At 72.3% G+C, this 57404-nt stretch carries 52 protein-coding genes (1 of these 52 running past the window's edge); 19 read left to right on the top strand and 33 right to left on the bottom strand.

What is annotated here, in order from left to right:
• Positions 1–155: 155 nt before the first annotated feature.
• Positions 156–995: an enoyl-CoA hydratase/isomerase family protein gene (locus tag JL106_RS19315; RefSeq protein WP_205262409.1), complete on the bottom strand. Its 840-nt coding sequence runs from the start codon at positions 993–995 to the stop codon at positions 156–158.
• Between the two features lie 53 nt (positions 996–1048).
• Here JL106_RS19315 and JL106_RS19320 point away from each other — a divergent pair, with 53 nt between their 5' ends.
• Together JL106_RS19320 and JL106_RS19325 are read left to right on the top strand one after the other, a co-directional pair.
• On the top strand, positions 1049–1858 hold the full coding sequence (locus JL106_RS19320; RefSeq protein WP_205262410.1) for an Fpg/Nei family DNA glycosylase: 810 nt from the start codon (positions 1049–1051) through the stop codon (positions 1856–1858).
• A 79-nt stretch (positions 1859–1937) separates the two neighbouring features.
• Complete coding sequence (locus JL106_RS19325; RefSeq protein ID WP_205262411.1) at positions 1938–3017, top strand: alpha/beta hydrolase; 1080 nt, start codon at positions 1938–1940, stop codon at positions 3015–3017.
• Between the two features lie 22 nt (positions 3018–3039).
• On the opposite strand, the gene JL106_RS19330 is transcribed toward JL106_RS19325, so the two are convergent.
• Positions 3040–3933, bottom strand: a complete 894-nt coding sequence (locus JL106_RS19330; RefSeq protein ID WP_205262412.1) for a helix-turn-helix transcriptional regulator — start codon at positions 3931–3933, stop codon at positions 3040–3042.
• A gap of 165 nt (positions 3934–4098) precedes the next feature.
• On the opposite strand from JL106_RS19330, the gene JL106_RS19335 reads away from it, so the two are divergent.
• Positions 4099–4950: an SDR family NAD(P)-dependent oxidoreductase gene (locus tag JL106_RS19335; protein WP_205262413.1), complete on the top strand. Its 852-nt coding sequence runs from the start codon at positions 4099–4101 to the stop codon at positions 4948–4950.
• A gap of 4 nt (positions 4951–4954) precedes the next feature.
• Here JL106_RS19335 and JL106_RS19340 read toward each other — a convergent pair whose 3' ends face one another.
• The 4 genes from JL106_RS19340 to clpB all read right to left on the bottom strand — a co-directional run bounded on the left by JL106_RS19340 (position 4955) and on the right by clpB (position 12530).
• Positions 4955–5752 carry an SDR family NAD(P)-dependent oxidoreductase gene (locus tag JL106_RS19340; RefSeq protein ID WP_205262414.1) on the bottom strand — a complete coding sequence of 266 codons (798 nt, stop codon included), beginning with the start codon at positions 5750–5752 and terminating at the stop codon, positions 4955–4957.
• Between the two features lie 17 nt (positions 5753–5769).
• Positions 5770–6780, bottom strand: coding sequence for a 2-hydroxyacid dehydrogenase (locus JL106_RS19345; RefSeq protein ID WP_328842596.1), 1011 nt, complete (start codon positions 6778–6780; stop codon positions 5770–5772).
• On the bottom strand, positions 6777–9653 hold the full coding sequence (locus JL106_RS19350; protein ID WP_205262415.1) for an FAD-binding and (Fe-S)-binding domain-containing protein: 2877 nt from the start codon (positions 9651–9653) through the stop codon (positions 6777–6779). The genes JL106_RS19345 and JL106_RS19350 overlap by 4 nt, the downstream gene beginning before the upstream one ends.
• A 207-nt stretch (positions 9654–9860) precedes the next feature.
• On the bottom strand, positions 9861–12530 hold the full coding sequence (gene clpB, locus JL106_RS19355; protein ID WP_205262467.1) for an ATP-dependent chaperone ClpB: 2670 nt from the start codon (positions 12528–12530) through the stop codon (positions 9861–9863).
• Positions 12531–12887: 357 nt separating this feature from the next.
• Here clpB and JL106_RS19360 point away from each other — a divergent pair, with 357 nt between their 5' ends.
• Entirely contained in the window at positions 12888–14837 is a 1950-nt protein-coding gene (locus JL106_RS19360; protein WP_205262416.1) for a CYTH domain-containing protein, read from the top strand.
• A 223-nt stretch (positions 14838–15060) separates the two neighbouring features.
• Here the strand turns inward: JL106_RS19360 and JL106_RS19365 are convergent, their stop codons facing one another.
• The 18 genes from JL106_RS19365 to JL106_RS19450 form a co-directional block, all read right to left on the bottom strand.
• The gene (locus JL106_RS19365) at positions 15061–16479 is read right to left on the bottom strand and encodes an NAD-dependent epimerase/dehydratase family protein (protein WP_205262417.1); all 1419 of its coding nucleotides are present in this window, start codon (positions 16477–16479) and stop codon (positions 15061–15063) included.
• A 467-nt stretch (positions 16480–16946) separates the two neighbouring features.
• Positions 16947–17762: a GntR family transcriptional regulator gene (locus JL106_RS19370; RefSeq protein ID WP_205262418.1), complete on the bottom strand. Its 816-nt coding sequence runs from the start codon at positions 17760–17762 to the stop codon at positions 16947–16949.
• Between the two features lie 79 nt (positions 17763–17841).
• Positions 17842–19131, bottom strand: coding sequence for an NtaA/DmoA family FMN-dependent monooxygenase (locus JL106_RS19375; protein ID WP_205262419.1), 1290 nt, complete (start codon positions 19129–19131; stop codon positions 17842–17844).
• A gap of 35 nt (positions 19132–19166) precedes the next feature.
• Positions 19167–20468 (bottom strand): NtaA/DmoA family FMN-dependent monooxygenase, encoded by a 1302-nt coding sequence (locus JL106_RS19380; protein WP_205262420.1) that lies wholly within the window; start codon positions 20466–20468, stop codon positions 19167–19169.
• A gap of 69 nt (positions 20469–20537) precedes the next feature.
• Entirely contained in the window at positions 20538–21839 is a 1302-nt protein-coding gene (locus tag JL106_RS19385; protein ID WP_205262421.1) for an NtaA/DmoA family FMN-dependent monooxygenase, read from the bottom strand.
• Between the two features lie 63 nt (positions 21840–21902).
• On the bottom strand, positions 21903–23192 hold the full coding sequence (locus JL106_RS19390) for an NtaA/DmoA family FMN-dependent monooxygenase (RefSeq protein ID WP_205262422.1): 1290 nt from the start codon (positions 23190–23192) through the stop codon (positions 21903–21905).
• Positions 23193–23301: 109 nt separating this feature from the next.
• Positions 23302–24705 carry a multidrug effflux MFS transporter gene (locus tag JL106_RS19395; RefSeq protein WP_205262423.1) on the bottom strand — a complete coding sequence of 468 codons (1404 nt, stop codon included), beginning with the start codon at positions 24703–24705 and terminating at the stop codon, positions 23302–23304.
• Positions 24705–25346, bottom strand: a complete 642-nt coding sequence (locus JL106_RS19400; protein WP_205262424.1) for a UTRA domain-containing protein — start codon at positions 25344–25346, stop codon at positions 24705–24707. Before JL106_RS19400 ends, JL106_RS19395 begins: the two co-directional genes overlap by 1 nt.
• A 167-nt stretch (positions 25347–25513) precedes the next feature.
• On the bottom strand, positions 25514–27217 hold the full coding sequence (locus JL106_RS19405) for an ABC transporter substrate-binding protein (RefSeq protein ID WP_205262425.1): 1704 nt from the start codon (positions 27215–27217) through the stop codon (positions 25514–25516).
• Between the two features lie 79 nt (positions 27218–27296).
• The gene (locus JL106_RS19410) at positions 27297–28211 is read right to left on the bottom strand and encodes an ABC transporter permease (RefSeq protein ID WP_205262426.1); all 915 of its coding nucleotides are present in this window, start codon (positions 28209–28211) and stop codon (positions 27297–27299) included.
• Complete coding sequence (locus JL106_RS19415) at positions 28211–29248, bottom strand: ABC transporter permease (protein WP_205262427.1); 1038 nt, start codon at positions 29246–29248, stop codon at positions 28211–28213. Before JL106_RS19415 ends, JL106_RS19410 begins: the two co-directional genes overlap by 1 nt.
• Positions 29249–29322: 74 nt before the next feature.
• Positions 29323–30195 carry an ABC transporter ATP-binding protein gene (locus JL106_RS19420; RefSeq protein ID WP_205262428.1) on the bottom strand — a complete coding sequence of 291 codons (873 nt, stop codon included), beginning with the start codon at positions 30193–30195 and terminating at the stop codon, positions 29323–29325.
• Positions 30188–31102, bottom strand: coding sequence for an ABC transporter ATP-binding protein (locus tag JL106_RS19425; RefSeq protein WP_205262429.1), 915 nt, complete (start codon positions 31100–31102; stop codon positions 30188–30190). The genes JL106_RS19420 and JL106_RS19425 overlap by 8 nt, the downstream gene beginning before the upstream one ends.
• A 273-nt stretch (positions 31103–31375) precedes the next feature.
• On the bottom strand, positions 31376–31954 hold the full coding sequence (locus JL106_RS19430) for a heat shock protein transcriptional repressor HspR (RefSeq protein WP_205262430.1): 579 nt from the start codon (positions 31952–31954) through the stop codon (positions 31376–31378).
• A complete protein-coding gene (gene dnaJ, locus JL106_RS19435) occupies positions 31954–33195 on the bottom strand; it encodes a molecular chaperone DnaJ (RefSeq protein ID WP_205262431.1) in 1242 nt (413 codons plus the stop codon). Before dnaJ ends, JL106_RS19430 begins: the two co-directional genes overlap by 1 nt.
• A 183-nt stretch (positions 33196–33378) precedes the next feature.
• Positions 33379–34047, bottom strand: a complete 669-nt coding sequence (gene grpE / locus JL106_RS19440; RefSeq protein ID WP_328842597.1) for a nucleotide exchange factor GrpE — start codon at positions 34045–34047, stop codon at positions 33379–33381.
• A 44-nt stretch (positions 34048–34091) separates the two neighbouring features.
• Positions 34092–35978: a molecular chaperone DnaK gene (gene dnaK, locus JL106_RS19445; protein ID WP_205262433.1), complete on the bottom strand. Its 1887-nt coding sequence runs from the start codon at positions 35976–35978 to the stop codon at positions 34092–34094.
• 323 nt (positions 35979–36301) lie between these two features.
• Positions 36302–36595 (bottom strand): phosphatase PAP2 family protein, encoded by a 294-nt coding sequence (locus JL106_RS19450; RefSeq protein WP_205262434.1) that lies wholly within the window; start codon positions 36593–36595, stop codon positions 36302–36304.
• A gap of 14 nt (positions 36596–36609) precedes the next feature.
• Here JL106_RS19450 and JL106_RS19455 point away from each other — a divergent pair, with 14 nt between their 5' ends.
• The 4 genes from JL106_RS19455 to JL106_RS19470 all read left to right on the top strand — a co-directional run bounded on the left by JL106_RS19455 (position 36610) and on the right by JL106_RS19470 (position 39724).
• A complete protein-coding gene (locus JL106_RS19455; protein ID WP_205262435.1) occupies positions 36610–36783 on the top strand; it encodes a VOC family protein in 174 nt (57 codons plus the stop codon).
• 430 nt (positions 36784–37213) lie between these two features.
• On the top strand, positions 37214–37786 hold the full coding sequence (locus JL106_RS19460) for an adenylate kinase (protein ID WP_205262436.1): 573 nt from the start codon (positions 37214–37216) through the stop codon (positions 37784–37786).
• A 62-nt stretch (positions 37787–37848) separates the two neighbouring features.
• The gene (locus JL106_RS19465) at positions 37849–38340 is read left to right on the top strand and encodes a helix-turn-helix transcriptional regulator (RefSeq protein WP_407940213.1); all 492 of its coding nucleotides are present in this window, start codon (positions 37849–37851) and stop codon (positions 38338–38340) included.
• 4 nt (positions 38341–38344) lie between these two features.
• The gene (locus JL106_RS19470; protein ID WP_205262438.1) at positions 38345–39724 is read left to right on the top strand and encodes an FAD-binding oxidoreductase; all 1380 of its coding nucleotides are present in this window, start codon (positions 38345–38347) and stop codon (positions 39722–39724) included.
• Between the two features lie 7 nt (positions 39725–39731).
• On the opposite strand, the gene JL106_RS19475 is transcribed toward JL106_RS19470, so the two are convergent.
• Complete coding sequence (locus JL106_RS19475; RefSeq protein ID WP_205262439.1) at positions 39732–40313, bottom strand: TetR/AcrR family transcriptional regulator; 582 nt, start codon at positions 40311–40313, stop codon at positions 39732–39734.
• Between the two features lie 224 nt (positions 40314–40537).
• On the opposite strand from JL106_RS19475, the gene JL106_RS19480 reads away from it, so the two are divergent.
• From JL106_RS19480 to JL106_RS19500, 5 genes are all read left to right on the top strand, one after another.
• Positions 40538–41431 (top strand): ABC transporter ATP-binding protein, encoded by an 894-nt coding sequence (locus JL106_RS19480; protein WP_205262440.1) that lies wholly within the window; start codon positions 40538–40540, stop codon positions 41429–41431.
• 49 nt (positions 41432–41480) lie between these two features.
• Positions 41481–42200 carry an ABC transporter permease gene (locus JL106_RS19485; RefSeq protein WP_205262441.1) on the top strand — a complete coding sequence of 240 codons (720 nt, stop codon included), beginning with the start codon at positions 41481–41483 and terminating at the stop codon, positions 42198–42200.
• Between the two features lie 108 nt (positions 42201–42308).
• On the top strand, positions 42309–42743 hold the full coding sequence (locus JL106_RS19490; protein WP_205262442.1) for a VOC family protein: 435 nt from the start codon (positions 42309–42311) through the stop codon (positions 42741–42743).
• Positions 42744–42929: 186 nt separating this feature from the next.
• Positions 42930–43070 carry a hypothetical protein gene (locus tag JL106_RS19495; RefSeq protein ID WP_205262443.1) on the top strand — a complete coding sequence of 47 codons (141 nt, stop codon included), beginning with the start codon at positions 42930–42932 and terminating at the stop codon, positions 43068–43070.
• 81 nt (positions 43071–43151) lie between these two features.
• Positions 43152–44684 carry an MFS transporter gene (locus JL106_RS19500; RefSeq protein ID WP_205262444.1) on the top strand — a complete coding sequence of 511 codons (1533 nt, stop codon included), beginning with the start codon at positions 43152–43154 and terminating at the stop codon, positions 44682–44684.
• Between the two features lie 17 nt (positions 44685–44701).
• On the opposite strand, the gene JL106_RS21790 is transcribed toward JL106_RS19500, so the two are convergent.
• Together JL106_RS21790 and JL106_RS19510 are read right to left on the bottom strand one after the other, a co-directional pair.
• On the bottom strand, positions 44702–45064 hold the full coding sequence (locus tag JL106_RS21790) for a DUF427 domain-containing protein (protein WP_328842598.1): 363 nt from the start codon (positions 45062–45064) through the stop codon (positions 44702–44704).
• A 31-nt stretch (positions 45065–45095) separates the two neighbouring features.
• A complete protein-coding gene (locus JL106_RS19510) occupies positions 45096–46295 on the bottom strand; it encodes a winged helix DNA-binding domain-containing protein (protein ID WP_205262446.1) in 1200 nt (399 codons plus the stop codon).
• Between the two features lie 57 nt (positions 46296–46352).
• Between JL106_RS19510 and JL106_RS19515 the strand changes: the two genes are divergently transcribed.
• The 3 genes from JL106_RS19515 to JL106_RS19525 are packed head-to-tail and all read left to right on the top strand — an operon-like array spanning position 46353 to position 47721.
• Complete coding sequence (locus JL106_RS19515; RefSeq protein ID WP_205262447.1) at positions 46353–47066, top strand: TIGR00266 family protein; 714 nt, start codon at positions 46353–46355, stop codon at positions 47064–47066.
• A 50-nt stretch (positions 47067–47116) separates the two neighbouring features.
• Positions 47117–47416, top strand: a complete 300-nt coding sequence (locus JL106_RS19520) for a hypothetical protein (protein ID WP_205262448.1) — start codon at positions 47117–47119, stop codon at positions 47414–47416.
• Positions 47353–47721, top strand: a complete 369-nt coding sequence (locus JL106_RS19525; protein WP_205262449.1) for a hypothetical protein — start codon at positions 47353–47355, stop codon at positions 47719–47721. Before JL106_RS19520 ends, JL106_RS19525 begins: the two co-directional genes overlap by 64 nt.
• Here JL106_RS19525 and JL106_RS19530 read toward each other — a convergent pair.
• Positions 47718–48719 carry a 2-hydroxyacid dehydrogenase gene (locus JL106_RS19530; protein WP_205262450.1) on the bottom strand — a complete coding sequence of 334 codons (1002 nt, stop codon included), beginning with the start codon at positions 48717–48719 and terminating at the stop codon, positions 47718–47720. The genes JL106_RS19525 and JL106_RS19530 overlap by 4 nt on opposite strands.
• 114 nt (positions 48720–48833) lie before the next feature.
• On the opposite strand from JL106_RS19530, the gene JL106_RS19535 reads away from it, so the two are divergent.
• Positions 48834–49760, top strand: coding sequence for a universal stress protein (locus tag JL106_RS19535; RefSeq protein ID WP_205262451.1), 927 nt, complete (start codon positions 48834–48836; stop codon positions 49758–49760).
• A 10-nt stretch (positions 49761–49770) separates the two neighbouring features.
• On the opposite strand, the gene JL106_RS19540 is transcribed toward JL106_RS19535, so the two are convergent.
• The 3 genes from JL106_RS19540 to JL106_RS21325 all read right to left on the bottom strand — a co-directional run bounded on the left by JL106_RS19540 (position 49771) and on the right by JL106_RS21325 (position 52793).
• Complete coding sequence (locus JL106_RS19540; RefSeq protein WP_205262452.1) at positions 49771–52095, bottom strand: heavy metal translocating P-type ATPase; 2325 nt, start codon at positions 52093–52095, stop codon at positions 49771–49773.
• A gap of 66 nt (positions 52096–52161) precedes the next feature.
• The gene (locus tag JL106_RS19545; RefSeq protein ID WP_205262453.1) at positions 52162–52368 is read right to left on the bottom strand and encodes a heavy-metal-associated domain-containing protein; all 207 of its coding nucleotides are present in this window, start codon (positions 52366–52368) and stop codon (positions 52162–52164) included.
• A 68-nt stretch (positions 52369–52436) separates the two neighbouring features.
• On the bottom strand, positions 52437–52793 hold the full coding sequence (locus JL106_RS21325; protein ID WP_205262454.1) for a metal-sensitive transcriptional regulator: 357 nt from the start codon (positions 52791–52793) through the stop codon (positions 52437–52439).
• Between the two features lie 86 nt (positions 52794–52879).
• Here JL106_RS21325 and JL106_RS19555 point away from each other — a divergent pair, with 86 nt between their 5' ends.
• Positions 52880–53305: a pyridoxamine 5'-phosphate oxidase family protein gene (locus JL106_RS19555; protein ID WP_205262455.1), complete on the top strand. Its 426-nt coding sequence runs from the start codon at positions 52880–52882 to the stop codon at positions 53303–53305.
• Here JL106_RS19555 and JL106_RS19560 read toward each other — a convergent pair.
• Positions 53268–53489 carry a hypothetical protein gene (locus JL106_RS19560; RefSeq protein ID WP_205262456.1) on the bottom strand — a complete coding sequence of 74 codons (222 nt, stop codon included), beginning with the start codon at positions 53487–53489 and terminating at the stop codon, positions 53268–53270. The two genes, JL106_RS19555 and JL106_RS19560, sit on opposite strands and share 38 nt — an antisense overlap.
• 105 nt (positions 53490–53594) lie before the next feature.
• The gene (locus tag JL106_RS19565; protein ID WP_205262457.1) at positions 53595–55310 is read right to left on the bottom strand and encodes an amidohydrolase; all 1716 of its coding nucleotides are present in this window, start codon (positions 55308–55310) and stop codon (positions 53595–53597) included.
• 238 nt (positions 55311–55548) lie between these two features.
• Between JL106_RS19565 and JL106_RS19570 the strand changes: the two genes are divergently transcribed.
• A protein-coding gene (locus JL106_RS19570) for a glycoside hydrolase family 15 protein (RefSeq protein ID WP_205262468.1) crosses the window boundary here: on the top strand, positions 55549–57404 show its 5' portion. It continues 238 nt past the right edge of the window; the window shows 1856 of its 2094 coding nt (coding positions 1–1856); its start codon is at positions 55549–55551; its stop codon lies beyond the right edge, outside the window.

Genomic DNA, 57404 nt, shown 5'->3' on the forward strand with positions numbered 1-57404 from the left:
GAACGGGCCCAGGACCCCGTCCAACACCAAACCTGATCAACGAGGCAGGCACACGCCGCCCCGCCGACCCAACGAGGCAGGCACACGCCGCCCCGCCGACCCCCCATACCCATCACCCAGCCAACACAGCACTTGACCTCAACCTCATAGGTTGCTCAGCCGAGCTCGGCCGCCAGTTCGCCGAGCCGGCGCTCGCCCTCGGGCGTCTGCCCGCCGCGGGCCAGGAAGTTCGTCATGGCCGCCCGGGTCGACGGATCGGCCAGCGTCCCGGAGAAGGCATGGGACTCGGCCAGCAGGTCCTCGACGACGCCGACCTCGGCCCGCACCACGCTGGCCTTGGCTGCCGCCACGGCGTGCGGCGGGAAGGATGCGAGGCGCGCGGCGAGCCGGTCGACGAACGGACCCAGCTCGTCCGCCGGCAGCACCCGGTTGACCCACCCCCAGCGCTCGGCGGTGACGGCGTCGATGTCGTCGCAGCCGAGGATCGCCTCGAGCGCCCGGCTCCGACCGATCAACCGCGGCAGGCGCACCGTCCCGGTCCCGCCCGGGATGATCCCCAACGCGACCTCGGGCTGGTTGAACACCGCGTCCGGCCCGGCGAAGCGCATGTCGCAGCTGAGCGCCACCTCGCTGCCCCCGCCGCCGACCCGGCCCTCGATCACCGCGATGGTCGCCTTGGGCATCCGCCGCAGGCTCTCGCACATCAGGTGGTACGTGCTCAGCTCGGTCGGCGGCGCGGTCGGCTCGGAGGGGAACTCGAGGATCGCGGCCACGTCGAAATGGGCGATGAACCATTCCGGGTTGGCCGACCGGAACACCACGACCCGGACGTCGCCGTCGGCGGCCAGCCGGTCGATGACCGCAGCCAGCTCCAGGTAGACGGGGACCGTCATCAGGTTCACCGGCCCGGCGTCGACGACGACCGTTGCCACCCCGGCGCCCACGGACACGGTCAGCGCACTGGCAACCTCTTCGGCTGCGTCATCGGAGCCCACGTGATCACTGTGCCAGAGCGCTGGAAGATCCACCCGGCGGGAACAGTGCCGGTGTGCCCGAAGGCGACACCGTGTTCCAGCTCGCGCGCCGACTCCGGCCGGCGCTGGACGGGCACACCATCACCCGCGGCGAGCTGCGGGTCGCGGCGCTGGCCGACGTCCGGCTGGCCGGGCTGACCGTCCTCGGGCACGACACCCACGGCAAGCACCTGCTCACCCGGCTGTCGGGCGAGCTGACCCTGCACACCCACCTGAAGATGACCGGCTCCTGGACGATCACCCGCCCCGGCCGGCAGCTCCCCCGCCGGCTGCTGCCCGACGTCCGGGTGCTGCTCGCCCTGGCCAGCGGGACGACCGCGTACGGGATCCTGTTGCCGGTGGTCGAGCTGGTCCCCACCGCGCGGGAGGCGGACGTCATCGGCCACCTCGGGCCGGATCCGCTGCGGGCCGACTGGGATTCGCTCGAGGGGGTGGCCCGGCTCGCCGCGGACCCGGCCCGGCCGTTGGTCGCCGCGCTGCTCGATCAGCGCAACCTGGCCGGGCTGGGCAACCTGTGGGTCAACGAGCTCAGCTTCCTGCGTGGGCACAGCCCGTGGACCCCGGTCGGCGAGGTCGACCTGGCCGCGACGGTGAAGCTGGCCGCCCGGGCGCTGCGGTACTCGGCCACCACACCCGGGGCGATGCAGGTGACCACCGGGAACACCCGCCCCGGCGAACAGCACTGGGTCGCCGGCCGGGCCGGAGAACCGTGCCGACGCTGCGGCACGACGATCCAGGTGGTGGCCGAGGTGCCCGGCGACCCGGAGCGGCGGCGGACCTGGTGGTGCCCGCACTGCCAACCAGGTCCCAGGCCCGACCGCTGACAGTGCGCGTCATCACGTCCGCGCCCGCCCGGTAGCGTCGGGGTGCCCGTTGTGCGCCGATCCGGAGGACCCGACCGCCATGTCGCCCGACCTGCCGTCCGACCACCCGCACCACCTCGGCATCACCGTGAGCATGGTGCCGACCGAGCGCCTCACCGTCTGCGTCCGCGAGGTCGAGGGCCGGGAGGCGGGCTGGCCGGTGGTCTTCGTGCACGGCAACGTCTCGTCCTCGCCGTTCTTCTTCCGGGCCATGCAGGCCCTGCCCGACCAGTACCGCCCGATCGCCGTCGATCTGCGCGGCTTCGGCGGCACGGACACGGCGCCGGTCGACGCGACCCGCGGGCTGCGCGACTTCGCCGACGACGTCCGCGCCACCCTGGACGCGCTCTCGCTGGATCGGGCCCACCTGGTGGGCTGGTCGATGGGCGGCGGTGTGGTCATGCAGGTGATGCTGGACGCCCCGAGCCGGGTCCGGTCGGCCGTGCTGATCAACCCGGTGTCGCCGTACGGCTTCGGCGGCACCACCGGCACGGACGGCGCCCTGGTCGCGCCGGACGGCGCCGGGTCGGGCGGCGGCACGGTGAACGCCGATTTCGTGGCCGCGCTGTCCGGCGAGGCCGTGGCCGACGAGAACCCGAGCTCGGTGCGCAGCGTGCTGCGAGCGTTCTACGTGGCCCCCGGCTGGGACGGGGCGGACGAGGAGGCGTACGTCGCGTCGATGCTGTCCACCAGCGTCGGCCCGGACAACTACCCCGGCGACTCGGCGCCGTCGGACCACTGGCCGGGCGTGGCGCCGGGCCGCCTCGGCGTGCTGAACACCATGGCGCCGACCCACCTGGACCTGTCGGGCATCGCGGACATCGACCCGAAGCCGCCGCTGCTGTGGATCCGTGGCGAGCTGGACCAGATCGTCTCGGACACCTCGATGTTCGATCTGGCCCAGCTGGGCGCCCTGGGCGCGGTGCCGGGCTACCCGGGCGCGACCGTGCTGCCGCCGCAGCCGATGATCGCGCAGACCCGGTCGGTGCTGCAGGCGTACGTGGCCGGTGGCGGCCACGCCCGCGAGGCCGTCATCGCCGGCGTCGGGCACTCCCCGCACATCGAGCGCACCGACGAGTTCGTCGCGCTGGTCGCCGAGCACCTGGACGGCGTGAGCTGACCCTGGGGCGGCAGCTGTCGGCTCAGCGGGACTCCCGTGCCGGTCGAGCGGTCGGTCCTGGCTCCCCGGCGTGTGCGGTCAACGACCAGCTGGCCAGCAGATCGAGCGACTCGCGGTCCACGGTGCCCGCTCGCGCGGTGTAGAGGAACAGCGTCTGGTCGTCGTCCCCGGGCAGGGTCAACGACTCGTACTGCAGGGTGAGGTCACCGACGATCGGGTGGTGGAACCGCTTGTCGCCCCACGTCCGCTGGAACACCCGGTGTTCCTGCCACCACGCGGCGAACTCGGGGCTGGCGATGGTGAGCTCGCCGACCAACGTCTGCGTGGCGGCGTCCAGCGGATCGCGGCCGGCTTCGAGCCGGAGGTTCTCCACCACCACCCGAGCCTGGTCCGCCCAGTCGGTCAGCAGCTCACGGGTGTCCGGGGCCAGGAACATCCACCGGGCGTAGTTCCGGTCCCTGGCCGGCATGGTCGCGAAATCGGTCAGCAGGGCGCGGGCCATGCGATTGGCGGCCAGCACGTCGGTCCGCCGGCCCAGCAGCAGCGCCGGGACACCGTCGAGGGTGTCCATCAGCTGCAGCAGCCCGGGCCGGGGCCGCTGTGCCGGCGCGCGACGCGGTTGCCGGTCCCGTCCGGTCCGGCCGATCAGGTGCCGCAGGTGCTCGTGACCGGCCGGACCGAGTTCCAGGGCGCGGGCGATGGCGTCGACGATCACCGGTGACGGAGTGATCGGCCGGCCCTGTTCCAGCCGCGTGTAGTAGTCCGACGACACCTGCGCCAGCTGGGCCACCTCCTCGCGCCGGAGCCCGGGGACGCGGCGGACCCGCCCGTCGGCCGGCAGCCCGGTCCGGTCCGGGTCGACCTGGCTGCGAGCACGACGGAGGAAGTCCGCCAGTTCCTGGTTCCGTTCGGCCACGCCGATCATTGTCGGGCACCACGCCCACCGGCTGCCTGGGTCGCTGCGTCCCAGGTTGCGGCGGGCCGGCTGTGTGACCCCACGACGGTCCGCGGACCGGCAGGCTGGGATCACCTCCTCGGGTTTCCAGGAGACCACATTGCCGCTCGCAGAACGGATCTCGTCATGACCTACCCCACTGAGCGTCCCGCCACCTGGTTCGTCACCGGCGCTTCCCGCGGGCTGGGCCTGCAGCTGGTCCGGACGCTGCTCGACGTCGGCGTCAACGTGGCCGCGACGACCCGGTCGACCGAGCGACTGCTCGGTGGGCTCGGCGCCGTGGACACCTCCGCGCTGCTGCCGCTCGAGGTCCGGCTCACCGACCAGGCCGACGTCGCCCGGGCCGTCGCCGAGGCCGAGACTCGCTTCGGCTCGATCGATGTCGTCGTCAACAACGCCGGGTACGGCTACCTGGGCGCGGTCGAGGAGACCACCGACGCCGACATCCGCGCCATGTTCGACGTGCAGATCACCGGGACCTGGAACGTGCTGCGAGCCGTGCTGCCCGGCATGCGGGCGGCGGGAACCGGTCACATCATGAACGTCTCGTCGATCCTCGGGTTGGTCGCCTTCCCGGGGTGGGCGTTGTACTGCGCGGCCAAGTACGCCCTGGAGGGGCTGACCGAGTCGCTCGCCGCCGAGGTCGCCGGGCACGGCATCCGCACCACCATCGTGGAGCCCGGCTACTTCGACACCGACTTCCTCACCAGCTCGCTCGCGCTGCCGGAGGCGACCACCGACGCGTACCCGGCGATCCGGGAGATGGTGACCGCGCACCTGGCCATGCCCGGGACGCAACTGGGCGATCCGGCCCGGGCCGCCGCTGCGTTCCTGAGCATCGCCCGGCAGGACACCGGTCCGCTGCGGCAGCAGTTGGGGTCGGACTCGTCAGGCTTCGCGGCCGCCAAGGTCGACACGCTCGCCGCCGACATCGCTGCCGGCCGGGAGCTGGCCCTGACCACGGACCGGGACCGTTGAGTGGTCAGGTCCGGCCGGCCGAGTTCACCTTCGCCGCGATGGACCGGACCAACGATCGCGGCGCCAGCCGGGCCGCGGTGGTGAGCACCCTGTAGAACGCGGTCGGCACGGACAGGATGCGGGCCCGGTCCAGGTCGGCCAGGCAGTCACGGACCAGCCGGTCGGCGTCGACGTACAGCCAGGACGGGGTGCTGCTCATGTCGATCCCGGCCCGCCGGTGGAAGTCGGTGCGGACGAACCCCGGGCACAGCGCGAGCAGCCGGACGCCGCGGCCGCGCACCGCCGTGGCCAGACCCTCGGTGAACGAGATCACCCACGCCTTGTCGGCCGAGTAGGTCGAGCCGCGGCCCGGCACCAGCCCGGCCACGGACGCCACGTTCACGATCGCTCCCGACCCGCGGGCCAGCATGGCCGGCAGCGCGGCGTGGGTGAGGTCGAGGACGGCGACCACGTTCACCGCGAGCTGTCCGTGCAGTGCGTCCAGGTCGGCCTCCGGGAAGTCCTGCCCGGTGGTCAGGCCCGCGTTGTTGACCAGCAGGTCGATCGGCGCGCCGGCGTCCCGCAGCCGGTCGGCCACCGTGTCCCTCCCCTGCTCCGTGGCCAGGTCGGCCGACAGCAGTTCGACCGACGGCGCCCCGGCGGCCAGCAGCTCGGCGCGACGTTCGGCCAGGGCGTCCTCGTCGCGGGCGACCAGGACCAGTGCGGTGCCCCGGGCGGCCAGGTTCCGGGCGAAGGCGGCACCGATGCCGGACGTGGCCCCGGTCACCAGGGCGTTCGATGCAGGCGGCGGGGGCGGTGTCATGGACCCGACCGTACGGGTCACCCGCCGGCAGGCGAGCCGGGCACCGGGGTGGGCGCGGCCCGGCCGGCCAGCACATCGGCCACGTTCCGCACCGCGAGCAGACCCATCGCGTCCCGGGTGGCCTCGCCGGCGCTGGCGGTGTGCGGGGTCAGCACCACCTGGTCGAACTCGAGGAGCCGCGGGTCGACCCGCGGCTCGCCGACGAAGACGTCCAGCGCGGCGCCGCGGAGCCTGCCGCTGCGCAGCGCGTCGACGAGCGCGTCCTCGTCGACGACCCCGCCGCGGGCGGTGTTCACCAGGTACCCGCCGGGTCGCATGGTGGCCAGCGCCGCGGCGTCGATGAGGTGCCGGGTGGTCGGCGTCAACGGCGTGTGCACCGAGACGACGTCGCTGTCGGCCAGCACCTGCTCCAGCGTGCCGAAGGTGACCCCGTCCTGCTCGGTGCCCGGCCGCCGGGACGGCGAGGCGGCCAGCACGGTCATGTCGAAGGCGCGGGCGCGGCGGGCCACCGCCTGGCCGATCCGCCCGTAGCCGACGATGCCGAGCGTGGCGCCGGCGCTGACGTCCAGTCCGACCAGCATCCGCGGCCCCCACACCCACGGCTGCCCGCTGCGCACCAGCCGGTCGCCCTCGGCCACCCGCCGGCACACGGCCAGGACCAGCGCGAAGGCGTGGTCGGCGGTGGCCCGGTCGAGCACGCCGGGGGTGTTGGTCACCACGACGCCGCGCTCGGCCGCGGCGGCGACGTCGATGTGGTCGAAGCCGACCGACACGGTGGCCACCACCCGCAGCGCCGGCCCGGCCGCGTCCAGCGCGGCGGCGTCGACCCGCTCGGTGACCGTGACGACGGCGGCGGCCGCCCCGGCCAGCCCCGCGTGGAGGGCGTCCCGGTCCGGCGGCGCGTCGGATCCGCCGACGACGGGTCGGCCCAGGTCGGCCACCGCGGCCGCAGCCCGGTCGGTGAGGGCGCGGGCCAGGTACAGGTGCCCGGTCGGGTCGGTCGGGTCGGTCGGGCGGGGGTCGCTCACCCGAGCATCGTGCCGGAGGTGGTGCGGGGCGCCGTGCCGGCCCGCTCGGCGAACAGCTCGGCCAGGTGCCGGGTCGGCGCGCCGGCCAGGTCGTCGAGCTGGACCCGGCAGGACATGCCGTCGGCGAGCAGGACGGCGTCGGGATGGGTCCGCACCGCCGGCAGCAGGTGCGTCTCGGCGACGGCGACGCTGACCTCGTAGTGCCCCCGCTCGACCCCGAAGTTGCCGGCCAGGCCGCAGCACCCGGCCACCTCGGTGACGGTCGCTCCGGCCCGGCGGAGCAGCTCGTGGTCGGTCTCCCAGCCGAACACGGCCCGCTGGTGGCAGTGCGGCTGGGCGACGATCTCCACCCCGGTCAGGTCGGGCAGCGGCAGGTCCAGCCGGGTCACCAGCTCGGCGAAGCTGAGCATCCCGCCGGCCACCAGCTCGGCCTCGTCGGTGTCGGACAGTTCCCGGGCGTCGCTGCGCATGGTGGCCAGGCAGGACGGCTCCAGCCCGATCACCGGGACACCACTGGCCACGTACGGCGCCAGCGTGCGGACGGCCCGCCCGACGATGGTCCGGGCCGCGTCGAGCTGCCCGGTGGTGATCCAGGTGAGCCCGCAGCACGCGGACTCCGGGATGACCCGGGCGGTCAGCCCGTGACCCGCCAGCCAGGAGATGGCGGCGAGTCCGGAGCCCGGGAAGAAGTGGTCGGTGAACGAGTCGGCCCACAGCCACACGTCCGGGGTCGCGCTCGCCCGGGTCGCACGACCGGCCGACCGGCGCAGCGTACGGCGGGCGAACTGCGGCACCGACCGTCGCTGGTCGATGCCGGCCACCCACTTGGCCACCCGTGCGACCGGCGGGATCCGCAGCGCCCGGTCGGTGACCGGGGCCAGCGGCGCCCCGAGCCGGGCCCATCGGGGCAGCCGGCCGAGCAGCCGGTGCGACCGCGGGCGCCGGACGCCCTGCACGTCGTGCCGCTGGTGCAGCGCCTCGCTCTTGTAGGTGGCCATGTCCACCCCGCTCGGGCAGTCCGTCGAGCAGCCCTTGCAGGACAGGCACAGGTCGACGGCCTCCACCACGGCGGGATCGGCCAGTCCGTGGACCAGCTCCCCGTCCAGTGCCTCCTGCAGCACCCGGGCGCGACCCCGGGTGGAGTCCCGCTCCTGCCGGGTGGCCAGGTAGGACGGGCACATCACCCCGATCGTCCGGGGGGCCACGCACTTGCCGACGCCGGTGCACCGGTGCACCGCGGCGCCGAGGTCACCGTGGTCGTGCAGCAGCCGCAGTCCCGGTCGGACGGCGGCCCGGGGCCGGGTCGGGCGCAGGTCGTCGGTGATCGGGACCGGGTCGGCGATGATGCCGGGGTTGAGCACACCGTCGGGATCGCAGACGGCCTTGACCGCGGCGAACAGCGCGATCGAGGTCCCGTCGTACATCAGCGGCAGCAGCTCGCTGCGGACCCGCCCGTCACCGTGCTCGCCGGACAGCGACCCGCCGTACTCGCGCAGCCGGGTCGCACACGCGGTCATGAACTCCCGGAACCGGCCTCCGGACGCGGGATCACCCGCGCGGAACGGGAAGTCGATGCGGCAGTGCACGCAACCGTCCCCGAAGTGCCCGTACGGGACGCCGTGCAGACCGTGCGCGTCGAGCAGCTCGTCGAAGTCACGGAGCCAGGCGCCGAGCCGCTCCGGCGGCACCGCCGCGTCCTCCCAGCCGCTGTGGGCGGGTTCGGCCAGCGACCGGCCGGCCAGGCCGGCGCCGTCCTCGCGGATGCGCCAGAGCGCGGCGGCCTCCCGGGCGTCGCTGATGAGCCGGGTGTCCAGCGCGCCGCTCGCCGCGGCCAGCCGGCGCAGCACGTCGGTCGAGTCCTCACCGGCGACCTCGGCGAACAGCCAGCCCGCGCCGCGCGGCAGGTCCGGCAGGGCAGTGCCCTTGGCCCGCACCAGGTCCACGATGCGGGCGTCCATGCCCTCGCAGGCGATGAGCCGGCCGGCGGCGGTGGCCAGCAGGGTGGGGACGGCGTCGGCGGCCTCGGCCATGCCGGGATAGCCGAGCACCAGCAGCCGCCGGCCCGGGGCGTCCTGGACCAGCCGCACCGTCGCCTCCAGCACGACGGCCAGGGTCCCCTCGCTGCCCACCAGGAACCGCTCGATCCGGCGCCGTTCCGGCAGCAGGTGCTCGAGGCTGTACCCGCTGATCTGCCGACCGAACCGGCCGAACACGGTCCGCAGGTGCGCCAGGTTCGCGTCCCCGATCGCCGCGAGCCGCGTCGCCGTCGGGCCGTCCGCGACTCCGTCGGCCAGCGCGGCGATCTCACCGTTGCCGTAGACCACCCGCAGGGCCTCGACGTTGTCGGCCGTCCGCCCGTAGCCCAGCGCGCGGGAGCCGCAGGCGTTGTTGCCGATCATGCCGCCGATGGTGCAGCGGGTGTGCGTCGACGGGTCGGGACCGAAGCGCAGGCCGTGCACCGCAGCCGCGCGTTGCAGGTCGGCGTGCACCACGCCCGGCTCGACGCGGGCGGTCCGGGCGACCGGGTCGATCTCGAGGATCCGTGCCAGACCGCGGGTGTCGATCACGACGCCCGGCCCGACCGCGTTCCCGGCGATGCTGGTCCCGGCGCCGCGCAGGGTCACCGAGGTGCCGGCCGACCGGGCCACCTGCACCGCGGCGACCAGCTCGTCCGGCACCGACGCCTGCACGACGACCTGCGGCACCACCCGGTACAGGCTGGCGTCGGAGGAGTACAGCGCCCGGGCCAGCGACGAGGAGTCCACCGCGAGGCCGGCCCGGCGCAGCTGGTCGGCCAGATCGGCGGCGGCGGCCGGCTCCGCGGCCGGGTCGACGGCACGGTCGCGCCGGGTGGGGAGCGGGTGCGCCTGCATGGGAGCACCGTCCCCCATCGGTGCCGTCGGCGCGAACCCGACGCTCCGGCGACGCGCGGCGGGACCATGGTCCCTGGCCGACCGCGCCGCCGTCGGCGATGATCAACGGCAACTGCCGGGAAGCAGCGCAGCGGCCGCCCCACCGGTCATCCGGCGGGGCGGCCGCTGGTCTTCACCGGGTCAGCGCCCGGGACCCGAACCCGGTCGTCAGACGGTGACCGGCCGCGGACCGTGCCCGTCGAGGTCGGCACCGACCGGGTCGGCGGCCTCGACCGGACCCACCACGAGCGCAGTGGCGTCCGTGCCGTCGACCGCGCCGACGTCCACCCGGACGGTCTGGCCGTCCAGCACCTGACCGGCCAGCAGCTCCTTGGCCAGCTGGTCGCCGATGGCCGACTGGATCAGCCGGCGCAGCGGCCGGGCCCCGTACAGCGGGTCGAAGCCGTTCAGCGCCAACCACTCCCGCGCGGCCGGGGTCACCTCCAGGGTGAGCCGGCGGGCGGCCAGACGCTTGGCCAGCCCGGCGATCTGGATGTCGACGATCGACTCGAGCTCCTGGGTGGACAGCGCCGAGAAGAACACCACGTCGTCCAGCCGATTCAGGAACTCCGGCTTGAACGACATCCGCACCACGTTCATCACCGCGTCCCGCCGATCCTGCTCGGACAGCGAGTCGTTGATCAACGCCTGGCTGCCCAGGTTGGAGGTCAGGATCAGGATGGTGTTGCGGAAGTCGACCGTGCGGCCCTGGCCGTCGGTGAGCCGGCCGTCGTCGAGCACCTGCAGCAGGATGTCGAAGACGTCCGGGTGGGCCTTCTCCACCTCGTCCAGCAGCACCACGGAGTACGGCCGGCGCCGGACCGCCTCAGTCAGCTGACCGCCCTCCTCGTACCCCACGTACCCGGGCGGCGCACCGACCAGCCGTGCCACCGCGTGCTTCTCGGCGTACTCGCTCATGTCGATACGGACCATGGCCCGGGCGTCGTCGAACAGGAAGTCGGCCAGCGCCTTGGCCAGCTCGGTCTTGCCGACGCCGGTCGGCCCCAGGAACAGGAACGAACCGGTGGGCCGGTCCGGGTCGGAGATGCCGGCCCGGGCCCGCCGTACCGCGTCAGAGACGGCCTGGACGGCCTGCGCCTGCCCGACCACGCGACGGCCCAGTTCGGCCTCCATCCGCAGCAGCTTGGCGGTCTCGCCCTCCAGCAGCCGGCCGGCCGGGATGCCCGTCCAGGCCGAGATCACCGTGGCGATGTCGTCCGGGCCGACCTCCTCGCTGACCATGGGCGCTCCGTCGGCCGTGCTCGCGTCCTCCGACGCCGAGGCGTCGGCGAGTTCCCGCTCCAGGGCGGGGATCCGGCCGTACAGCAGCTCGGACGCCTTGGCCAGGTCACCTTCGCGCTGCGCCCGCTCGGCCTGCATGCGGACCTCGTCGAGCTCCTTCTTGAGCTCGCCGACCCGGTTGAGCCCGGACTTCTCCCGCTCCCACCGCTCGTTCAGCGCGCCGAGCGACTCCTGCCTGTCGGCCAGGTCGCGGCGCAGCCGGGCCAGCCGGTCGACCGAGGCGGGGTCCGACTCCTTGGCCAGCGCCAGTTCCTCCAGCTTGAGCCGGTCGACCGCACGCTGTAGTTCGTCGATCTCGACCGGACGCGAGTCGATCTCCATACGCAGTCGGGACGCCGCCTCGTCGATCAGGTCGATCGCCTTGTCGGGCAGGAAGCGGCTGGTGATGTAGCGGTCGGACAGGGTGGCCGCGGCGACCAGGGCGCTGTCGGCGATGCGCACGCCGTGGTGCGCCTCGTACCGCTCCTTGATGCCGCGCAGGATGCCGACGGTGTCCTCGACACTGGGCTCGCCCACGAACACCTGCTGGAACCGGCGCTCCAGGGCCGGATCCTTCTCGATGTGCTCGCGGTACTCGTCCAGCGTGGTCGCGCCGACCATCCGCAGCTCGCCGCGGGCCAACATCGGCTTGAGCATGTTGCCGGCGTCCATCGCTCCCTCGCCGGTCGCGCCGGCACCGACCACCGTGTGCAGCTCGTCGATGAAGGTGACGACCTGACCCTCGGAACCCTTGATCTCCTCCAGGACCGCCTTGAGGCGCTCCTCGAACTCGCCGCGGTACTTCGCGCCGGCGATCATCGCGCCCAGGTCCAGGCTGACCAGCTTCTTGTTGCGCAGCGACTCCGGGACGTCCCCGGCCACGATGCGCTGGGCGAGACCCTCGACCACGGCAGTCTTGCCGACGCCGGGCTCGCCGATCAGCACCGGGTTGTTCTTGGTCCGGCGGGACAGCACCTGGACCACCCGGCGGATCTCCGAGTCACGCCCGATGACCGGGTCGATCTTGCCCTCGCGGGCCCGCTCGGTCAGGTCGACGCCGTACTTCTCCAGCGCCTGGAAGGTGCCCTCGGGGTCCGCACTGGTGATCTTGCGGTCACCGCCGCGCACCACCGGGAACGCCTCGACGAGCGCATCGGTGGTCGCCCCGGCGGCGGTCAGCAGGTCACCCACATCGGTGCCGGGGCGGGCCAGCGCGGCCAGCAGGTGCTCGGTGGACAGGAACTCGTCGCCGGAGGACCGCATGATCGACTCGGCGCCGGTCAGCACGTTGGCGACCGCACGCGACAGCTGCGGCTGGGCGACGGTGCTGCCACTGGCGCCCGGCAGCCGCTGCAGCAGCGCCTGCACCCGGGCCTGGATCTGGGCCGGGTCGGCGCCCACGGCGCGCAGCAACCCCGGCGCGGTCGATCCGTCCGTGATCAACAACGCCGCGAGCAGGTGTGGCGGCTCGACGGTCGCGTTCCCCGCCGTGGTCGCGGCGGTGATGGCCGCGGAGAGCACCTCGCGGCTCTTGGTGGTGAGGATCTCCGTGTTCATGGTCTCTTTCTCGCTCATGGCTGGTGTGGCCCCGGTGGGCTGATGGGTGGCGGTCGTCCGGGAAGACCCGTCGACCGGCCGTCTGCTCGGTTCAACGCCGTCAAGTTGAGTCTATTCCGCTCAAGTCTGCCGGATCGGGGTCCGAGGTGGAAGGCTGGGTGGGTGCGCCGGAGCCAACGGCGACCAGGCGCGCCAGACCGACCGCAGGGGCGCCGTGCCCTCCGGCGTCACGCCGTCGTCAGTCGGAACCATCCCCGAAGGAGCAGCTCCCCCATGCCGTCGGACCGCCTCGTCGCCCGCGCCGCACGATCCGGCCCGGAACCGACCGGATCCGCTGTACCCGTACGCGCGCTCGAGGTGGAGACCAAGCTGGAACTACCGGGTCCGGACGACGGCGCGACCCTGCCGGTGGCCGGCCTGCTGACGGGCAGCGAGGGCCTCCGGCGGGTGGGCGTGGCGTCGGTCGCCGAGCCGTCGGTCCGCGAGCTGGACGCCTGGTACTTCGACACGGACCGCTTCGACCTGCTGGCGGCGCGCGCGACCGCACGCCGACGGACCGGCGGGCCGGACGCCGGATGGCACGTCAAGCTGCCTCCGGCTCCGGGCAGCGACGGCCGCACCGAACTGCACTGGCCGCTCGACGACCCGTCCGGCGCCGACCGGATCCCGGACGCCGGCTCCGGCGCCGTGCCGCCGCCGGGGATGGCCGCCGTGCTGCGCGGTACCGCACGCGGGCGGAACCTGCGCCCGATCGCCCGGTTGCGCACCCGTCGCACCGTCCACCTGCTGCTGGACGCCGACGGGAGCACGCTGGTGGAGGTGGCCGAGGACGAGGTGGCGGCGTCCGCCTTCGACTGGGACGCGGACACGGTCACCCCGGTGCCCGGCAGCCAGCGCCCCAGCCGGTGGCGGGAGCTCGAGGTCGAACTGGTCGCCGGGACCACCCAGCAGCTCGCCGCCACCGTCGCGGTGCTGACCGGGGCCGGCGCGCGTCCGTCACCGTCGGTGTCGAAGCTGCGCCGGGCCCTGGAGGCGCCCGTCGAGCCGATCAAGCCCGGCAAGAAGACCAAGGACGGCAAGACCGGGAAGGCAGCCCGTTCGGGCAAGGACAAGGTCAGCGACAAGAGCGGGGCCAGGAGCGGCAAGGACCGGTCGGCGGTCGATCGCACCCCGCCGGACCGCATCCGGGACGAGCTGGTGACCACACTCCGCCGGTACCGGGACGCCCTGGTGGTGGCGGACCGTGCCGTCCGCATCGCCCTGCTCGACGTGGAGGCCGGCGCTCATCCGGGTTTCCCCGGGCACCACCACCTCACCGCCGTCCGGGACCTGCTCACCGCCGGCCGGCGCTGCCGCGGCGTCGCGCTGGCGTTCGGTCCGTTGCTCGGCGGGCCGACGGCACCGGCTCGGGCCGGCGGCGCCGACCTGTCCGCGACCGGCGCCGCGATCGACGCGGCGATCGATGCCGGCATCCGGGAGGTGGGCCGCGCCGGCACCGCGCTGCTGCGCCGCCAGGAGGCCCTCGCCCGGGTGTCACGTCAGCTCGCCGACGAACCCGAGCCGTACGCCGGCCGGGCCCGGACCCTGCTCGATCCCGAGCTGCTCGCTCCGGAACCGGATCCCACCCTGCTCGATCCCACCCTGCTCGATCCCACCCTGCTCAATCCCGCGACCCTCGATGCCGCCCTGATGGATCCGGCGCCGCTCGATCCGGCGCGTCCGGTTGACCGCTCCAGCACCGCCGACGCGGTCGATCCGGTGGCCGAACTGACCCGCGCGCTGGACGATCCGGCGCTGTTCACCTCGTTCCGGGCGATCGACGACCTGCTGGTCCCGCGACCGGACGGTGGTGACGCGCGCGGCCCGCTGACCGCGGACGACGTGGTCGCCGGGGTCGCGGCCGTCTTCGCCGGACTGACCGACGCGGTGCACGCCGCCGGGATCGACGGCCACAGGCCGGAGGCGACGCAGCCGGTCGCCGTGCAGCGACTGGCGGACGCCGCCGCAGTCGTCCGGGCCGCGCTCGAGGCGGTCGTCGAGCCGCTGGGTGATGACGCGGCCGTGCTGGCCGCCGGCGTGGAGGAGATCGAGGAGTCGGCCGAGGAGTACCTGGCCACCCGGCGGACCGGGGTGCTGCTGGCCGAACTGGCGTTGCGGCCGGCCGCCGATGGCGCGGCGGGCTTCGTCCTGGGCCGGTTGCACGCCTTCGAGGAAGCCTTCGCGCTCGGTGCCGCCGACGACCTGCGCGACGCCTGGCACCGGGTGCTGGACGCGGCGCTCACCGCGAGACTGGCCGCGGCGCACTGATCCGGCCGTGCTCCGCCGCACTGACGGAGCCCGGCACCGCCGCGGGATCGGTCAGCCGGCGGCCCGGCGGGTCAGCTCGACGATCCGTGCGCACGTCTCCTCGGTGGGCTCGGTCAGCGCGTGCCGCCCGTGCCATCGTCTCGGTCCGAGTGAGGTGATCTCCGGACACGGTACGGACGTCGGACTGGGGCGGTCTTCTCGATTCCTGATCAGGACCGGATGATCAGGAGGCGGCCGGGATCGCCGAGGCGCAGACGCCGCGCCGATCCAGCTCGTCGAGCACGGCGGTCCGCACCCGACGATCGTCCGACCAGAACCGGGCCTCCGGCAGCGAGCGGAGCAGTGTCACGTGCCGGACCAGCACCTCGGTGTCGATCGTCCGCAGGGTGCTGGCCAGCAGCGACCAGCCGACCGCGTCGACCCGTCCCCGGAGCACGGCGGTGTCCACCTGATCGGCGGCCGCGGCGCGGATGCGGTCGATGGCCACGTCGGTGCGGGCGTCGGCGGTCGGCGGGGCCACCCGGAAGGCATCGACGTCGGGCGACCCGGCGGTCTCCCCGACCGACGCGCCCTCCCAGGCGTTGAACAGCGGACTGCAGGTGCCGGACACCCGTGGGTCGTACAGCCCGGGGTACGGCGCGCGCTCGTAGCCGGCCTCGAAGCCGCAGACGTAGATCGGTGAGGTCACCCCGTGTTCCGCGCGGGCGCGACCGACGAAGCCGATCGCCAGGTCCAGCAACGACACCGGCCAACCGAGATCGCGGATGGCGTGGATCCGGAACTCGCCGACCGGCACGTCGAGCCCGGCGCACAGCAGCAGTTCGGCCGCTTCGCCGGCGCACTGCAGGTAGAACATCGACTCCACACTGTGCAGCCGGACCGGCTCGCCCGAAGCGGTCCACTGCGACAGGCGGTTGCCGATGATCGAGTTGTCGACGACGTGGGTGAAGCGGACGGCGCTGCAGCGGAGCCCGTCGCGGTCGGTGGCGCGGGACAGCACCCACTCGGCCATCTTCTTGGAACCGGCGTAGACGTCCCGGCTGAACGGGCGCAGCGCCTTGCCGGTGGAGGCGTGCACCAGCACGGTCCCGGGCAGCCGGCGACACACCTCGACGACGTTCGCGGTGCCGGTGACGTTGGTGGACAGCGTGCCGGCCACATCGACCTCGGCCAGGCCCGGGTCGTGCTGGGCGGCCAGGTGGTACACCACGTCGGGTCCCACCTGGATGAGCAGGGCGGTGAGCCCGTCCAGATCACGGACGTCGACGTACCGGTACTCGACGCCGGGGACCACGCGGACCGGCTGCTTGCGGCCGCGGCTGATGCTGATCACGCGTCCGGGCCGGAACTCCCGGAGCCGCTCCAGCAGGGCGGAGCCGATGCAGCCGGTGCCGCCGGTGACTACGACGGTCCGGCCGGTGAGCTGCTCGCCCAGGGCGGCGACGTCGAGCGTCAGCCGACGCTCCGAGATGGCCTGGAAGGTGCGGTACTCGGCGCCGCCCTCGGCCTGCGAACGGTCCACGAGCTCGGCGGTGATGTCGGACAGCGCCGTGCGTTCCGCCCGGGTCAGCGTGTGCCGGCCCGGCTCGACCGCGTCGACCAGCGCCTCGATGAGCTGCGGACGACTCAGGAGGCCGCTCACCGCGACGCTTCCGGACAACAACACATCTGGACTCCTGGTGTCAGGCACGAAGACGACGGCGCAGCGCTCCGGCGACCCGAGTCCCTGCCTCGGATCGGCGTTCCGAGGCGCGAGCCCGATGGTGGTCACCGAACGTTCGCAGCGTCATTGCCGCTCCTGCACCGTCAGTGTCCGCAGACCACTCACCCGTGTCCACTCCAACGCCCTGTGACGCATTCGTGGTGATCGCCATGATCGGGCGATCGGGTGACAACGACTCGCGTCAGTGCGGCACACGGGTGTCCGTGGAGCAATTCGGTCGGTCGATCAACGCATCGACGCATGCGTCCTCAACCACTGCGCTGCGTCCGTGCCTCGCATGCCGAACACGCGCCATCGACCGGGTCATGGATTCACTCGACCGGCTGTCTGTAACGGCGTGGACGCGATGCGCGACGGACGGCCACACGCCCCGTCCGATCGGACGATCAGTGCGCCCAGGACGACAGGGACACCCGATCCGCCCGGAACAACGTGCTGGTCACCTCGCGAACGGTCCCGGCCGCGTCGCGCAACCGGAGCTGCCGAGCCAGCACGACCGTGCCCGCGGGGACCCCGAGCAGCTCGGCGGCGGCACCGGACGCCAGCCCCACGGACAGCAGGCTGCGCTGCTCGCCCAGCGGCACGCCGTGAACGGCGCAGAACGCGGTGGCGGCGTCGAGATGCGGGACCGGGTGCAGCGCCTCGTCGGGCGGACCGGGCCGGTCGGCGGGCAGGGCCAGGTGGGCGACGCGGACGAACAACGGCGACCGGGCGTCCCGGCCGAACTGCTCGAGGCGGTGCACCGCGCCGGTCCACCCCTGCAGATCGGCCGGGAAGTCCGGGTCCGTCGTGTCCGCCCGATCGGCGACGAGGGTGCGGATCCGAAGGCCGGCGTCGGCGTCCGGCCCGGGAGCGGCGTCCGGTGGCAGCAACGACGCGGCCGGGACATCCGGGATGGGCGCCGAGTAGATGGGCGCGGACTGCCGGGTGCCGACCTTGGTCCGGCGGATCAGCAGGCCCTCGTCGGCGAGCATCTGCAGGGCCCGCCGGACCGAATTGCGGCTGGCCCCGAGCTCACGCATCAGCTCCAGCTCGGACAACGTGCCCTCGCCGCTGAGCTCACCGGTGCGCAGTCCGGCGCGCAGCTGTTCGTAGGCCCGGCGGGCGGACGTGTGCCGGCCGGTGGCGTGCAGCCGGCGGTTGCGGTCATGCTCGGCCCGGCGCGCGAGCTCGCCGTCGGGATCCGGGAAGCGGTGCGGCACGCGGCCCCTCCCGATCGCCGGGGGCAGAACAGGACGGACGTGCGTGCGGGGAACAGGCAGCGGCGAGGTCACGGGGCGATCAGAACTCCAACAGGTTGTCGCGGAACCGGTCGTGGGAGTACCCGGACCGCATCAGCCGTCGGCGCCGCAACGCCGGCGCCAGGCCGTCGGCCACCTCGGCGATGTTCTTGCGGGTCGGCGCGGACGCGATGAGGAAGCCGTCACCACCGACGTGGTCCATCACCTCGGCCATCTGCACGGCCACGCTGTCCGGCGTACCGATCAGGTCGACCGATCCGAACCGGTGGTTCGACGCGATCTCGCGCAGCGTGCGGCCGCCCTGGGCCAGGCTCTGCATGGTCGAGACGTGGCCGTTGTTCCCGGACAGGTCGGGCATCGGGCCGTCGAGGTCGAACTTCGAGAAGTCCATGCTGGTGAAGTAGGACATCGCGGCCAGGGTGCCCTCGAGGTTCTGCTCGTGCGCCGCCCGGATCCGGTCACGCTTGTCGTGCGCCTCGGCGTCCGTGTCGGCCATCACCGGGTCGACCAGGAACAGCACCTTGACGTCGGAGGGTTTGCGGCCCTTGGCCCGCAACCGGGCCGAGATGTCGTCCCGGTACTCCTTCATCGCCTCGACGCCGTAGACCTGGGCGATGATGGTGTCGGCGTGCGCCGCCCCGAACTCGCGGCCGGCCGGCGATCCCCCCGCCTGGCACAGCACCGGCCGGCGTTGCGGGCCGGGCACCGTGTTCAGCGGGCCGCGGGTCCTGTAGAACCGTCCCTCGAAGTCGGCCCGGTGGATCCTGGTGTGATCGGCGAAGACGCCGCTCTGCTCGTCCAGCTGCAGGGCCCCCTCCTCCCACGTCTCCCACAGCGCCTCGACCGCCCGGACCCATTCGTCGGCCATCTCGTACCGCAGGTCGTGCTCGAAATGCTGGTCGTGACCGTAGTTCTGGGCGGCCGCGTGCGGGCTGGCGGTGACCAGGTTGACACCGATCCGGCCACCGGTCAGGTGGTCCAGCGTGGTGAACAGCCGTGCGGCCAGGAACGGCGGGTAGAAGGTGGTGGCCACGGTGCCGATCAGCCCGATGTGCCGCGTCTCGCGAGCCAGGATGGGCAGCAGCGGCAGCGGGTCGTGCCGGATGACGACACCTGCCTTGACCGAACTCTCGAAGGTGCCCTGGTAGATGTCGGGCAGCACCGAGGAGTCCTCGAACATCAGGTAGTCGAACCCGGCGTGTTCGAGCGCCTGGGCCATGCCGATGTAGAGCTCGGGCTGGGCGACGTCGGAGCGCACGTTGCCGGACCACTGCCCGTTCCAGCCGTACACGCCGAAGCCGGTCGTCAGGAACCATCCCATGTGGAACATGTGTCGCCTCTGCTCTTGTCGTGTGGTCCGGACGGTCAGAACTCGAGCAGGTTGTCGCGGAACCGGTCGTAGGAGTAGCCGGACCGGATCAGACCGCGGCGGCGCAGCTCCGGGGCCAGACCGTCGGCGATCTCGGCGATGCTCTTGCGGGTCGGCGGGGTGCCGATGAGGAAGCCGTCACCACCCGCGTGCTCCATCGCCTCGCCCATCTGCGCGGCCACCGAAGCCGGCGTGCCGACCAGCGGGATCGACTCCACCACCTGCCGGCCGAGCGCGACCTCGCGCAGTGTCTTCCCACCCGCCGCAGCGTTCTGATAGTCCTTCATGCTCGACTGGTGGCCGTTGACCTTGCCGGTGAGATCCGGGAAGGGCGCGTCCGGATCGAACTGCGAGAAGTCCTTGCCGGACAGGTACGACAGACCGGCCAACGCACCCTCCAGATTGTTCTGCCGCGCGGTCATGGCGCGCTCCTGCTTGGCGCGCGCATCCTCCTCGGTGTCGGCCAGCACCGGATTGACCAGGAACAGGACCTTCGCGTCCTGCGGTTTCCGACCGTGCGCGATCAGCCGGCGGCTCATGTCGTCCCGGAACTCTTTCATCGCCTCCACGCCGACGACCGCGGCCACGATGGTGTCGGCGTGCGCCGCGGCCAGCTCACGGCCGGCCGGCGACCCGCCGGCCTGACAGACCACCGGCCGGCGCTGCGGCCCGGGCACCGTGTTCAGTGGTCCCCGGGTCTTGTAGTACTTCCCGTGGAAGTCCGCCCGGTGGATCTTGGTGTGGTCGGCGAAGACCCCGGCCTGCTCGTCGAGCTGCAGCGCGTCCTCCTCCCAGGTCTCCCACAGCGCGGAGACCGCCTGCATCCACTCGTCCGCCATGGCGTACCGCTCGTCGTGCTCGAAATGCTCCTCGTGGCCGTAGTTCTGGGCCGCGGCGTGCGGGCTGGCGGTGACCAGGTTGATGCCGACTCGGCCGCCGGTGAGGTGGTCCAGCGTGGTGAACAACCGGGCGGCCAGGAACGGCGGGTAGAACGGGGTGGCGATGGTGCCGATCACGCCGATGTGCCGGGTGGCCCGGGCGATGAGCGGGATCATCGGGATGGGGTCCATCCGGATCACCCCGGTGCGGGCGGAGTGCCGGAACGATCCCTGGTAGATGTCGGGCAGGACCGAGGAGTCCTCCAGCATCATGTAGTCGAACCCGGCGTTCTCCAGCGCCTGCCCCATCCCGATGAACAACTCCGGGTTGGCCACGTCGCGCGAGGCGTTGCCCGACCACTGACCGCCCCAGCCGTACACCCCGAAGCCGTAGCCCAGGAACCACCCCATGTGGAACATCGACGCTGTCCTCTCGGTCGTCCGGCGGCGACGCCGGCGGAGTGGGCGGCCGCAGCCACCCGGTCGTGGTCAGAACTCGAGCAGGTTGTCGCGGAAGCGGTCGTAGGAGTACCCGGACCGGATCAGACCGCGCCGCCGCAGCTGCGGCGCCAGCCCGTCGGCGATCTCGGCGATGCTCTTGCGCGTCACCGGGTTGGCGATGAGGAAGCCGTCTCCGCCGGCGTGCTGCATCGCCTCGTCCATCTGGGCGGCCACGGTGGCCGGCGAGCCGACCAGCGGCACCGACTCGACCACCGCCCGCTCCCGGGCGACCTGCCGCCACGTCTTCCCCCCGGCGGCGGCGTCCTGGTAGTCCTGCATGGTCGACTGGTGACCGTTCACCCGGCCGGTCAGATCGGGGAACGGCTCGTCGGGGTCGTACTGCGAGAGGTCGATGCCGCTGGTGTACGACAGGCCGGCCATGAAGCCCTCGACGTTGGCGGCCCGCGCCTCGACCATCCGGTCGTACTTGGCCTGTGCCTCGGCGTCAGTGTCGCCCAGCACCGGGTTGACCAGGAACATGACCTTGGCGTCCTGCGGCTTGCGGCCATGTGCGATCAGCCGCCGGCTGATGTCGTCCCGGTACTCCTTCATCGCCTCCACGCCGACCACCGCGGCCACGATGGTGTCGGCGTGCGCCGCGGCCAGCTCACGACCGGCCGGCGACCCGCCGGCCTGGCAGATGACCGGCCGGCGCTGCGGCCCTGGCACCGTGTTCAACGGCCCACGGGTCTTGTAGAAGCGGCCCTGGAAGTCGGCCCGGTGGATCTTGCTGTGGTCGGCGAACACGCCGGTCTGCTCGTCCAGCTGCAGCGCGCCCTCCTCCCAGGTCTCCCACAGCGCGGAGACCGCCTGCATCCACTCGTCAGCCATCTCGTAGCGCAGGTCGTGCTCGACATGCTGATCGAGACCGTAGTTCTGTGCCGCGGCGTGCGGGCTGGCGGTGACCAGGTTGATGCCGACCCGGCCACCGGTGAGATGGTCCAGCGTGGTGAACAACCGCGCGGCCAGGAACGGCGGGTAGAACGTGGTGGCCGCGGTGGCGATGACCCCGATGTGCTTGGTGGCCCGGGCGATGAGCGGCACCAGGGGCATCGGGTCGTGGCGGACGGTGGCCGTCTTGAGCGCCATCCGCGGCGAGCCCTCGTAGATGTCCGGCAGGACCGAGGAGTCCTCCAGCATCATGTAGTCGAACCCGGCGTGCTCCAGGGCCTGCGCCATCCCCATGAACAACTCCGGCCGGGCCACGTCCCGCGAGACGTTGCCCGACCACTGACCACCCCAGCCGTACACGCCGAACCCGGTGGTCAGGAACCAACCCATGTGGAACATCCGGACTCCCTGCGGATCTCGACGGACGATGGAGCGGACGGACCGATGCTCGGACGCGACCGCTCAGAAGGCGAAGAGGTTCTCCCGGAACGTCGGCCAGTCGTAGCTGTCGCGGGCCAGGCCGCGCCGACGCAGCTCGGCGCCCAGACCGTCACTGACCTCGGCGACCTGACGGCGCTCGATGCCGCCACCGATGAGGAACCCGTCGGCGCCGGTCTGCGCGGCGATGTCGGCCATCTCGTCCGCGATGGACTCCGGGGTCCCGGTGAACGAGATCGACTGACTGATCGGCTTGGACATGACCTCGCGCACGGTCTTGCCCTCGCTGCCGATGAGGTAGTGCTGCAGGACCGACTGGGCGTTGTTGGTGGTCAGCTCGGGGAACGGCGCATCCAGATCCAGCGTGGATCCGTCGATGCCGCTGGCGAACGACAACGAGGCCAGGTTCAGCTCCAGGTTGAGCGCCGCGTCGTTCTCCCGCACGGCGCGGAAGGCGTCGGCCTCCGCCATGGTGGCGAAGACATGCACATCGCAGATGAACAGCACCTTGACGTCCTGGGGCTTGCGGCCGTTGGCGATCAGTCGCCGCGAGATGTCGTCCCGGTACTCCTTCATCCGCTCCACGCCGCGGGCCTGGGCGATGATGGTGTCCGCGTGCCGGGCGCCGAACTCGCGTCCGGTCGGCGAGCCACCGGCCTGGCAGATGACCGGCCGGCGCTGCGGGCCCGGCTGGCAGTTGAGCGGCCCGCGGGAGCGGTAGTACTTGCCCTCGAAGTTGATCGGGTGAACCTTGCTCGGGTCGACGTAGGTCCGGGTGACCGGATCGTTGACGATGGCGCCCGGCTCCCAGGCGTCCCAGAGCTGCGACACCACCTGCATCCACTCATCGGCCCGGGCGTAGCGCTTGTCGTGGTCCCAGTCGTCCTGCAGACCGTAGTTCTCGGCCGAGCGGATGTTGTGCGCGGTGACCAGGTTCATCCCGACCCGACCCTTGGTCAGGTGGTCGAGCGTGGTCAGCAGCCGGGCGGCGAAGAACGGCGGGTACCAGGATGTGGTGACCGTGCCGATGAGACCGATGTTGTCGGTCTCCCGGGCGATCGTGGCCAGCAGCGGCAGCGGATCGAGCTTGGGTGCGGCCGCGGCGTTCCGCAGCGCCCAGTCCTGCGAGGAGCCGTAGACGTCCGGGATGAAGGACCCGTCCTCGAACATCATGTAGTCGAACCCGGCCCGCTCGAGCGCCCGCGCGGCCTCGATGTACTGCTCGGGCTGCGTCCACTCCTCGCCGCCGCGCCCGGACCAGGTCCGGCCCCACGACTGGACGGTGTAACTCAGGAACCATCCGAAATGCAGCATGTGGCGCTCTCTCTCGCTGATCGTCATGCCTGGCCGTCAGGCCACCCGGTCCGGTCGCGGGCCGGCTCCTCACGGCGTGGGAGGAGCATGGCAGCGCCATGTTGTCCGGCTATTGCGCCGGTCGGTCGGAACGGTCCGTCCGCGTCAACGTCTCGTGACCGGCAGGTGACGCACCGGGATCCTGGGGCAGCGCCTCGACCGCCGCTTCGGCGGCGGCGGCGACCTGGTCCTCGGCGCCCTGCACCAGCGGGACCGATGCCGCGGCTTCCTCGACCTCCAGCGGCGGCGGCATGGCGGCCAGCGTGCGCCGGCCGAAGAAGTAGATGAGGGCCGCCACGGTCGAGAACACCGCGATGCAGGCGTGCATCGCCTCGACCGGCCCGGGTAGGTCCAGCCCGGAGAGCGGGACGGTCAGCCCGCCGATGATGAACTGGGCCATGCCGACCAGGCCCGACACCCGGCCGGCGTGCGACCGCTCGACCATCATCGCCATGGCGATCAGGTTCGCGCCGAGGAAGCCCTGGGCCAGCACCAGCAGGAACAGCAGCGTCAGGGTGATCCACAGTCCGCCGCCCAGCAGGGCCACCAGCACCAGCACCCAGCCGACGGCCGTCACCGCGGGCAGGGCGACGTTGAGGATGCTCTCGCTCGAGTACCGGCGCAGCAGCCGCGCGTTCATCGTGGTCGCGGTGACCAGGCCGACGGCGTTGGCGGCGAACACCCAGCTGTACTGGGTGGCCGACAGGCCGTACCCGTCCTGCAGGACGAACGGCGAGGCGGCCAGGTAGGCCATCAGGGCGCCGCTGACGAACGCCATGGCGCCGCAGGCGATGAGCACCCGACGTCGGGACGGCCGGCTCAGCCGGGTGCCCCGGGCCTGCACCGACCGGTGTTCGCGGGTGTGGGTCTCGGGCAGCAGCACGACGACCATCAGCGCACCCAGCACACCGAGCCCGGTGATCATCCCGAAGATCATTCGCCAGGAGCCGATCTCGAGCAGCCACGCCCCCACCATCGGGCCCACGATCGGAGCGATCGCCGTCGCCGCGCCGAGGTGCGAGAAGAACCGGGCCAGCTGCGGCCCGGCCAGCAGGTCACGGCCGACGGCCCGGGCGGTGGCCACCCCGCCAGCCGCAGTCAGGCCCTGCAGGAACCGCGCGATGATCAGGAAGGTGATGGTCGGGGCCAGCGCGCACGCCACCGACGCGATCACGTACCCGATCATCGAGATGACCACGGGGCCCTTCCGGCCGAACCGGTCGCTCAGCCGGCCGGCGATGATCTGCCCCAGGCACATACCGAAGATGACGGCGCTGAGCGTCAGCTGCACGGCCGTGTCGGTGACGTCGAACTCGTCGGCCAGGGCCGGGAAGCTGGGACTGTAGGCGTCCAGCGAGAACGGTCCCAGCCAGGACAGGGTGATGGCGACGGCGGTGATGCCCTTGGTCAGCCGGGGGCGGCCGGCTCCGAGCCCATCGCTGTGCAGCTCACTCTCGGCGTTCCGGACGGCCATCAGCGCACCACCGGTCGGTCGCAGGCGGGCAGGTCGCGGCGGACCACGGCGTAGTCGTCGGTCTGGTCGACCGCGGCGAGATGCTCCATGACGATCCGGTCGCCGCGGTAGTGGGTGAAGCTCAGATCGAGCACGACCCCGGACGTGTCCCGCACCTGCATCTCCCGCAGCAGGATCGGCGAGCCCTCGTCCACCTCGAGCAGTTCGGCCGTCCGGCGCTCGCACGGCACCGACTCGTACGTCGTCCAGCTGTCCCCGAACGGACGTTCGAACAGTACCTGGATCGCCTCCGGGACAGCCGGTGTCGGGTCCAGCTCGTTGAGCTCATGGATGCGCCGCGACAGCGTGCGCGGGTCGGTGACGTCGGTGCGCAGGTAGCTGACCCGCAGGTACAGCGGCGTCCCGTCCAACACGGCCACCTGCTCGGTCATCAACAGGGTGGGCAGCGGCCCCAGCCGCGACTGCAGCAGGGGCGTCGACGGGACGACCCGGTGCTTCAGGTCGGTGACGGTGAACCGGCGCCCGGCCGTCCCACCGGGCGAGTCAGTCGACTCGTCGAGGGTGGGCACGATCGCACCGGTGTCCATCAGGACGGGCACCGGGCGGGGTGCGATGAGGGGGCGGGACAGCAGGCGGGGCACGGCGTTCACTCCAGATCTCACGGCAGGCGGTCGGGCGCTCGCACCGAGCACCCGGGGCCGGCGACCTGCACCACGGCAGCGCCGGCCGGACGTGCCGAAGGCCGGTCGTCCCCGCGGGTGCGGGAACGACCGGCCGACTCGGCGATCACGGGTTCATGGACAGGCGATCACCCGGTCTTGGTCAGGATGCTGAAGTCGATGACGTTGTCGGTCCGATGGGCGAACCCGTCGATGTTCGACCGGGTGACCATGAGCGGCTGGGCCTTGGCGATCTGGATCTGCGGCCGGTTCTCCTGCCACACCAGCTGCGCCTGGTTCCAGAACTTGCCGGCCTCGGGGCTCAGCGAGTCGCCAGCCGCCACACCGGCCTTCACCGCGGCGTAGAAGTCCGGATCGTTGAACGCGGTGGTGTTGCGGCCCGGGTTGTTCTCCGGGAAGGCGAGCAGCAGGGAGTACGGCGGCGACTCGTAGGACACCGACATGTCCCGCATCAAGTACGACTGGTACTCGCCGGCGCTCTGCTTGGCCTGCATGGCCGGCGGCGGCAGCACCTCCAGGTTGATCTTGAAGCCGGCCTCCTCGGCGGCGGACTGCATCTGGATCGCCGCCTCCTGCAGATCGGGCACCGCGTTGCTCATCGACAGGGTGAACTCCACCGGGGTGGACACGCCCGCCTCGGCCAGCAGCTCCTTGGCCTTGGCCGGGTCATAGGTCTGCTCGAGCAACCCGGTCGCGTCGTAGCCGGGGGCGTTCGGGTCGAGCAGGCCGACGACCGGGTTGGCCCGGCCCTTGTAGACCTGGTCGATGATCTGCTGGTACGGCACCGCGTAGAACAGCGCCTGGCGGACCAGCGGATCGTCGAACGGGGCGTTCTTGTTCGAGATGAACTGCCAGAGGAAGTTGTTGGTGTCGACCGAGTAGGTCTTCAGGTTGCTGTCCGACGTCATGTCCGCGACGTCGGAGGGGCGCAGCTGCACGGCCACGTCGGCGTCCCCGCTCTTGACGAGCTGGGCCCGGTTGGCCGCGTCCGGCACCACCCGCTGGATGATCCGGTCGACGGCCGGCTTGCCCAGGGCGTAGTCCGGGTTGGCGTGGTACGTGATCTGGGACCCGTCCTCGTAGGTGTCCATGATGTACGGCCCGAACCCGAAGTTGCCGTTGGTGTTCGACCACTCGACCGCGTACGGGTCGTCGGCCGTCGCGTGCTCCTTGAGGTAGTCGCTGTCGTAGATCTCGCCGGAGATCTTGGAGATCACCGCCATCATCGGGAAGCCGTGCCCGGGCTCGGCCACGGTCCACGAGACGGTGTAGTCGTCGACCTTCTTGAGCTGGGTCGACGGATCGGTGATGCCCGGCAGCGAGATGCTCGGGGCGATCGACGTGCTGTTCCACTTGCGTTCGTAGGACCAGAGCACGTCGTCGGCGGTGAGTTCGTTGCCCTGCACGCTCATCACGCCCTGGCGGAGGTGGAACGTGTAGGTGAGCTGGTCGTCGCTGACCTCGTAGCTCTCGGCCAGCACCGGCTCGAAGTCGTACAGGTCCTGGGTGGTGGCGTTCTCGTCGTCGGGCGCCTGGACGTACGGGTTGCGGATGAGCGTGGCGCCGGTGAGCAGGGTGTACTCGAACGCCTCGTAGCCGCCGGGCTTGGAGTCGAACGCGAGGCCGCCAGGCATGGTGGCCACCGCCTCGACGATGACCGAGCCGTCGCCGCCGCCGCCGGTCTCGCCGCCGCCCGAGCCGCCGCTGTCCCCGCCGCCGCAGGCGGCGAGGAACAGCACGGCGACCGAGGTCGCGGCGAGCGCCGAACGGCTGCGGCGTCGCAGCCGGGAACGCGGAGGGTGTCCGGAGGACACCGGGCCGAGCAGTCTCATGCGGACTCCAGGGGCAGGAGGGTGGACCGGCCGGAGGTCAGCATCCGGCCGGATGAGGGGGAAACCGAGGTGGAGCTGGTCAGCGGGCCGTGCGTCGCTTGCCGAAGATGGCCTGCGAAGCCAGGGCGGCGGCCGCCACGGCGAAGAACAGGAACAGGGCGGGGAACGCCGCGGCCCACCAGCGGCCCGAGATGACGTCGCCGGCACCGGCGTTCAACATCGAGCCCCATTCCGGTGCGGGCGGCGGCAGCCCCACGCCGATGAAGCCGAGGGCTGCGGTGACGATGATGCTGACCGCGAAGATGACCGACATGTTCTGCAGGGCAGCCCAGGCCGAGTTGGGCAGCACGTGCCGGACGGTGAGTCCGAACTCGGACAGGCCGGCCATCCGCGCCGCGTCCAGGTAGGCGTCGTTGCGCACCCGCAGCACCTCGGTGCGCACCAGCCGGATCTGGATGGGCGAGAGGATGACCGACATGATGCCGGTCAGCGTGGTCGCGCTGGCGCCGAAGAAGGACACCACGACCAGGCCGGTCAGCACGGCCGGCACCGCTTCGGTCAGATCCACCGCGCGACCGCAGGCCCGCGCCACGAAGCCCAATGGGCCGCGGGACGACTCGTTCATGCCGATGAGCAGGCCGAACACGCAGCCGATGAGCGTGGCCAGCACCGCCACGGTCAGCGCGATGAGCAGGTTGGTCCGGGTGGCCACGATGACCCGGGAGAAGACGTCCAGGCCGGAGGCATCGGTGCCGAAGAGGTGGTCACCGCCGGGTGCGATCGACGCGCCGCCGATCACCTTCTCCGGGTCGAACGGCACCCACCACGGCCCGGTGACGGCCAGCACGATCAGGATGGCCATCGGGATGAACTTGGCCCAACGACTGGCGGGCCAGCGGGTGCTGCGGCGCCGGGCCGGGGCGGCCGGGGTGGCGGGCCCGGCGACGGTGGTGGAAGGGCCGGTGAGCACCGGGTCCATCGGTTCGACGGTCATCACGCCTCAGCTCGGATGCCGGGGCGCCGGCGGGGGTCCAGCGCCATGTTCACCAGGTCGACGATCAGGAAGACGAGCAGCGAGAGCGCCGCGATGACCAGCAGGAATCCCTGCATGGCCGGGAAGTCGCTGGAGTTCACCGCATCCACGGCGTAGGAGCCGATCCCGGTGAAGCCGAACAGCGACTCGAGGATGACGGCGCCGCCGAGCATGTAGCCGAACAGCGCGCCGGTCATCGTCACCGCGGGCGGCGCGGCCCGCCGGTAGACGCTCTTCAGCACCGTCCACCGGCTCGATCCGCAGGCCACCCGGAACAACGTCGGTGCGGCGTCGATCTGTTCGTCCACGCTGCTGACCAGCAGCCGGATGATCAGCGGCGACAGGGCCAGCACCAGCACGACGATCGGCAGCACCAACCGGGCTGTCATGGCCGACGTGGCCTCGAAGTTCCCGGTCAGGATGGTGTCCAGCCACGGCGCACCGGTCACCTTCGGCGGGGTGACCATCGACGTGGGGAGCCGGCCGGTGGGGGCAGGGGCCCAGTGCAGCACGGCGTAGAAGACGAAGATGGCGATGATGGCCAGGACGTACTCGGGGATGGCTCCCGCGGCCTGCGAGTACGCCCGGATCAGCCGGGCCGCCGGGTTCCGCGGCCACATCACCGCGACGTATGACAGCAGCAGACTGACGATCACCGCGCAGATCAGGCCCATGACGGCGAGTTCCACGGTGGCCGGCAGACGAGTGGTGAAGTCGTCGACGATCTCGCGGCCGCTGATCAGGGAGGTGCCCAGGTCCAGGCGGACCACGCCGGTGAGGTAGTTCCACAGCTGCTCACCGGTCGAGCCACCGAGACCGAGTGCCGCCTGGAGCTTCTCGTACCCCTCCGGCGTGTAGTTCTGGCCCATCAGGGTACGGACCGGATCGCCCGGCACCAACCGGACGATCAGGAACGCGATGATGACGAACAGCAACAGGTGCAGCGGCAGCACCAGGATCCGGCCCAACCACCACCGGTTGCGTTGCAGGAAGTGCACGGTGTCTCCAGGGTTCTCCGGCGCGGCGAGGTCCTCGGCGCTCAGATCAGGACGCGGGCATCAGGACGCGGACATCAGGACGCGACGGTCAAGGCGGGGTCGAGGTCGTCGTCGCCGACCGGCTCCAGGGTGGGTTCGCCGCGGTAGGCGTTCAGCAGGCTGCGGGTGTACGCGTGCTGCGGGTCGGCGAACACCTGGGCGGACGGTCCACGCTCCACCATCCGGCCGTGGTACATGACCAGCAGTTCCTGGGCCACGAAGCCGGTGGCCGGCAGGCCGTGCGAGACGAAGATCAAGCCGGCCGAGTGCTGCTCGCAGTAGTCCTTGATCAGGTTGAGGATGGCGCCCTGCACCGAGACGTCCAGCGCCGACACCACCTCGTCGCAGACCAGGATCCGTGGCCGCACCACGAGCCCGCGCGCGATGGCGAACCGCTGCCGCTGGCCGCCGGACACCTCGAACGGGTACCGGGAGGCCAGAGCGACGGGGAGCCGCAGGGCGTCCAGCGTCTCGGCCATCCGGGCGCGGGCCTCGCCGTCGGACAGGCCCAGCAGTGTCCGCAGCGGCAGCAGCACCGAGTCGTCCAGCCGCCGGCGGGGATCGAACGACGACGTGGTGTCCTGACCGATGAACTGCACCGCCCGGCGGAAGTCCATCCGTCCGCTCCTGGACTTGACCACCTGGGCCACCGACTCGCCGTTGAACGTGACGCGGCCGCCGTTGGGCGTCTCGAACCCGACCAGCATCTTGGCCAGTGTGGACTTGCCGGAACCGGATTCGCCCACCACGCCCACGGTCTGGTCGCTGGTGAAGGTGGCGGTGACCGCGTCGACCGCGGTGAAGCGGCTGCGCGCACTGCCGTACTGCTTGGTGGCGGCATCGAGCACGAGCTCGACGTACGCGGGCCTGGGGCCGTGGGTGCCGGCGGTGGACTGCGGCTCAGACACTGCTGCCCACCAAGGTCGCCGGCATGAAGTCGTCCAGGGTGGGCAGCCGGTCGGTGGTGACCGACTCCAGCGTCGGGATGCAGGCGAGCAGGCCCCGGGTGTAGGGGTGCCGGGCGTCGGCGGCAATGGTCGCGGCGGGTCGGTGCTCGACCACCTCGCCCCGGTACATGACCACGACGTCGTCGCAGAACTCCAGGCAGAGGTTGATGTCGTGGGAGACGACCAGCAGTGACGTGCCGACCGACTCGGTGAGCTCGACGATCAGGTCCATCATCCCGCGGGACAGGGACGCGTCCAGCGCGCTGGTCGGTTCGTCGGCGATCAGCAACTGCGGCGAGGTGCACAGCGCGAGCGCCATCATCACCCGCTGCCGCATGCCACCGGAGAGTTCGTACGGTCGGGCGTTCATCACCCGCTTGCTGTCGGTGAGGCCGACCCGGGCCAACCACTCCCGAGCCAGGTCGCGGGCCGCGGAGCGGGACACCTTCGAGGTGGTGCGCAGCAACGACGTCAGCTGCTTGCCGATCGGGAACACCGGGTCGAGGGACGTCATGGCGTCCTGGAAGAGCATCGAGATTCCGGGCGTGCGCTGCGGGATCCGGGTCACCTTGCGAGCGAGCAGATCGATGCCGCGGAACTGCATGGTCGCCGCCCGGACGTCGACGCCGACGGGCAGGAATCCGGCCACCGCCATGGCGAGGGTGGTCTTGCCCGACCCGGACTCGCCGACCAGGGCGACCCGGCGGCCGGGGGCCATGAGCAGGTCGATGCCGGCGATGGCCGGGGTGTCCGGTGTGCTCGGGTACGTCACCGACAGGTCACGGACCTCCACCAACGGGACGTCGGTGAGTGCGACGGGGTCCGTCGGGTCCAACAGGGCTCGGTCGGCCCGGTCCACCAGGGTCATGCCAGGCTCCGCATCGGTCGGGCGGCGACGGCGTCTCCGTCGTGGTCCCTACCGTTGTCGGATCGTGTTTCCGCAGCGTCGTGGGTTGCGTGAAGCGTCCATTGCGCCGGTTGCGCGCCACCGGTGGTGCCGATGTTCGGCACACCACCGGGCGGTCCGCCGTTCGCGCAGGTCAGCAGGCGTGCCGGCGATCGATCGAGCGGCGCTGAACGCCGTCGCGTCAGATCACGACGACGTGTCGGACGCGGCGTGATCGCGCGCACACCGGCCGGTTCAGCCCCGGCGCGGCGGTCGCAGCCACGGCGCGACATCGCCCGCGGTGGTGCGCCACGGCACCACGTCGCGGCGCAGCCCGGCCACCGCGTTGGCGGCCGCGTTGGCCGCGTCCATCCGGGACTGGACGAGATCGGCGCGCAGTTCGGCGTTCTCCACGGACAGTTCGGCCAGTCGGGCCCGGAGGGCGTCGACCTGGGCCTCGAGTTCGATGATCCGGCGGATGCCGGCACGGTTCACACCATCGTCCTGGCTGAGCCGCTGCACCTCGCGGAGCAGCTCGATGTCCCGCTGCGAGTAGCGTCGCCCACCACCGCTGGACCGGCCCGGCGAGACCAGTCCCTCGCGGTCGTAGGACCGCAGGGTCTGGGCGTGCATGCCGGCCAGCTGGGCCGCCACCGAGATGACGAACAGCGGGGCGTCCGCGTCGATCCCGGCCTGTCCCGCGGCCTCGATGCGGGCCTCGATCCGCAGCTCGGCCCGCTCGCCGGTCACCGGAGCGCGCCGCGGGTCGCCGGCCGGGTCACCGCCGCCGTCACCGGCGGGAGCCGGCCGGCGGGGGTGCGTCCGGTCGTCCATCACGCACCCGCCGGGGTCTGGGCGGACCGCACCGCCTGACTGACGCCGGGACGCGGGTCCTCGGTCGACTCCGCCGCGAACGTCTCCAGTGCCTCCCGCGCCGCCGGCGAGAGCCGTTGGGGCACCGCGACCTCGACGGTGACGATGAGGTCGCCGGTGCGGTCCTTGCGCTTGACCCCCGCGCCCTTGACGCGGAACTTGCGACCGGACGCGGTGCCCGCCGGCACCCGCAGCGACACCGGGCTGTCCAGTGTCGGCACGGTCAGCGTGGTCCCTAGGGCGAGCTCGGGGAAGCTGACCGGCACGGTCAGGGTCAGATTGTCGCCGGAACGGCCGAACAGCTCGTGCGGGGTCACGTGCACGACGACGAACAGGTCGCCGGCCGGGCCACCGTTGAGCCCCGGCTCGCCCTTGCCGGACAGCCGGATGCGCTGCCCGTCCGAGACACCCGCCGGGATGCGAGTGGTCAGCGTGCGGGTGGTCATGACCGTCCGCTCGCCGTGGCAGGTCGGGCACGGGTCGTCGATCACCGAACCGGTGCCCGAGCAGTTCGTGCACGGCTCGGAGAAGGCGAACGAGCCCTGGTTGCGCGTGGTGAGCCCGGAACCGTTGCACACCGGGCACTCCCGCGGGACGGTCCCCGGACGAGCGCCGGTGCCGTGGCAGGTCGGGCAGCTGCCCCGCTCGGAGAGGCGCAGCGGCAGCGTCACGCCGTGCACCGAGTCCAGGAAGCTGATCCGCGCCTCGGTCTCCAGATCCGCGCCCTGCCGGGCCCGGTTGGCCCGGGCCTGGCCGCCGCCGGTCGTGCCGCGGTTGAACAGCCCGGAGAAGATGTCCGAGAAACTACCCGCCCCGGTGCCGTTGGTGCCCTGCCCGGCGCCCGCGCGGGCGTCGCGCAGCAGGTCGTCGAGGTTCACGCCCCCGGCACCGCCGAAGCCACCGGCGCCGCCGGGGAAGCCGCCGCCGGACCCACCGCCCCCCGGGAAGCCGCGGAAGGCGCCGGAGGCCATCAGGTCGCGGGCCTCGTCGTACTCCTTGCGCTTGGCGTCGTCGGAGAGCACGTCGTAGGCCTCGGACACCGCCTTGAAGCGCTCCTCGGCCGTCTTGTTGCCGGGGTTCTTGTCCGGGTGCAGGTCCCGGGCCAGCTTGCGGTACGCCTTCTTGATCTCGGCGGCCGAAGCCGTCTTGGAGACGCCCAGCTCCCGGTAGAAGTCCTTCTCGTAGTAATCCTTCGCGCTCACCCGGAACCTCCTTCCGTCCTGATGCTGATCTCGTCCGTGCTGGTGCTGGTGCTGGTGCTGGTCGTACTCGTGCTGGTCATGGTGCTGTGGAGGTCGGATCGGGCTGGCTCATCGGGTCGGACCGCGGTGGCGGACCGGACGGACCGGGCCGGCACCCGCCTGGGGTGCCGGCCCGGGGTCCGGTCAGCCGGCCGGGGTCTCCCCCGCTGCCGGACTCTCGTGCTCGGGACCGGTCACCACGACGACCGCCGGCCGGACCAGCCGGTCACCGAGCCGGTAGCCGTGCCGGAACACCGCGCTCACCGTCGGTTCGGTCACCTCGGCCGAGGTCTCGAACTGCACCGCCTCGTGCTGCGCCGGGTCGAAGACGTCGCCCTGCGCCCCGACGGGTTCCAGGCCGAGCTTGCTCAGCACGCCCTGCAGCTTGTCCGCCACCGCCTTGAACGACCCGGTCAGGTCGCCGTGGGCGGCGGCCCGGTCGAGATCGTCGAGCACCGGCAACAGATCGGCGATCACCGAGCCCTTGGCCGCGGTGACCACCTGCTCGCGGTCACGGTCGACCCGGCGGCGGTAGTTGGCGTACTCCGCCGTCACCCGCTGCAGGTCGGCCGTGCGCTCCGCCGCCTCCTGCCGGGCCTGCTCGAGCTCCACCGCGGCGACCGGGTCGGCCAGTTCCGCGTGCAGGGCCTGGGCGGCCTGGTTCGGGTCGCCGGGAACCTGGCCGGGCGAGCCGGCCGGGAAGGGGCTGCCCGCACCGGGACCGGCGTGCGCCTGGTCGGCTCCCGGCTCGGCGCCCGAGCCGCGGAGCGTGCCGGACTCGGGATCGATGCGCCGCTTGTCGCGGATCACCACTCTCGGTTCCTCCTCCGGGTGCCTGGGTCCAGATGCCGGGCCGGTCACTTCTTGTCGCCCTCGTCCACGATCTCGGCGTCGACGATCTCGTCGTCAGCGCCGCCGGAGTTCCCGCCCGGAGCGTTCCCGCCGGTCGCGCCGCCGGCGGCACCCGCGCCCTCGGCGCCCGCGGCGTTCTGGTCGGCCTGCTGCTGGGCGTACAGCGCGGATCCCAGCTGCTGCGACTCGGTGGCCAGCTCCTCGACCGCCGACTTGATGGCGGCGATGTCGGTGCCCTTGAGCGCGTCCTGCACCTTGGTCAGCGAGGCCTTGGTGCGCTCCTTGGGCTCCTCGGGCAGCTTCTCGTCGTTGTCCTTGAGGAACTTCTCGGTCTGGTAGACCAGCGCCTCGGCCTGGTTGCGGACCTCGGCCTCCTCGCGACGGGCCTTGTCCTCGTCGGCATGCGCCTCGGCCTCGCGCATCATGCGGTCGATGTCGTCCTTGGGCAGCGCGGAGCCACCCGTGATCGTCATCGACTGCTCCTTGCCGGTGCCCAGGTCCTTGGCGGACACGTGCACGATGCCGTTCGCGTCGATGTCGAAGGTGACCTCGATCTGCGGCACGTTGCGCGGGGCCGGCGGCAGCCCGGTCAGCTCGAACATGCCGAGCTTCTTGTTGTAGGCCGCGATCTCGCGCTCACCCTGGAACACCTGGATCTGCACCGACGGCTGGTTGTCCTCGGCCGTGGTGAAGATCTCCGAGCGCTTGGTCGGGATGGTGGTGTTGCGCTCGATCAGCTTGGTCATGATGCCGCCCTTGGTCTCGATGCCCAGGGACAGCGGGGTCACGTCCAGCAGCAGGACGTCCTTGACCTCACCGCGCAGCACACCGGCCTGCAGGGCCGCGCCGACCGCGACGACCTCGTCCGGGTTGACGCCCTTGTTCGGCTCCTTGCCACCGGTCAGCTCCTTGACCAGATCGGTCACCGCTGGCATGCGGGTGGAACCGCCGACCATCACCACGTGGTCGATGTCGCCGACCTTGACGCCGGCGTCCTTGATCACCTGGTGGAACGGGTTGCGGGTGCGGTCCAGCAGGTCCGAGGTGATCCGCTGGAACTCGGCGCGGGAGAGCGACTCGTCCAGGAACAGCGGGTTCTTGTCGCCGTCGACCGTGATGTACGGCAGGTTGATCGAGGTGGTCTGGCTCGACGACAGCTCGATCTTGGCCTTCTCGGCGGCCTCGCGGATCCGCTGCATGGCCATCTTGTCCTTGGTCAGGTCGATGCCGTGCGCGCTCTTGAACTTGTCGACCAGCCACTGCACGACGCGCTCGTCCCAGTCGTCGCCGCCCAGCCGGTTGTCACCGGCGGTGGCCTTGACCTCGACGACGCCGTCGCCGATCTCCAGCAGCGACACGTCGAAGGTGCCGCCACCGAGGTCGAAGACCAGGATGGTCTGCTCCTTCTCGCCCTTGTCCAGGCCGTAGGCCAGGGCGGCCGCGGTCGGCTCGTTGACGATGCGCAGCACGTTCAGGCCCGCGATCTCGCCGGCCTCCTTGGTGGCCTGGCGCTGGGCGTCGTTGAAGTACGCCGGCACGGTGATGACCGCGTCGACGACGTTCTCACCCAGGTACGCCTCGGCGTCGCGCTTGAGCTTGCCCAGCACGCGCGCGCTGATCTCCTGCGCGGTGTAGGACTTCCCGTCGATGCTCTCGGTGGTCCAGGTGGTGCCCATGTGGCGCTTGACCGACCGGATGGTGCGGTCGACGTTGGTGACCGCCTGACGCTTGGCCACCTCACCGACCAGCACCTCGCCGTTCTTGGCGAAGGCGACGATGGACGGGGTGGTGCGCGAGCCCTCGGCGTTGGCGATGACGGTCGGCTCGCCGCCCTCCAGGACGGACACGACCGAGTTGGTGGTACCGAGGTCGATACCGACGGCACGGGACATGCGTTCTCCTCCTGCTGTGATCCGCCGGCGGGATGTCCTCGGCGGTCGGTTCTGTCTGTGGTCTGTCTGGGCGCGCCCGCTCGGGCGGACGCGCGTCGTGGTCTTCGGTGGTGCTCCGGTGGTGCGGTGGCCTGAAGTCGAGCCGGTTGAGTCCCCCTGGCTCAGGTTGCCTCCCGGACTCCGGGATGTCAAACCTTCTTGAGTGGACTCCGCTCAACTTTGCTGTCCGGTACAACGCACCGCTGCGCCCGATGTTTCCGTCGGCCGAGATCCACCGGAATGGGTGACCGCCCCCACCCCACCCCGCCTCCGCGACGCGGGACTCAGGGCCGGACCCCGACCTGCCGGCCCCCACGGGTCCGCCGGGCCACCAGGTGCACGCAGACGCCCACCGCCGCCCCCAGCGCCACGCCGCCGACGACGTCCGAGACCCAGTGGGCGCCGACGTGCACCCGGGAGAAGGCCACCGCCGCCGCGACCGGGACGAGCGGCAGGTCCCGGCGCGGCGAGACCAGCACCGCCGCGGTCGTGAACGCGACCGCGTTCGCCGAGCGACCCGACGGCCAGGCGGTCGTCCGCGGTGACCGACCGAGGCGCCGGGCCGCGGCCGCGGGCACGAAGGGAGACGCCCGTGCCGGTCCTGACCATCGACGTCGACGGGATCGACGACGCGCTCAACCAGATCGAGGCCGAACGGCGGTGGGACCGTCATCCCGCGGACGCCATCCCCGGGATGGGGGGCCACGCCTCCTTCCGGGACTCCGAGGGCACCATCGTCGGGCTCTGGGAGACCACCGGGTCCTGAGCGACCCGATGCCCCGGGCGATGCAGGCTGCCGCCCATCACCGGGCGGCGTCCGCGTCACGGGCGGTCGGCACGTCCGCGAGGGCGTCCCGCCCACCTGGCGACCGCATCCCGGCTCGGCCGGAACGCACACGAACCGACAGCTCACAACAGTCCTGCCGAACCGACGACAAGTTCCAACACCCCCCGTGGCGATGGACACATGCCGTGGACGGAGCCGAACACCTCGGTGAGCTCCGTTGTCCAGCAGCCGGTCTCACCTGCAGCCAGGGGGCGCCACCGGCGCCGACCAGCGCGTGGTGTAACGCGGGCCACCTCCCGCAGGCGTATCCAACCGGCGGCGCCCTCCCTACCCTTCGATGATCCGGTGCGCCCGGCGGGTCGATCACCCGGCCGGCCACCGCAGCCGACGGGAAAGGACATCGACGACGATGCGACTGCTGTTCTTCGGCCCACAGGGCGCCGGCAAGGGGACCCAGGCCGGGCTGCTGTCCCCGCACCTGGGGGTCCCGCACATCTCCACCGGTGACCTGTTCCACGCCAACGTCGCCGACGACACCCCGCTGGGTCGCGAGGCCGCGGCGGCGGTGAACGCCGGGGAGCTGGTGCCGGACGTGGTGACCCAGGGCATGCTGGCCGACCGGTTGCGGCAGCCGGACGCCCAGGCCGGGTTCCTGCTGGACGGCTTCCCGCGCAATCCGGCCCAGGCCGACTGGCTCGACCACTGGCTGGTGGGCACACCCGGTCTGGATGCCGTCGTGCTGCTGACCGCCCCGGTGGACCTGCTCATCGAGCGGGCGCTGCGGCGTGGCCGGTCCGATGACACGGAAGAGTCGCTGCGCCGACGCCTGGCCATCTACCGGGAGAGCACCCAGCCGCTGCTGGATTTCTACGGCCCGCTGGTCATCCCGGTCGACGGGGTCGGCCCGGTCGAGCTCATCCACCAGCAGATCGTGGCCAAGCTCGCGTCCGTCAACCCGGTCGCCCTGGCCGCCGGGCACTGACCGCCTGCACCGCTCATGCCGGCATCGCGGCTGGACCCCGACGGCGGACTGCCGTCGTGACTGTGCCGCGGGACCTGCTGCCGCACCTGCGGCGGGCGCGGGACCTGATCGACCGGGAGTACGCCGCGGAGCTCGACCTGACCGCGCTCGCCCGGGCCGCCGGGGTCTCCAAGTTCCACTTCCTGCGCTGCTACTCCTCGGTCTACGGCCGGACGCCCGCGGCGGCGCTCACCGAGCGCCGCATCGAACGCGCCCAGGACCTGCTGCGCGCCACGAACCTGACGGTGACCGAGGTCTGCTTCGCGGTCGGCTACCGCAGCCTCGGGTCGTTCAGCTCGAGGTTCCGCACCCTGGTCGGGGCCAGCCCGTCGGAGTACCAGGCTCGCTGGGCACGTTCCGGCGCCCCGGTCATACCCGGGTGTTTCGTGCTCATGCACGGGCTCAGTGATCGCGCCGCCCGACCGTGCCAGACTGCTCCCGCACCGTCCGACGCCGCCGGTCCGTCCTCGTCGCCCGTCGGACGCGTGCCGACCGGGCCGATGGACGAGAGGTGAGCACATGACCGAGGTCGCCGCACCGGTGCTCGACCTGGTGGCCGCGCTGCCGGACGACGTGGTCGTCACCGATCCCGTCCGGACCGACAAGTACCGGTGGGACCGGGCGATGGACCCCGACGCCGGCGTGCCCCTGGCCGTGGTGCGGGCCGAGTCCACCGAGCACGTCCAGGTGGCCGTCCGGTGGGCCGCCCGGCACGGTGTGCACGTGATCACCCGCGGCGCCGGCTCCGGTCTGTCCGGCGGCGCCACCGCCCGCGACGGGGCCATCGTCATCACCACCGAACGCATGCGGGCGGTGTCCATCGATCCGGTCACCCGGGTCGCCGTGGTGCAGCCCGGCCTGCTGAACGCCGAACTCAAGCAGGCCGTCGCGGCGCACGGCCTGTGGTACCCGCCGGACCCGTCGTCGTTCGAGATCTGTTCCGTCGGCGGCAACGTCGCCACCAACGCGGGTGGCCTGTGCTGCGTCAAGCACGGCGTCACCACCGACTACGTGATGGGCCTGCAGGTGGTGCTGGCCGACGGCACCGCGGTGCGCCTGGGCGGCCCGCGGATCAAGGACGTCGCCGGGCTGTCCCTGGTCAAGCTGTTCGTCGGCAGCGAGGGCGCACTCGGCATCGTCACCGAGGTGACGGTGCGGCTGCTCCCGGCGCCGGCCCCGCCGAGCACTCTGGTCGCCACCTTCCCGACGGCCGCCGCGGCCACCACCGCCGTCCTGACGATCACCGCATCGATCCGCCCGTCGATGCTCGAGTTCATGGACAACGCCTGCATCAACGCGGTCGAGGACGTGCTGCGGATGGGCCTGGACCGCGCCGCGGGCGGGATGCTGGTCGCCCAGAGCGACGCCGCCCAGCCGGTCGGAGCGGCCGAGGTCGCGGTCATGGAGGCGGCGTGCGCGGCGGCCGGTGCCACCGAGGTGGTCAGCACCGACGACCCGGAGGAGGGCGCCGCGTTCGTGGTCGCCCGCCGGGCGGTGATCCCGGCCGTGGAACGCAAGGGCCGGCTGCTGCTCGAGGACGTCGGCGTCCCACTGCCGCTGCTGCCGCAGTTGGTCGACGGCGTGGCGACCATCGCCGAGGACCGACGACTGACCATCGCGGTCGTCGCGCACGCCGGCGACGGCAACACCCACCCGCTCATCCTGTTCGATCCGGCCGATGCCGACGAAACGGCGAGGGCCCACCTGGCGTTCGGCGAGATCATGGACCTGGCCATCGGTCTCGGCGGCACCATCACCGGCGAGCACGGCGTCGGGCGACTCAAGCAGCCCTGGCTGGCCGATCAGGTCGGCGCCGACGTCATGGAGCTGACCCGCAAGGTCAAGGACGCCCTCGATCCGCAGCGCCTGTTCAACCCGGGCGTGATCCTGCCGGCCTGAGCCGGGGTCAGGGCGTCCGCAGCACGCTGCGGATCGCGGTGTCCAGCACGCCGCGCTCCTGGTCCGGGTCGAGCCGCTCGAACGGCACGGCGCGCGAGACGGAGATCCCGTCGACCACGGTGAGCAGGAAGTCGGTGTGCCCACGCACCGACCCCTCGGCCAGCACGCCCTCCTCGCGCAACAGCTCCAGCCAGGTCGTACCGCGTTCCCGGGCCCGGGTGGCCGCGGCGCCCCATGCCGTCCGGCCGGCCTCCGGACCACCCGGCCGGAGGATGTCGGCCAGCAGGATGATCCAGCTCGGGTTGCTCGAGTCGTCCGACTGCAGGGGCGGGAGCAGCTGCTCCAGGCACTCCCGCAGTCGCTCGTCGGCCGGCACCGAGCGGTCCCGGATGCGGAAGTCACTGATCAAGCCGTCCGCGCCGGCGTCGAAGACGGCGCGGAACAGGTCGCGCTGGGTCGGGAAGTAGTGCCGCAGGGTGCTGGCCCCCAACCCGGCCCGCGCCGCCACCGATCGGACGCTCAGCGTGCCGTCCCCCTCGGCCAGCAGCGACTGTGCCGCCTCGATGATCTGTGTCCGCCGGTCGCCCACGCCGTTCCTCCCGTCCCCTGCTGACCGGCCCACCCTAGCGGCACACTGTGCTGGCACGCTGTGCTGGCACACTGTGCTAACTTCGGGTACGGCGTTGGTACGCCGTACCAACGGCAGCCGCGGGCGACGACCGCCACCCGCCACCGCCACCGCCGCCACCGCCACCGCCACCGCCACCGCCACCGCCACCGCCACCGCCACCGCCACCGATCCGAGAGGCGCACATGTCCACGACTGCGGTCATCGACGTCGAGCACCTGAACCTGCAGTACGGCGACTTCCACGCCGTCCGTGATCTGTCCTTCCAGGTGCGGCGGGGCGAGCTCTACGCCCTGCTCGGCACCAACGGCGCCGGCAAGACCTCGACCCTGGAGATCATCGAGGGCCACCGGGACGCCACCTCCGGCACCGTCCGGGTGTTCGGTGAGAGCCCGCGCGACCGGCGCGCCGTCCGACCGCGGATCGGCGTGATGTTGCAGGAGAGCGGGTTCTCCCCCGATCTGACGGTGCGCGAGTCGGTCGGCCTGATCGGGACGCTCAGTGGCCGCACCGACGTCGTCGAGCGGGTGCTCGACGTCGTCGGCCTGACGACCAGGGCCCGCACCCGGGTCGCCCAGCTCTCCGGCGGCGAGAAGCGGCGGCTGGACTTCGCGACCGCCGTCTGGGGCACGCCCGAGCTGGTCGTCCTGGACGAACCGACCACCGGGCTGGACATCACCTCGCGCGACGATCTGTGGGCGTCGGTGGACCGGCTCCGCGAGCACGGCTCGACCGTGGTGCTCACCACCCACTACCTGGAGGAGGCCCAGCAGCGCGCCGACCGGATCGGGCTGATGCACCAGGGCGCGCTGATCCGCGAAGGCACCGTCGCGGAGTTGACCGCGACGCTGCCCGCATCGATCCGATTCGCCCTGCCGGGCACGACGACGGCCGGCCCCGTGCAGGTGCCGGTGGCCGCCACCCGGCAGCCCGACGGCCGCCTCCTGGTCGAGACCTTCGACCTGCAGGGCGATCTGCTGACCCTGCTGACCTGGGCGCGAGCCAACGACATCGAACTGCAGCAGCTCGACGCCGGGCCGACCCGGCTCGACGACGTCTTCCGCGCCGTCTCCGCCTGAGGCCCCGGCCCGACGTCCGATCCCCACCCGCCACGCCAGAGGAGTTCCGGTGCTGTCCATCGCCTCGAGTGAACTGATCCAGATCTTCCGCAACCGGCTGGTGCTGGTGACCAGCCTGGTGATGCCGGTCGCGGTCAGCGCGTTCTTCATCTATCAGCACGAGACCTTCACCCAACTTGGCAGTCTCGGCTACATCGCCGCCATCGTGATGTTCACCGTGCTGGCCTTCGGCCTGTACACGACGGCGGTCACCACCCTGGCCTCCCGCCGGCAGAACCTGTTCCTCAAGCGACTGCGGTCCACCGCGGCGAGCGACGCCGGCATCCTGTCCGGTCTGCTGCTGCCGGTGACCGTGATCGCGGCCGTCCAGATCGTCGCCATCCTGGTCGTGCTGGCGGTGGTGACCACCACGCCGGCCGACATCGCGCTGCTCGCCGCCGGTCTGATCGCGACGGTGGTGATGATGATCGGCCTGGCCCTGGCCACGGCCGGGGTGACCAACTCACCGGAGCACGCACAGGTGACGACCCTGCCGATCAGCCTGGGCGTCATCGCCGTGGCCAGCTGGGTGGGCATCGCCGGCACGGAGGAGCTGACCCTGCTGAAGCGGCTGCTGCCGGGCGGCGCCGCCACCGAGCTGGTGTCGAACGCGTGGAACGGCGGCGTCCCGCTCACCGAGTCGCTGCTGCTGCTGGCGCCCACGCTGGCCTGGGTCGTCGTCGCGATCGCCCTGGCCGCCCGGATCTTCCGCTGGGAGCCGCGGCGCTGACCCCAGCGCACTGACCCACGCCGCTGACCCACGGCGCTGACCCCCCGCGGCACCATCCGCGCAATTCTGGAGAAGCACCGACCGGGCCGCGCCCCTAGCGTCGTCGGCATGATCACCAACGTCTCCCTCATCACCCTGTGGGTCACCGACCAGGACGCGGCCAAGCGCTTCTACACCGAGCACCTCGGCTTCGTCGAGGGCACCGACGTCTCGATGGGCGACGGCTTCCGCTGGGTCACCATCCACCACCCGAAGCACCCCGAACTGCAGGTCACCCTGATGGTCCCGGGACCGCCGCTGGACCCGGGCCTGGCCGAGGCGGTCGGCCGGTCGCTGGCCGCCGGGACCATGGGCGGGTTCGGCCTGACCACCGACGACTGCCGCGGTGACCACGCCGCCCTCAGCGCCGCCGGGGTCGAGTTCGTGCAGCCACCGTCGGACCGCCCGTACGGGGTGGAAGCGGTGATGCGGGACAACTCCGGCAACTGGATCGTGCTGGTCGAACAGCACGACTACCGCGGCGAGGACTTCCCGCACGCTTGAGATCGCCTGTCGCAAGTGGGGTCTTGCGTCCGACCCGGCCCGGGTGTCCAGTGGTGCCGGGCACCGTCGAGGTGGAGCGCCCAGGTGCTCGCACGGTGGTGCCCGGTCGACGGGGCGGCTCGGGTGGCGGCACCGTGCCGGTTCCGGCCGCCGGTGCGACGGCCGCCAGGTCGCGCGCTGGCGCCGATGCCGGTGTCCGGCAGCTTCTTCGACACGCTCAGGGACGCCGCCCGCATGCTCGCCGGCGTCCTGCTGGGCGACGCCGTCGGTGGGTACTACGGCCACCAGTTCGCGCAGCAGTACCCGCCGAGCACCTGGTTCGAGTGAGCGGAACTCCGTACATCGTCAGAGGTCAGGCCGTGATCGCGGCGGTGCGTGGACCAGCCGCGGGGTGGGCACCATGACCGGGTGAATGCACCGCAGCACCCCACCGCCGGCGCCTCGGACGGCCCCCGTCCGCCGGACCGCGGCGACCAGTCACCCGATCGGAACCGGTGGCGCGCCCTGGCCGTCTGCCTGGTCGGCAGCTGCATGGTGCTGCTGGATGTCTCGATCGTGAACGTGGCCCTGCGGTCGATCACCGAGGGACTGGACGCGTCCGGTTCGCAGATCCAGTGGGTGCTCTCGGGGTACGCGCTGGCGTTCGGGTTGCTGCTGGTGCCGGCGGGCCGACTCGGTGACGTCCTCGGCCGCCGGCGGATGTTCCTGATCGGCGTGGCCGCGTTCACCGCGGCCAGCGCGTTGTGCGGGGCGGCGCAGTCCGCGATCTGGCTGGTGCTGGCCCGGCTCGTGCAGGGTTTCGCCGGCGGCATGATCACCCCGCAGGTGAGCGCGCTGATCCAGCAGATGTTCCCGGGCAAGGAGCGGGCCCGGGCGTTCGGACTGCTGGGGTCGGTGATCGGCGTGTCCACCGCGATCGGCCCACTCATCGGCGGCCTGCTCATCCAGGCGTTCGGCGACACCAACGGGTGGCGCTGGGTGTTCTTCGTGAACCTGCCGATCGGACTGGCGATCCTGCCCATCGCCCGCCGCCTGCTGCCGCGCCACCCGTCCGAGGCGCGCCGGGGTCGCCAGTCCTACGACCCGGTCGGCGTCGTGCTGCTCGGCGTCACCGTGGTCGTGCTGCTGCTGCCGTTCGTGCAGGAGCAGCAGTGGACCGGGTCGGCCAAGTGGTGGCTGGTCCCGGCCGCGGCCGCCCTCGGCGTCGGCTTCGTGCTCTGGGAGCGGCGGTACCGGGCCGGCGGCCGAGAGCCGCTCGTCGACCTCGGCCTGTACAAGGTCCGTTCCTTCTCCTTCGGCAGCGGCATGATCACGGCCTACTTCGCCGGCTTCACGCCACTGTTCTTCGTGCTCACCCTGCTGCTGCAGTTCGGTCTGGGCTACTCGGCGCTCCTGGCCGGGGTGACCACCGCGCCGTTCGCCATCGCCTCCGGGGTGATGGCCGCGGTGGCCGGACGGTTCGTGTTCCGCTTCGGTCGTCCGCTGGTCGCGATCGGCCTGACCCTGGTGCTCATCGGCGACCTCGGCATCATCCTGGCCGTGCACCTGGCCGACTCGTCGCCGTCGACCGGATGGTGGCTGGTGGCTCCGCTCGTCGTGGCCGGGCTGGGATCCGGGATGGTCATCTCGCCGAACCAGTCGCTGACGCTGTCGCAGGTTCCGGTGGAACGCGGCGGTACCGCCGGCGGCCTCATCCAGGTCGGGCAGCGGGTCGGCGCCGCGGTGGGCATCGCTGCGGTCGGGTCGATGTTCTACGCCCGCGTCGATGACACCCGGGGCGACTACGCCGCCGCCCTGCAGGTCGGCCTCTTCATCGGCATCGGCTTCGTGGTGCTGGCCCTGGTCATCGCGCTGATCGACATCCTGGTCGACCGGCGGCACCGGACCGACCCGTCCGAGCCCGAGCGGTCCGCGGACCACGCTCCCGCCCCTGCGGACTGACGCCGCGGCCGACGGCATCACCAGCCCAACGTGCCCGGCCCGCCCTTGAACGGCTCCGTCGGCCGCTCGTCGCTCCCGGCCGCCGCGGGCAGCAGCGCGCCGTCGGCGCCCGGCTCGTCCCAGGAGGTCGCGACCCCCTTCCACTCGCAGACCGTCGGGCCCGCCGACGACCGTCGCAGTGCGACGCGGACGTCCTCGTGGGGCAGGGACCAGGTCGGCGGATGGCCGGTATCCAGCACCCGGACGGCGGCGCTGGTCCGGCGACGACCTCGCCGCCGGACCGCACCAGGATGCGCCGGGGGGACTGTTCCAGAGGCACCGTCGCCACCGGCGGACGCCGCCCGCTTCGAGATCCGCGATCCGGCCGGGCAGGTCGTCACCGACGGGCCGATGCACCCCTGATCGGGGCGCTCACCCGGACAGCTCCCGCTCCAGCGGCGTCCGGAACCGAGGGGTGATCCGGATGCCGGCGAACCACTCGGTGAGTCGCTCCCGCTCGGCCTCCATCGCAGCGGTGGCCACGGTCCCGACGTCCTCGAGCAGACGCACGGCGACCGTGCCATCCGGTCGTTGGCCCCACCCGCCGACGATCCGGCCGTCCACCCACACCGTCGGCCCGACGTTGCCGAACCGGTCGAACAACGCTCCGCTGTGCGGGCCGAGGAACCAGTCGCGCTGCTTCCACCCCATCGGAGTGGGGTCCAGGGCCGGCAGCAGCGCGACCGAGGACCCGGGATCGGCGGTGCCGTCCATGTCGTCGTCCAGGTCGTCGTCCAGGTCGTCGTCCAGGTCGTCGGCCAGCACCAGGCCGCGGACGCCGGGCCCGAGGTCGACCTCGACCGGCTGCACGTCCCGCAGCGCCGCCGTGGTGTCCCGACCCGACCAGCCCGTCCACCACTGCACGTCGTCCGCGGTCGCCGGCCCGAAGGCGGCCAGGTACCGGCGCACCAGCTCCGCCCGCGCCGCGGCCTTCGACCACGGCGCCGGCTCGGCCGGCAGCCATCCGGCCATCGGTGCCCACTCGTACTGGCTGCTCACCCAGCTGCCCCGGGGCCGGCCGCGGACGATGTGCCCGTCGGCGGACAGCAGCAGCAGGACCCAGGTGGTGATGCCGGTCGGGCCGCCGTAGGACTTGTCCGGGTTGACCATGATCCGGGTGCGCAGCGCCGGCACCCGGGCCGAGAGTTGGGCGCCGGTGGCCGTCCCCAGGTCAGTGAGCGCGGCCAGCGTGTCCGCCTCCACCGCGCGCAACCAGGCTCCGTCGCCACCGCCGCCGTCGGCGATGAGCTGCTGGTAGCGCTTGCGCTGGGTCACCGCGACCGCGTCGGTGGCCGCGGCCTGCATGACCGGGACCAGGTCTGTCGGCACCACGAACACGGTGCGCCGGATGCCGAGCATCCGGACCAGCGCCCGGTCGGCATACAGCACGGCCTCGGTCGCGGCCACCGGCAGCCCGGTCCGGGCCTGCACGCTGACGTGCACGCTGGCCGGGTCGGTGGCGTGCAGCGCGACCACCGCGCGCGCCGCCTGCACCGGGTCGGCCGCGCGGACGGCCAGCCGGTGCCGGACGGCCAAGCGGCGACGTCGCTGCTCCGGGGTGATCCGCTGCACCCGCCCATCCCACCATCGGGTCCGGACAGGCCGCGCACGGCCCGATACCGTTCGATCATGCAGGTCCAACTCCGGCACAGTCCGTCGTTCACCGTCGCTCGGGCGTTCCTCTCGCCGCACGAGCAGATCAAGCTCGAAGGCGGCGCGATGATGGCGCACAGCGCCGGCATGACGTTGGAGGCCCGGTCCGAGGGCGGCATCATGGCCGGGCTCAAGCGCTCCGTGCTGGCCGGTGAGTCGTTCTTCGTCACCACCTACACCGCGCCCGGCGACGGCGGCTGGCTGGACATGGCCGGGGTGCTGCCCGGCGACATCGCGGTCATCGACGTCACCCCGGACCGGCCGTACTACCTGGCCAAGGGCAACTGGATCGCCAACGCCTCGACGGTCACCGTCGACACCCAGTTCGGCGGCATGTCCAACCTGTTCGGCGGTGAGGGCGGATTCGGGTTGCGCGCCAACGGATCCGGGCCCGCCGTGGTCAGCGTGTACGGCGCCATCGACGTCTTCGACCTGCAGCCCGGCCAGCAGGTCACCATCGACACCGGCCACGTGGTGGCCTACGAGCTCAACATCCGCTTCTCGATGCGCAAGGCGGCGGCCGGCATCCTGAACTCGCTGAAGAGCGGCGAGGGCTGGGTCTTCGACTTCACCGGGCCGGGACGGGTGCTGCTGCAGACCCGCAACCCGTCCGCGTTCGCGCAGTGGGCCGGATCGGTGGCGCCCGGCAGCAACCCCAAGGGCGGACTGGGCGGCGTCTTCGGCCGCTGATCCCCCAACGCGGTGATCATCGGACCGGACGATCCGGATACGGTGCCGCGATGGATCCGGTCGCCGCCCGCGCTGCCCTGCAGCCGTTCCTGCGTCCCTCCGACGGGCTGCTCTGGGCCGGCGGACCGGATCCGAGGCGCCGGTTCGCCAAGGCCGACGCCGTGCTGATTCCCTTCTCGATCGTCTTCCTGGGCTTCGGCTGCTTCTGGGAATTCATGGTCGTCACCCAGAGCGGCGCACCGTGGTTCTTCGCGGCGTTCGGCGCGGTGTTCATCGTCATGGGGCTGTGGATGGCGATCGGGCGGTTCCTGTACAAGGCGCGTCGCCGCGGGCCACCGCGTACGGGCTGACGCCGACCCGGGCGCTGATCGTCAGCCGCGGATCCCTCACCGAGCACCGTCTCAGCCGCGCCCCGCTGACCGTCAGCCGATCGCGCGACAACACCCACGCCAGCCTCCGCCTGGCCGAGGACGACACCGGCGGCTGGTGGCGGGGCAACTCGCTGCCGGCCGAGAACTCCGGCATGGAGATGCTCAGTCGCTCCAGCTACGCCAATGCCTTCCACGACGTCGCGGACGTCGACGGTCTGCTGCGCGCGCTGGATTCGATCACCGACGATCCGACCGGCCGGCGGGTCGACGACGAGCCCGGCTAGCAGTACTGCTCGCCGATCGCCACCCGGTCCGGCACGCCGTTCGTCACCCAGCGCACCGGCTCGCCCAGCACTGCGCGGCGAACGTTCTCCGCGGTGGCCTGCACCACGGCGGCCAGTGCGGTGGTGCTGCTGCCGGCCACGTGCGGGTTCAGCAGCACGTTCGGCAGCGTCCGCAACGGCGAGTCGGTCTCGAGCGGTTCGGTGGTGAAGACGTCCAGACCCGCGCCGGCCAGCCGGCCGTCCTGCAGGGCGGCGATGAGCGCGGGCTCGTCGACGACCGGACCGCGGGCGATGTTGACCAGCACCGCCCCGGCCGGCAGCGAGGCCAGCAGGTCCGCCGAGACCAGCCCGCGCGTCTCGGGTTGCAGCGGTACGGCCACCACCAGGATGTCGGTGGTCGCCGCGAGCTCGGGCAGCGACCGTGCCGGCCACGGCAGCTCCAGCCGCGGCGACCGGTTCCAGAACGCGACCGGTGACCCGATGGCGGCGAAGATCTCGCCGATGCGGCGGCCGATCGCCCCCATGCCGATGATGCCGACCCGGCGGGCCGCGACGTCGACGATGCCCCGGGCCGACTCCGCCGGCCAGCCCCCCTCGACCATCCGTTGGTGCAGCGGCAGGAACCGTCGCTCCAGGGCCAGGGCCGCCCCGACCGCCCACTCGGCGACCGACTGCGCGTTCGCGCCGGCGCAGTTGGCCACCGGCACCGACCGCTCCGCCCAGGCGGCCAGGTCGATGGTGTCGACCCCGGCGCTGGGCTGCTGGACGAACCGCACCCGGGTGCCGATCGCAGCCTCGGCCGCCGCCAGCCAGAACTGACCGGTCCAGTCGCCGATGACGACGTCGGCCTCAGCCAGCTCCCGGTGGAAGGTGGCCGGGTCGCGGTCCGGCAGCATCCGTACGTCGGCCACGTCGTCCAGGTGCCGGCCCAACGTCTCGCGCAGGCCGTCCGCAGGCGGGGTGAGGACGAGGACGCGCGGGTGATCGGCTGAGGTCATCGCGACATCCTCCCCGGCCACCGACCTGCGCTCCGCCGCCGCCCCGGACTGCTGGACCGGACCAGCCGGCCACACCGCCCGCCGCGACCGGCGCTGGTGCGCAAGGATCGGGGCATGGCCGATCAGCATCCCGTCCCGTCCCCCACCGCGCCGCACGTCGATCCGGACCAGACCCAGCCGCCCCGTGCCCGCGTGGTCGTCGGGGTCGACGGCAGCGACGGCTCCCGGCATGCGGCCCGGTGGGCGGCCGCGGAGGCCGACCGGCGGGGCGCCGAACTCGACCTGATCCACGCCGTCTCGCTGCCGGTGATGGGCTTCGCCGGCTTCAACCCGTTCGACCGGGACGTCCAGGACCTGCTCCGACGGGAGAGCGAGCACCTGCTGGACACCGTGCACGAGCAGGTGCGGCAGGCCCATCCGCACCTGCCGATCCGGTCGCGCGCGGTCCTGGAACGCCCGGCCGAGGCGCTGGTGCACGCCTCGACCGACGCCGCCTTCGCCGTGGTCGGGGCGCACGCCTCTCGGTTCACCGGGGCGGTGCTGGGCTCGGTGTCGCTGGCCGTGGCCTCCGGCAGCCGGGTGCCGGTGGTGGTGGTGCACGAGCGGGACGAGCCGGCGGCGACCGGCCCGGTGGTGCTGGGCCTGGACGGAGACGGCACCGCCGACCAGGCGATCGACGTCGCCTTCGCCGAGGCACAGCTGCGCGGCGCGCCGCTGCGGGTGGTCAGCTGCAGGGACGAGCTCCGGGTGGTGCTGCCCGAGTACCTCGGCGCCGAGGACGCCGCCCGGGCCGAGCAGGAGCACCGGGCCGCGATCACCGACCGGCTCAGCGACCGGCACGCCCGGTTCCCGGACGTCGCCGTCGAGGTGGTGCTGCAGCAGGGACCGGCCAAGCCGGCCCTGCTGCTGGCGTCGGAGGCGGCGTCCGTGCTGGTCGTCGGCAGCCGTGGGCGGGGCGGGATCGCCGGTCTGCTGCTCGGGTCGACGAGCCAGGCCCTGATGGCACACGCGGGCTGCCCGGTGGTCGTCTGCCGCGGCTGACCCGGATCCGTCAGGCCGGTCCGGTGGGCGCGACCGCGCGGAACCCGCGCAGCCGCAGACTGTTCGACACGACGAACAGCGAGGACGCCGCCATCGCCAGGCCGGCCAGCATCGGGGTGAGCAGACCCGCGGCGGCCAGCGGGATCGCGGCCACGTTGTAGGCGAAGGCCCAGAACAGGTTGCCCTTGATCACCGCCAGGGTGCGCCGCGACAGCCGGATCGCGTCGACCGCGACCCGCAGGTCGCCGCGCACCAGGGTGAGGTCGGACGCCTCGATGGCCACGTCGGTGCCGGTGCCCATGGCCAGGCCCAGATCGGCCTGGGCCAGTGCGGCGGCGTCGTTCACCCCGTCGCCGACCATCGCGACCACCCGGCCCTGCTCCTGCAGCCGGCGCACCACCGCGACCTTGTCCTGCGGCAGCACCTCGGCGATGACGGCGTCCTCGGGGATGCCGACCTGGCGGGCCACGCTGTGCGCGGCGCCGGTGCCGTCGCCGGTCAGCAGCATCGGCTGCAGACCGAGGGCGACGAGCTGCCTGACCGCCTCGGCCGACGAGGCCTTCACCTCGTCACCGACGACGACCAGCCCGCGCACCTCGCCGTCCCAGGCCACCGCGACGGCGGTCCGGCCGGCGTCCCCGGCGGCCGCCGCCGCCACCTGCAGCGACTCGGGCAGCGCGACCGACCACTCGTCACGCAGCCACGAGGGTCGCCCCACGGCCACGGCCCGGTTCCCGACCACGCCCTGCACCCCGAGCCCGCCGGTGGCGGCGAAGCCATCGACCGCGGGCAGGTCACCGCGACGACCGGCCGCCTCGGCCACGGCCCGTCCGATCGGGTGCTCCGACCCGGCCTCCACCGTGCCGGCCAGCCCGAGCACCTCGCCGACGTCCTGGCCGGCGACCGGCACCACGTCCAGCACGGTCATCACACCGGTGGTGACCGTGCCGGTCTTGTCCAGCAGCACGGTGTCCACCCGCCGGGTCGACTCCAGCACCTCGGGACCCTTGATGAGGATGCCGAGCTGGGCCGCCCGGCCGGTGCCGACCATGAGCGCGGTCGGCGTGGCCAGCCCCAGCGCGCACGGGCAGGCGATGATCAGCACGGCCACGGCCGCGGTGAACGCGACGGCGGCGGCGGCGCCGGACAGCAGCCAGCCGACCAGCGTCCCCACCGCCAGGACGAGCACCACCGGCACGAAGACGCCGGAGATCCGGTCGGCCAGCCGTTGCACCTGGGCCTTGCCGGTCTGGGCGTCCTCCACCAGCTGGGCCATCCGGGCCAGCTGGGTGTCCGCGCCGACCCGGGTCGCCCGGACCACCAGCCGTCCTCCGGCGTTGACCGTGCCGCCGATGACCGCGTCCCCCGCGGTGACCTCCTGCGGGACCGGCTCCCCGGTCACCATCGAGGCGTCCACCGCGGACGAGCCGTCCAGGACTTCGCCGTCGGTGGCGATCCGCTCGCCCGGGCGGACCACGAACCGGTCCCCGACCAGCAGAGCAGCCACCGGGATCCGCTCCTCGCGGCCGTTCCGCAGCACCGCGGCGTCCGGCGCGCCGAGCCTCAGCAGGGCCCGCAGCGCGGCACCGGACCGCCGTTTGGACCGGGCCTCCAGCCACCGCCCGGCCAGCAGGAAGGTGGTGACGCCGGTGGCCGCCTCCAGGTAGATGTTGCCGAGCCCGCTCCTGTCGGCCGATGCGGCGTTCCGGTCGATGCTCAGCGAGAACTCGTGGGTCATCCCGGGCATCCCGGCATGCCCGAAGAACAGCGCGACGACGGACCACACGAATGCGGCGGTGACACCCAGCGAGATGAGCGTGTCCATGGCGGCGGCGCCGTGCCGGGCATTGGTCCAGGCGGCCCGGTGGAACGGCCATGCCCCCCACACCGCGACCGGCGCGGCCAGGGTGAGCGAGGCCCACTGCCAGTTCGTGAACTGCAGCGCCGGGATCATCGCCATCGCGACGACCGGCACGGTGAGGACCGCACTGATCCACAACCGCTGCCGCAGTGCGTCCGTCGCGGTGTCCGCACCGTCGGCCCGGTCGGCCACGTCGCCGCCGGCCACGGCATCGACCGGCTCCGGCTCGGGCAGTCGCGCCCGGTACCCGGCCTGCTCGACCGCGGCGACCAGCGCCGCCGGATCCACCGTCGCCGGGTACCGGACCCGGGCCTGCTCGGTCGCGTAGTTGACCGACGCACTGACACCCTCGAGCTTGTTGAGCTTGCGCTCGATGCGGTTGGCGCAGGACGCGCAGGTCATCCCCTCGAGGGAGAGGTCGACGGTGTGCAGGTCCGAGGGCGGGGTGAGGGGTGGGACGGTGCTGGGGGACATCGGAACTCCTTGCCGTGCAACATGCCCACGCCGGCTGGCATCGGCGCGACGCGGGACGGGGGCTCGTCAGCCGACGAGCTGGTAGCCGGCCTCCTCGACCGCGGCGCGGACGGCGTCCGGCGCGACCGGCGCGTCACTGCGTACGGTGAGTGCCCCGGAGGCCAGGTCGACGGCGACCTCGCGGACACCGGGAACCTCGCCGACCTCCTCGGTCACCGACGCCACGCAGTGCTGGCAGGTCATGCCGGTGACGGTCCAGGTCTGTTCGGTCATGCGGTGCCTCCAGGGCAGACGGGAGCGCGAGCGCGCTCGGGAGCCGACGGTCGGTCGCCGGCCGGCGGTCAGGAGCGGACGAGCCGGGCGATGGCCTCGGAGGCCTCCCGGACCTTGGCCTGGGCCTCGTCGCCGCCGGCCGCGGCCGCACTGACCACGCAGTGCGAGAGGTGGTCGTCGAGCAGCCCGAGGGCGACCGACTGCAGCGCCTTCGTCATGGCCGAGACCTGCGTGAGGATGTCGATGCAGTACTTGTCGTCCTCGACCATCCGCTGCAGACCACGCGCCTGCCCCTCGATGCGGCGCAGCCGCTTGAGGTAGTCCTCCTTGCCGGAGATGTACCCGTGGGGACCGGTGTGCGCGGGGTCCGCATCAGGATGCCGGTGCACCGATCCGGTCGTCGTCTCGTCCACGCCACCAACCATACCCCCGTAGGGTACTGAGCGCCAGGTGCGACGGGTCCGTCGGTCCGCCGGGGAACGGGACGGCCGCCCGATCGGTTGGACCAGCCATGACTGACACCGACGGACTGACCGAGCAGGACCTCGAGCTCCTGCGCCGTCCGCTGTACGGGTTCCTGTCCGTGGCCGCCGGACCGACACCGGCGCAGCCCCGGCCGGTGTGGTTCGAGGCGACCGATGAGGGCACGGTCCAGCTGTTCACCGGTCCGGGCACCGTGAAGATCCGCCGGTTGCGCCGGGATCCGCGGGCCTCGCTCGTCGTCGCCTCCCCCGTCGGCGAACCCGAGCGCTGGGTGTCGGTGGCCGGCCGGGCCACCATGACGGCGGACGGCGCCCACGACCTGGCCGGCCGGCTGGCCGAGCGCTACTGGGATCTCCGCGATCCGGCCCGCGCCGCCGCGCTCGCCGACATGCTGGCGCAGGACCAGGTGCGCATCATCATCGACCCGGAGACGGTGCGGCGGTTCGTGGACTGAAGAACCGGTCGGCCAGCAGTCCGGTGGAGATGACGCTGGCCGAGAGGGCGAGCGTGGACACGCTCGCGGCCAGGGCGAGCAGTCCACCGGCCATGTCCAGGCTGCGGCCGGCCCCGTCCAGCGCCGTACTGGCGATGTCCGGGTCGGCGCCCTGGACCCCGGCCAGCGAGCCGAGCAACGGCACCGCTCAACGGGACACGACCGACGCCCCGTCCGGCGACGGAACCTGCTGCTTCGCTCGCCGATGCGACCGGGCGACCGGCGACACCTCGGTGGTCATGACCTGCGCTCAGCAGGCGTGGCCGGGTACGGCCAGGTGCGCGTGACCGCTGGGGTCGACCGCCTCGACCTGGGCCAGGAAGGCGCCCAGGTCGATCCGGCGGCCGCCGCGCCAGGTTCCGAGCACGGCGACCTGGTCGATGAACGCCGTCGGGTCGACCTGGTGCGGGTCGGCGGACAGCTCGACGAAGTCGGCCAGTTTGCCCGGCTCGATCGAGCCGATCTCGTGCTCGCGGCGCAGAGTGCGGGCCGCGTTCACGGTGTGGGCGGCCAGCGCCTGCTCCAGCCCGATGCGCTGCTCCGGCCCGTGCAGCGTCCCGGACGGCGTCCGTCGCGTGATCGCGGCCTGGATGTTCAGCAGCGGCAGCGGCGGCGTCACCGATCCGTCGTTGTGGAAGGACAGGCACGTCCCGGCCCGCTCGGCGTCACCGAAACGCTGCCACTGCGACCCGATCTCGGGCGCGAACAGGGTCCCGTCGAGCAGGTCGCCCCAGTAGATGAACTGGAACGGGCTCATCGACGGGTACAGGCCGAGATCGGCGATCCGGTCGAACTGCTCGGCCCGGGCGCCGCCCACGTGCTCCACCCGCCACCGGTGGTCGGAGCCGAGCAGCCCGAACCGCTCCAGCACCTGCTGGTAGGCCGCGAGCACCACGTCCAGACCGGCGTCGCCGTTCACGTGGAAGGCCATCTGCCAACCGGACGGCACGTACCGGGCCAGGATGTCCTGCAGCTGCTCGAGCGAGTAGTTCATCGTCGTCGTGCCGCTGGGCCCGAGCGGGATGCCGGCGGTGCGGACCGTCTCGGTGTCCAGGTACGGGTAGGTCAACGCGGCGGAGCCGACCCACGGTGATCCGTCCGCCCACAACTTGATGCCCTGTTTGCGCAGCAGCACCTCCGGGACCGCGCTGACCAGCGGCTCGTCCGCGTCCGGTTCGGTCGACATGTGGTACAGCGACACCCGCAGCGGGCAGTCGGGCATCGAGGCGAGCGCCTCGTATCCCTTGAGATACGCAGAGCTGTAGGTCATGTCGCTGGTGGTGGTGATGCCGCCGCGGGCCATGAGGGCGTAGAACTGCGCCGCCGAGTGCAGTGGGTGGGTGACCACCTGGGCCATCAGGGGTTGGATCACCGCCATCACGGCGGCCAGCTCGGACGCCCGGCCGTCGGGCGTGCCGTCGGCGTGCCGGCCGAACGCCGCACCGACCGGGTCCGGCGGCGGTGCAGCCTCCCAGCCCAGCAGCTTCGCGGTCGCGGTGTTGAAGAAGGCCATGTGGCCGGAGTTGTCGAGCACGGCGACCGGCCGGTCCGGGAAGAACCCGTCCAGCAGTTCGATGTCGGGCTCCGGGGCCTGCTGCAACAGCCGGTCCAGCCCGTTGAACAGCAGGGGCACCCCGGGCGGTTGCTCGGTCTGGCAGCGGCGGAAGAGCGCCTGCACGTCGTTCCACGACGGGTAGCCGACGTACGGGGCGATCCAGATGGCCGGCGGCTGGGTGGCCACCCCGGAGACGAACGGGTGACCGTGTGGCTCGATGAGCCCGGGTGCCAGCACCGCGGCGCCGAGGTCCGTCTCCCGGGCGCCGGGCGCGGCCGCCCGGCACTCGTCGAGCGTGCCGACCGCGACGATGGTGCCGGCGGCCGTGTCCAGCGCGACCGAGGTCGCCCGCGGGCGCGCCGGATCCATCGTGACGATCGTGGACGCCGACAGCACGTGATCAGCCGTCATGGTGCTCCCCCAAGCACTCGAGCGCGTCACCCGGACCCACGGGGCGCAGCGGTTCGCACGGACGACCGGCCCCCACCGGCTCCTTCCGCGATCCCGGGGCGTCGATCGCTCGATCGCCCGCGCGATGATCACGTTGCGTGGTGAGTTTGACACGCCCCGGATCGGGAAGACAAGGGTCGATCCTGGCGGTCGACACCGCCGACGTGAGGGGGAGGACCGCATGGCCGACAATGAGCCGATGGTGGACACCGAGTCGACAGCGACCGCAGCCAAGACCGCCAACGGGCCGGAGTCAGCCCGGCGCCGCCCGCTGAGCCGGGGTGCCGACGACACCGCCGACGGCCTCGGCGCGCAGCTGACCGCGGACAAGCCGATCCCGGACGGCCGCCCCGCCCAGCGCCTGGCCCCGAGCCCGCACACCCCGGACCATCCGGAGGACTCGTTCCACTCGTCCGGGAACTTCCCGAACATCGCCGACTACGCGTTCCTCTCGGACTGCGAGACCAACTGCCTGATCGCCCCGTCCGGCGCGGTCGAGTGGATGTGCTTCCCCCGCCCGGACTCGCCGAGCGTGTTCAGCCAGCTGCTGGACCGTTCCGGCGGTTCGTTCCGGGTCGGCCCCTTCGGGGTCCAGGTGCCCGTGGCCCGGCGGTACCTGCCCGGGACGCTGGTGCTGGAGACGACCTGGCAGACCCCGACCGGCTGGCTCACCGTCCGGGACGCGCTGATCATGGGGCCCTGGCACAACGTCGAGGCCAGGTCCAAGACGCACCGCCGTTCCCCCACCGACTACGACGCCGCGCACACGCTGCTGCGCACCATCAAGTGCGTGAACGGCACCGTCGACCTCTCGGTGAACTGCGACCCGGTGTTCGACTACGCGCGGACCAGCGGTGAGTGGACCTACCCCGGCGACGACTACTCCGTGGTCGAGGCGGTGCCGCAGGGCGAGAACGGACCGAAGATCACCCTGACCAGCTCGCTGCGCCTCGGCGTGGAGGGCCGCTCGGTGCTGGCCCGCACCAAGATGTCGCTCGGCGACACCCATTACGTGGCCCTCAGTTTCTCGGACCTGCCGGCGCCCCGTGACGTCGCCGAGGCCGAGGACCAGATGTGGCGCACCGGCGAGTACTGGCGGGAGTGGCTGACCCGCGGCACGTTCCCGGACCACCCGTGGCGGATCTACCTGCAGTCCTCCGCGCTCGCGCTCAAGGGCCTGTCGTACGCGCCGACCGGGGCGCTGCTGGCCGCGGCGACCACCTCGTTGCCGGAGACGCCCGGCGGCGAACGCAACTGGGACTACCGGTTCTCCTGGATCCGGGACTCCACCTTCGCCCTCTGGGGCCTGTACACCCTGGGCTTCGACCGGGAGGCCAACGACTTCTTCTACTTCATCCACGACGTCTGCAAGGACAACCCCAACGACCTGCAGATCATGTACGGCGTCGGCGGTGAGCGGACGCTGACCGAGGAGGTCCTGGACCACCTCGGCGGGTACGACGACGCCCGGCCGGTACGCATCGGCAACGGCGCCTACAACCAGAAGCAGCACGACGTCTGGGGCGCGCTGCTCGACTCCATCTACCTGCACACCCGGTCCCGGGAGCAGATGCCCGAGGAGCTGTGGCCGATCGTCGTGGCCCAGGTGGAACAGGCCGCCGCGCACTGGCGCGCGCCGGACCGCGGCATCTGGGAGGTCCGCGGCGAGGAACAGCACTTCGTGTCGTCCAAGATCATGTGCTGGGTGGCCATGGATCGCGGCGTCCGGCTGGCCCGGCTGCACGACTCCAAGGAGACCGCGGACAAGTGGCAGGCCATCGCGGACGAGATCCACGAGGACATCTGCACCAACGGCGTCGACGAGCGCGGCGTCTTCGTGCAGCGGTACGGCTCCGACGCACTGGACGCTTCGCTGCTGCTCATGCCGCTGCTGCGGTTCCTCCCGCCGCACGACGAGCGGGTCCGCAAGACCGTGCTGGCCATCAACGATGAGCTCAACGAGTCGGGGTTCATCCTGCGGTACCGGGTCGACGAGACCGACGACGGCCTGTCCGGTGAGGAGGGCACGTTCACCATCTGCTCCTTCTGGATGGT

It is taken from the genome of Nakamurella leprariae, from assembly GCF_016918035.1.
In the GTDB taxonomy this organism is placed as follows: Bacteria; Actinomycetota; Actinomycetes; order Mycobacteriales; family Nakamurellaceae; genus Nakamurella; species Nakamurella leprariae.

What these genes read in the sequence shown, in the direction of transcription:
- JL106_RS19325 (WP_205262411.1), top strand. Translation starts at nt 1,938, where the DNA reads ATGTCGCCCGACCTGCCGTCCGACCACCCGCACCACCTCGGCATCACC.
- JL106_RS19335 (WP_205262413.1), top strand. Translation starts at nt 4,099, where the DNA reads ATGACCTACCCCACTGAGCGTCCCGCCACCTGGTTCGTCACCGGCGCT.
- JL106_RS19340 (WP_205262414.1), bottom strand. Translation starts at nt 5,752, where the DNA reads ATGACACCGCCCCCGCCGCCTGCATCGAACGCCCTGGTGACCGGGGCC.
- JL106_RS19350 (WP_205262415.1), bottom strand. Translation starts at nt 9,653, where the DNA reads ATGCAGGCGCACCCGCTCCCCACCCGGCGCGACCGTGCCGTCGACCCG.
- clpB (WP_205262467.1), bottom strand. Translation starts at nt 12,530, where the DNA reads ATGAACACGGAGATCCTCACCACCAAGAGCCGCGAGGTGCTCTCCGCG.
- JL106_RS19375 (WP_205262419.1), bottom strand. Translation starts at nt 19,131, where the DNA reads ATGTTCCACATGGGATGGTTCCTGACGACCGGCTTCGGCGTGTACGGC.
- JL106_RS19380 (WP_205262420.1), bottom strand. Translation starts at nt 20,468, where the DNA reads ATGTTCCACATGGGGTGGTTCCTGGGCTACGGCTTCGGGGTGTACGGC.
- JL106_RS19385 (WP_205262421.1), bottom strand. Translation starts at nt 21,839, where the DNA reads ATGTTCCACATGGGTTGGTTCCTGACCACCGGGTTCGGCGTGTACGGC.
- JL106_RS19390 (WP_205262422.1), bottom strand. Translation starts at nt 23,192, where the DNA reads ATGCTGCATTTCGGATGGTTCCTGAGTTACACCGTCCAGTCGTGGGGC.
- JL106_RS19395 (WP_205262423.1), bottom strand. Translation starts at nt 24,705, where the DNA reads ATGGCCGTCCGGAACGCCGAGAGTGAGCTGCACAGCGATGGGCTCGGA.
- JL106_RS19405 (WP_205262425.1), bottom strand. Translation starts at nt 27,217, where the DNA reads ATGAGACTGCTCGGCCCGGTGTCCTCCGGACACCCTCCGCGTTCCCGG.
- JL106_RS19410 (WP_205262426.1), bottom strand. Translation starts at nt 28,211, where the DNA reads ATGACCGTCGAACCGATGGACCCGGTGCTCACCGGCCCTTCCACCACC.
- JL106_RS19425 (WP_205262429.1), bottom strand. Translation starts at nt 31,102, where the DNA reads ATGACCCTGGTGGACCGGGCCGACCGAGCCCTGTTGGACCCGACGGAC.
- JL106_RS19430 (WP_205262430.1), bottom strand. Translation starts at nt 31,954, where the DNA reads ATGGACGACCGGACGCACCCCCGCCGGCCGGCTCCCGCCGGTGACGGC.
- dnaK (WP_205262433.1), bottom strand. Translation starts at nt 35,978, where the DNA reads ATGTCCCGTGCCGTCGGTATCGACCTCGGTACCACCAACTCGGTCGTG.
- JL106_RS19460 (WP_205262436.1), top strand. Translation starts at nt 37,214, where the DNA reads ATGCGACTGCTGTTCTTCGGCCCACAGGGCGCCGGCAAGGGGACCCAG.
- JL106_RS19470 (WP_205262438.1), top strand. Translation starts at nt 38,345, where the DNA reads ATGACCGAGGTCGCCGCACCGGTGCTCGACCTGGTGGCCGCGCTGCCG.
- JL106_RS19480 (WP_205262440.1), top strand. Translation starts at nt 40,538, where the DNA reads ATGTCCACGACTGCGGTCATCGACGTCGAGCACCTGAACCTGCAGTAC.
- JL106_RS19490 (WP_205262442.1), top strand. Translation starts at nt 42,309, where the DNA reads ATGATCACCAACGTCTCCCTCATCACCCTGTGGGTCACCGACCAGGAC.
- JL106_RS19495 (WP_205262443.1), top strand. Translation starts at nt 42,930, where the DNA reads ATGCCGGTGTCCGGCAGCTTCTTCGACACGCTCAGGGACGCCGCCCGC.
- JL106_RS19515 (WP_205262447.1), top strand. Translation starts at nt 46,353, where the DNA reads ATGCAGGTCCAACTCCGGCACAGTCCGTCGTTCACCGTCGCTCGGGCG.
- JL106_RS19520 (WP_205262448.1), top strand. Translation starts at nt 47,117, where the DNA reads ATGGATCCGGTCGCCGCCCGCGCTGCCCTGCAGCCGTTCCTGCGTCCC.
- JL106_RS19530 (WP_205262450.1), bottom strand. Translation starts at nt 48,719, where the DNA reads ATGACCTCAGCCGATCACCCGCGCGTCCTCGTCCTCACCCCGCCTGCG.
- JL106_RS19535 (WP_205262451.1), top strand. Translation starts at nt 48,834, where the DNA reads ATGGCCGATCAGCATCCCGTCCCGTCCCCCACCGCGCCGCACGTCGAT.
- JL106_RS19540 (WP_205262452.1), bottom strand. Translation starts at nt 52,095, where the DNA reads ATGTCCCCCAGCACCGTCCCACCCCTCACCCCGCCCTCGGACCTGCAC.
- JL106_RS19545 (WP_205262453.1), bottom strand. Translation starts at nt 52,368, where the DNA reads ATGACCGAACAGACCTGGACCGTCACCGGCATGACCTGCCAGCACTGC.
- JL106_RS21325 (WP_205262454.1), bottom strand. Translation starts at nt 52,793, where the DNA reads ATGGTTGGTGGCGTGGACGAGACGACGACCGGATCGGTGCACCGGCAT.
- JL106_RS19555 (WP_205262455.1), top strand. Translation starts at nt 52,880, where the DNA reads ATGACTGACACCGACGGACTGACCGAGCAGGACCTCGAGCTCCTGCGC.
- JL106_RS19565 (WP_205262457.1), bottom strand. Translation starts at nt 55,310, where the DNA reads ATGACGGCTGATCACGTGCTGTCGGCGTCCACGATCGTCACGATGGAT.